Origin of the sequence: Saccharibacillus sacchari DSM 19268 (assembly GCF_000585395.1) — a bacterium.
GTDB classification, from domain to species: Bacteria; Bacillota; Bacilli; order Paenibacillales; family Paenibacillaceae; genus Saccharibacillus; species Saccharibacillus sacchari.
Window position 1 is genome coordinate 5,247,288 of record NZ_KK073875.1, and the last position, 57,671, is coordinate 5,304,958.

Consider the following 57,671-nt stretch of genomic DNA (forward strand, 5'->3'; position numbering starts at 1 on the left):
TTCATTTCTTAGGGTGTTTTTAACTGTCCATAAAATAGGGGCTTGACTATTCGGGAGCGTCGGCTTTCTTCATCTTATAAGTCCGAACGGACTTCGGCGCGTTGAACGGCCGGGCTTTCGTGCAGTACCGTTTCCACGGATCACAACCGTTCTTATGGATAGCGGCACCTTTTCATGGTCTTCCTGCACCTCTTCAAACTGCGTCCTTCGCCGGCCGCACCGTCAGTTCATTCACGTCGACGCCTTCCGGCTGGGCGATCGCGTACGCGACGGCTTCGGCGATCGCTTCCGCAGGCAGCGCGATTCTGCGGTATTCCCGCATCGCCGCGCGTGCATGCTCGTCGGAAATGCTGTCGGCCAGCTCCGATTCGGTCACGCCTGGCGAGACGAGCGTCACGCGGATCGAACGCCCCGTCTCCATGCGCAGCCCTTCCGAAATGGCGCGGACGGCGTATTTGGTCGCGCAATACACGGAGGCCGTCGGCGTCACCTCGTAAGCGCCGATCGAAGCGACGTTGACGAACTGTCCGCCTCCTTGCGCTTGCATGACGGGCAGGCCCGCCGCGATGCCGTGCAGCACCCCGCGGATATTAACGTCGATCATGCGGTTCCATTCGTCGATTTTGCGTTCTTCCAGATTGGACAGCGGCATGACGCCGGCATTATTGACGATAACGTCGACGCGGCCGAACTTTTCGACCGCTTCGTTCACGAACGCTTCCATGTCTTCCGGATCGGTCACGTCCAGCTTGCGATATTCCGCGGTTCCTCCCGCCGAGCGGATCTCGTCCGTCAACGATTCCAGCCGCTCGACGCGTCTTGCGCCCAGCATCACTTCGGCTCCCTGCTTCGCCAGCAAGCGCGCCGATGCTTCGCCGATTCCGCTGCTGGCTCCCGTAATCAGGACGACTTTGCCTTCCACGCCGTTCGTTTGCCGTTTTTCCGTATTCATGTTCGTTCCTCCTTGAAAGGTTCGGCCGCAGCCTTTTTTATTTTTGCCGGTAAAAAATCATGCCTCCGTGATACAGCACGTCTTCGCGAAATTCGCCGTCCGCCGTGAATCCGGTATCGTCGATATAATCGATATGGTCTCCTTTGACGGTGTAGCTGCCGGTGTACGCGCTGACGCAGCTGCCGCGGGCTTCGTCGTAACGTCCGTTTCGCAGCAGTTCTTGACGGATCAGGCCGTCCGCGGTCACCCACATGCCGACGTAAGGATGCGGTTTTTCATTTTCGCGTTTGTCTCCGTTCGCGTTCATGATTCGTCCTCCTCTCGTTTCGGTTCTGGTTCAGTATGAAGGATTCGCGGATGCGGGAGGTAGAACGATCGACGCAAAAAATTGCCTATTCCGCGCAAAGCTGTTCGCACGCGAAGCTTCGCATTGTATAATCGAAGAAAATCCGCGCAGAACCGTATAAAGGAGGATTCCCGTAATGTCGACTTCAACCGCCCGTTCCACCGTCAACGAAAAGCTTGCGGAGCTTGCCGGCTCGATTGCCCGATTCTCCGCGATCGACGGCACGTACCAGACGGACTTCCCTCCGCTGTCGCTGATTCGCAGCTCCGAAGATGCCGTCCCGGTCTATACCGTTTACGAACCGTCGATCTGCCTCGTCGCCCAGGGAAGCAAGCTCGTCCTGCTCGGAAACGAAGCCTACCGCTACGGACCTTCGCAGTACTTCGCGGTATCGGTCGATCTGCCGATCTCCGGTCAGGTGACCGAAGCGTCGGCCGAACATCCGTATCTGGCCGTCCGCCTGCGGATCGATCCGCAGCAGGTGCTCGAACTGCTCCGCGAAACGGAAGACGGTTCCGCTGCACGGACCTCGACCGCGCGCGGATTGTACGTCAGCGAAGCGGCTTCCGGCATGCTGGACGCATTCCTGCGCCTCGTGCGTTTGCTCGAAACGCCCGAGGATCTTCCGGTGCTGGCCCCGATGGCGGCGCGGGAAATTTTGTATCGGGCGCTGCGGGACGGACAGGGACGATCGATTAGGCAGATGGCGCCCGGAGCGGGACATGCCGCTTCCGTCGCCGAAGTGATCCGGCGCATCCGTGAAAGCTATAACGAACCGCTGCGCATCGACGAGCTGGCCGGGGAGGCGGGCATGAGCCCGTCTTCGCTGCATCGACGATTCCGCGACGTGACGGCGATGAGCCCGCTTCAATTTCAAAAACAGATCCGGCTGCAAGAAGCGCGTCGAATGCTGCTTTGCGAACCGGTCCAAGCCGCCGAAGCCGCTTTTCGCGTCGGTTACGAAAGCCCGTCCCAGTTCAATCGCGAATACGCCAGGTTGTTCGGCCGGCCGCCGCTTGTCGATATTCGCCGATTGAGAACGCTATCCGCAAGCCGGACGGCGGGCGAAAATTAAAGCCACGTTCGAACGAACGGCGAACCTCAAGAAAGACTGCTGAAAAAGCGCTTTTCCGTTACAAGCGAAAAAGGAACGTTTCCGAGGGAACGTTCCTTTTTCGACTAAGCATTCAGGGGTATGAGCAATTCTTTCGACGGTCTGCGCGGCAAGGATGCGAAAGCGCTCAGGCGCCGCGCTTCGCGCCGCTCGAGACTACCTTATGCACGTGCAGCATCAGATCGAGCAGTTCATCATCCGGTAGACGGGCGCCGCTTCGGCGTTCCAGGTCGCTTCGAATCTCGCCCGCGCATTCGTAGCATTCCGGCATATGCTCGCGAATCAAACAGCCGAGCGTGCCGTCCGTTGCCGCGCTGCGGTCTTCCGTACGCAGTGCGCGACGCACCGAGGTCCGCATATGCTCGGCAAAACGCCGATACGTCAATACCGATACGTCAGAGCTTCCGATGCCGAAACGTCGCTCAATGATATCGAATGCGTTTTCGAGTGTGGCAAACAAAAGCTCTCCTTCGCCGCCCGTCGCTTGTTTCTTCCAATAGATGACTTCGTCCGCTTGTTCTTCTTGCGCGATCACCATATGGTCGTTGATGATTTGCGTAATTTTCATGGTTGCCGCCTCCCTTTCGTCGTTCACCGTGTGTTTGGATGTTCCAAGCATAATTTGTGACATCGATTTCAGGTCAACAGCTTTTTTCGTCCTCTGCGAAAAAAATTGTTTTTTGATATACTTTTGGTCAAAGGGGGTGGCAGAAATGACAAATATCAAAGAAATTGCAAAACGTGCTGGCGTATCCCCCTCCACCGCGTCTCGTGCGCTCAGCGGAAAAGGCTATGTCAGCGAAGAAAAAAAGCGCCGCGTGCTAGCCGTAGCCGAAGAATTCGATTACGCGCCAAACCTGAACGCCCTTTCGCTCAAAACGGGAATCACGCGCAGACTCGGTCTGGTCGCCCCCGCTTTTATCGAATCGGTCAGCCTGTTTACCGGAGGATTCGTACGGGCGGCCGAAGAGAACGGGTATACCGTGACGCTGTTCATGACGGGCAGCGACGTATTCAAAGAGCTTGAAGCACTCGAAGCCTTACGTCGTAAACAGGTAGACGCGCTCGTGTTCGTTATGTTCCAGAGCGAACTGTCCGTGATTGCCGGTTATACGAAATATGGCCCGATCGTATCTTGGCAGCGAATCGTGCATGAAAATGTTCCTTCGGTATTCATGAATCAATATGACGGATACATGATCGCGCTCGAACATCTATATGCGCAAGGTTATCGCCGAATCTGCAATATTTACGGCGCTCCGATTCGACTGAATACGCAAAGCCGCATGGAGGCCTTTCAGGACTTTTGCCGAAAATACGACCTTGATCCCAATGCTTGTCCGTCTTTTGATAACATGGGCAACACCCGTCACGGGGAACAAATGGTCCGCTGGTGGCTGGAAAACGGACGCATCCCGGACGCGTTTGCCACTACCAACGACCGTGTCGCGGCAGGCATGGTCGCGGAAGCGCGCAGGCTCGGCTTGCAAATCCCGGAAGATTTCGCCGTCTGCGGCTTTGACAATCTCGACTTCGCGGACATGCTCGATCTGACGACGATTCATTATCCGGTGAACGAACAGGCGGGCAACGCGTTCTCGATCATTCGCAACCGCATCGAACATATCGATCTGCCGCTGCGTCCGCTGAAGTTCCACTTGGTCCAGCGCAGTACGACATAAACTTACGCTCCCAAGCTGTTGACTTATTAATCGTATACATTACTATTAAAGGAAAACGCTTAGGAGTCCTGATGCCTTTATGACCGATCTGCATTTTCCGCCCAAAAAGGAACGTCACCGCAAATTCGGAAGCGTTCCTCCTATTCCGGGCGATAAACCTACAAGCAAAGACCAAATGCTTGACCTGCAAAACCGCCGGGAAGATTATTGGTTCGACCTGGATCAAGTCGGCGTGTCTTCCGTGAAGCACCCGATCTTGTTCCGCTCTCCATTGGCCCCTGCCCAGCAAACGCCGATTGCCTCGCTGGAACTGACGACTACCCTTTCCCGTGATGCAAAAGGGATCAATATGAGCCGCCTGACCGAACAATTGGAACGCTATCGTCATACCGATTTCGTGTCCGATCCGGCTTCCCTGAACGCCTTCACCCGCGAACTGGCCGAAGCCATGCAGCAAGACGGCGCAACGCTGAAGCTGGAATTCCCGTGGTTCTACGAGCGCAGCGCTCCCGTTTCCGGCCAAGTCGGCCTTGCGCACGCCGAACTAAGCATCGAAGCCCGTTATCACAAGCACAGCCAACCCGAATTTTCTTTAACCGTCGGCATCCGGGCATCCGTAACCACGCTCTGCCCCTGCTCCAAAGGAATCAGCGAATACAGCGCCCACAATCAACGGGGAACCGTCCAAATCCAAGCCGAAGTCGATCCCGAACAGCTCGACAATAATTGGTGCGCCCTGCTGCTCGACGCCGCCGAATCCAACGCCAGCGCTCCGTTGCATCCGGTTCTCAAACGGCCCGACGAAAAGCTCGTCACCGAGCGCGCCTACGAAAACCCCCGCTTCGTCGAAGACCTAGCCCGCCTCATCGCCGCCGACCTGGTCGAATGCCCCTTCATCCGTTCTTTCGATCTCGAATGCCGCAACGAAGAATCCATCCACCAACACGACGCCATAGCGCGGGTCCGATACCCAAAGAAAAGCGCAATATAAAAATCAAAAGCAGCCTCAAGCCTTTTCGCTTTGAGACTGCTTTTTCTTGTATGTTTTATCTTTTCTTCTCTTAACCTCCCCAAAAATGCGACTCCCAGAAGCTAAGCGGAGGGAAAAATCAGTGAAAGACGCCTTTGAGCAAAGAAAGCCGGAGGCTTTCTGCGCGAGACAGCGTCTTGAACGATTTTTCCCGCAGCGCCTCCTTCGCCGAATTCGCAGTTCCCGTCACCTCCAAAACAACCCTTCCGGATCAAGCTCGAACTGTTCCAGCTGATCTTCGAAATCGGGCTGCGGTGCCAGCGACGGCGCCGCGGCCCATTTTCCGTCTTCCGTTTTGGCGTATAGGTTCCAAGCTCCCTGCTCCAAACGAAACTGCGCCAGATCCTTACCTTGCCAGCCGTAACGCGGCGGCTCCGGACGCTCCTCGCTCAAGGTCACGCGGTCCTCCTCCATCCGGTACACGATTCGCACCGCCCTGCGCATGCTCGGCGGAATTTTTTCCGAAATATAACCGCGAAGCAAAGCTTCCAATCTTTTCGTTTCCAGCGTACTCATCGATATTCCCGCCTTTATCGTTTTAGTTTAAAAAGGTAAACAGCAGCGCCAGCCCCGCCGTTGTCACGATCGACGTCGCCGCCTGCTTGCCTGCGAGCGAAGAAGCGAACTTCCAGCCCAGCTCCCGACGAACCGCCCACAACGTAACCAAGCAAGCAGTGAGCGTCGAAGCCAAGTAAACCAGCGTAAATACCTGTCCCGCATTCATCGAAGCCAGCAAGTCGCCTTCTCCGCGGTTCAATACTAATAGACCGTCTTTACGCAGAATCGAAAATAGCACGCTCTCCGCCGCTTCAGCGGGCAAATGCAGCCAACCGAGCAGCGGTGCCGCCGCGCGCGACAATCCATTCAACAGTCCGCTCCATTCCAACAGAGACGCCGCTGCGCAAATCATCAGAAAAATCGGCATCGCTTGAAGCAAAAATTGCTTGACCGTTCCGCGTACCTTCCAGCTGACCGCACGCAGCCCTGGACGCTGAAGAAAGGTCGCAGGCGAGTAGCCAGGCTCCGCCAAGCCGGATGCTCCCCGATTCCAGACCCGCGTATGCAAAGCGCCGACGACAGTCAGCACAACTATATAAGGAAGGAACAGCCACGGACGACCCGCCGAGCCGAAGATCGACAGCGATGCGCCGATCTGGTAACTGCACGCCGAACCGTAAGCGATCAACGATACGCAAGATTTTCGGGAGCATAGGCCGCACGTCCGACTTTGGAAAACGGCGACCACATTGCATCCGAAACCGGACAATACCGGGATCAGGTCCCGGCCGTTTAACCCAATACGGCGCATCCAGGGATCAAGCGCATCGGTGATTCGATCTTTAAGCCCGCTCTCCTCGGTCAAAGCCAGGCTGATTCCAAGCAGCAGCACGACCGGAAAAGCCCAAATGAACGAATAGATCCCGAGCGTAAATATGCCGTAATCCCCGACCAGCATCGCATTCGCTAACGAAGGCCACCCCGCCGCCCATGATCGAAGCGGATCAAGCAAGCCGATATCGGCCAGCGGTTGAAGCGCCGTAGACAGCAGATACGCGAGCATGACGGGAACAGCGAACAAAAATATCGAGGCGACAAGCGCGGCAAGCCGTCCATAACGTGTATGCTCAAACAACGTCTGCTGCGGCGGGATTGCAGAAGCTGCCGCCGCAGCCGGGAAAGCCGGGGTTTGGCGAAGCACGGATGCGGACGCCAAACGCCGTGACAGCTCTTTTTTCCAATCTTCGTCAACGCGGCGAGCGTCAACGGAAAGCACCGGAATACCAAGCGTACGCTCATAGTGAAGCTTCAACTCATCCGTTCCGCCGGGCATTTTATCCGCAAAAGTAAGCACGAGCACGGCGCGGCGCCCATCGGCCCGTGCCGCTTCCAGCAGAAGCGGCAGCTCAAGCGCGGAATGCGTGCCGCGTACGACAAGCACGACTTGATCCGCCAGCTTCAATTCCCGTAGAGCGTCACGCGTCACTTGGCTGTCTCCGCTGCTTTGAAGTCCGGGCAGATCAACCAGTTCTTCCCCGGCCGACCAGAGCGCGCGCCTGGCGGTCACCGTTGATCCGCGAAAGTTCGCTTCCTCCCCCGTATCCTGACCGGTCAGCCCGCGGAACAAAGCCGATTTCCCTGCCGATTCGAAACCGACCAGCACGGTTGAACGCAGCTCGGCATCCGGCTTCGGTTTGCGTGCTAACACGTGCAGTCCTCTTCGCAGCAGGACAGATCGATCAGCAGCATCCCTTCCCGCCGATATTCGTTCAGAGGAGAGAGGTCGAGTCCCAGCCGTCTGGCAATCTCTCCGCCCACAACGCCGAAGCGTTGACGAAACTTATAAATGAAGCAAAAGATCAGATCGTCGTGCACCACGCTAGGTCCGGCCAAAAATAACCCGGGCGTCACGGTAGACTCGTCGTATTCGTTCAGCAGCACGGCTCCGTCTTCCCTTTTCGCAAAATGGTCTTCCACCATACGCAAGCTGCCTGTAAAGCCATTTGCCAAAATCGGAGGATGAGGCGTGTGCAAAAAGCTTTCTTCGCCATTTGCATTTTCGCTGTAGAGCAGGTAGCCTCCATCATCCTTGGGCTCGATCCAATGCACCTCGTGACCCGCCAACAGCTTAATTTTCCCGTCTTCGACATCCTTCAAACGATCCTTCGTAAACGGTGATAACGTCAAGCTGGGATCGCTGCTCCCCTTCTCCGTCCAGCGCCCGCTATGATCGATGATCGTCACCTTTTTACCCTGCCTAGCCAAATGAATCGCCGCGTCCGCGCCGCTCTCGTATCCGCCGATCACGATATATTCGTCGCCCGGAAGCGCCGCCCATTCACGAACGAGACTGCTGTGCATGGCATATTCGGCTCCGGGAAAAGCGTCCGTGTTCGGATACTGGAACTCGCCCGCGGCCCAGATCACATAACGGCTCCGCATAAGGCCGCGGCTGCTGTCCAGTTCGAATCCGCCGCCTTCCAAGGGACGAATAGCCGTGATATCGGTATTCGCGTAGATCGGCAGCTTGCGATAAGCGGCCAACGCTTCCAGATAATCCGCATATTCGTCTCCCGAAGGATGCTCCGTTCCCAGCGTAAAAGCAGGAGACGTGCGCAGCGATATCGAATTTAAATCAAGCAGACCATAAGCGTTTCCGGTAAAAGAAGGCGTGATCATGCGCGTCTCCTTCGGCCAAAGCCGAAAAGAAGAGCCGATTCCGCCGCGATCCACCACGGCGAAACGGCCGATTTTCAAATCCTGCAACACACATGCTATGCCTAAGCCCGCGGCGCCGGCGCCGACGACCAGACAATCGAACTCTTCCATTTGGGTTCACCTCGAAACTTTAATAGTAATTATTACGATTTATTCAGAGCATACGGCGTTCCTGCTATTCTGTCAAATCAAAGTCACTTGAATTTTGCGGCATCATGTTCTATTTTGGTTGTAGGTATGTTTTTTGTATAGGTGAAACTTTAGTCCCGCCTTGGGCGTCCAATTTATATAAAGGTTACTCGTCATGCCATCAAGTACATACATCATTCAAAGGAGAAGTGAGAATGAAACTCGGAAATTTTGCTTGGAAAAAGAGCATCGTGGTGTTTGCCGCTCTTATGCTGTTGGCGCTCTTTACGCTTCCCGGAACGGTTCGGCACGCGTCCGCAGCCGCCGCGGTCGAAGCAAGCATCGTATTGGACGGTCAGACGATCAACGGGGCAGAGCCGGTCATCGTCAACCAAACGACGATGGTACCGATTCGCGTCGTCTCCGAACAATTGGGTTATTCGGTCAATTGGAACCAATCCGCGGGACGCGTGACGATCGGAGGAGAAGCCTCGCCGCTCGTACTGACGATCGGAAGCACGACGGCGGATTCGGCTTCAGGCAGCGTACAACTGGAGCAGCCGCCGTTCGTTCGTTCCAGCACCACCTATGTACCGCTGCGCTTCGTCGGTTCCCAGATGGGTCTCGGCGTCAAGTGGGAGCAGGCTTCCCGGACCGTATTTTTGCAGACTCCGGCTCAAGACCCATCTCTTCCGCCCGCCGTCGAGACGCCGGACCCAACGCCTGTCGTTCCTTCGAATAACGCGTCAATCGATGCCATCAGCTTCAGCGATAACCGCTTGACGATATCGGCCGGAGCGAACGTAACGCCGAAAAGCTCTTCATTGGCAGGCCCGGACCGGATCGTTGTCGATCTGCCGAACAGCGCTTTCGGACCAGGGTTGCTTGCCAACGGCAGCCTGGGATTGGGACAAGTCGGTACGCTGGCCGTAGAAAATTCTTCCCTGGTCAAGCAAGTTCGATACTCGCTGTTCAGCGAAAGCCCTTCTACGGTTCGAGTGGTGATCGATCTGAATCGGGCTGTCGGATACAACATCTACACGGAAGGCAATCTGATCTTCGTTGATCTGAACGACGACGGAACGGCTCCGCCTATCGGAACGGACGGCAAAAAGGTCGTGGTGATCGATCCGGGACACGGCGACCATGACTCGGGCGGCGTCGGTATTACCGGCGTCAAAGAAAAAGACATGGTGCTTCAGGTCGGATTAAAAGTAGCTGCGCTGCTCAAGCAGGAGCCGAATATCGACGTCATTATGACGCGCAGCGACGACACGTTTATCGCGCTGGATGACCGGGCCAAGATCGCCAATAATGCCGGAGCGGATGTATTTTTGTCCATCCACGGCAACAAAGCCAACGCGAGCAGCGCGGTCGGCACCGAAACGTATTACGCCGATGCAGCTCGCAGCAAAACGCTGTCCGACACGATCCAAAAACACGTTCAGCAGGCGACAGGCTTCCGCGACCGCGGCTCTAAACAAGCCAACTTCGTCGTCATTCGCAAAACGACCATGCCCGGCGCACTGGTCGAAGTCGGATTTTTGAGTAACGGCGAAGAAGAAACTTTGATGATGCAAGAAGACTTCCAGCAAAAAGTAGCCATGGCGATCGTCGCGGGCTTGAAAGAATATCTGGGCGTGAACTGATCCTTTCTTCCTGCTCTTTTCTTTCTCTTCTTTCTAAAAAATAGAACCTGCAATGTAGGTTCTCAGATGTCGAAAAAGTTCAACGTAGCTGGAAGCCAGAAGGCGGAGAGAAAAATTCAGTGAAAAACGCCTTTGAACTCGGAAAACTCCTTATTTAAATCCAATCCATTTTCCGAGTGAGACAGCGTTTTGAACGAATTTTTCTTGGAGCCTTCTGGCTTCCCACGCCACGTGACTTTATCGACAATCTGAGAACCCGCAATCGCGGGTTCTTTTTTGTTTTTGCAGCCTATAAGTTTTACTCGGCAACTAATTTTTCCTGAATCAATTTATTTTGCCTTAGAGAAACTTTTTAATCGTAATTGCGTCTATTAGCTTGAAGGGAGTAGTGATAATGAGATTCGAACGAAAGTTATGGAAAAAGATAGCCGCCATGCTTCTGGCTATCGTGCTCACGGTTACGCTGGCTCTGCCCGGCACAATCGGACAGGCTTCTGCCGCAACGACTGAACCCGGAATTATGTTGGACGGCCGAAAGCTGGATAACGCCCAGGCCATTACGATTGGCGGAACAACGATGGTGCCGATTCGCGTTGTTTCCGAACAACTCGGCCACTCGGTGAATTGGAATCAGGCGACAGGACGAATACAGATCGGAACGGCTCCAGCCTCGTTGACCTTGACTCTGGGCAGCCGGACGGCAGCTTCATATTCGGGTAGCATTACCATGCAGCAAGCCCCGTTTGTTCGTTCGAATACGACCTATGTACCGCTTCGTTTCGTCGGCTCGCAAATGGGCTTGGCCGTTCGATGGGAACAGTCTTCAGGTACCGTTTATCTGCAAACGCAGCTTGAAGCCCCTTCCCTTCCGACCACGCCTCCGACAGATACGTCGACACCGCCTGCCGATTCGAACACGGCGTCGATCAACAGTATCAGCTTCAGCGACAATCGTCTGACGATCTCGGCGGACAGCTCCGTGAAGCCCCAAGGTTCCGTGCTCGCAGGCCCCGATCGGATCGTGGTCGACCTGCCGGGCAGTTCGTTCGGACCGGGACTGCTTCAAAACCAAACGGCATCCACGGGACAAGTCGTCACCCTGCCCGTAACCGGTTCTTCGGCGGTCAAGCAGGTTCGTTACTCGCTGTTCAGCCAAAGTCCGTCTACGGTACGGGTCGTGATCGATCTCAACCGTTCGACCGGACACAAGCTGTATACGCAAGGCAATCTGGTACTCGTCGATCTGAACGACGACGGCGCGGCCGCACCGATCGGCACCGGCGGCAAAAAAGTCGTGGTCATCGATCCCGGACACGGCGATCAGGACCCCGGCGGTATCGGCGTGACCGGCAAAAAGGAAAAAGACATGGTACTGAGCGTCAGCCTGAAGGTCGCCTCGCTGCTCAAGCAGGAACCGAATATCGACCTGATCATGACGCGAACCGATGACACCTTTATCCCGCTGGACGGACGCGTCAAAATTGCCCAAGACGCCAAAGCCGACGTCTTCCTGTCGATCCACGGCAACGCCGCATCATCCAACGCAGGCGGAACCGAGACGTTCTATGCGGATACCAAACGCAGCAAAGCCTTATCGGACACCATTCAAAAGCATGTCTTGGCGGCTACCGGATTCCGGGATCGCGGCTCCAAACAAGCCAACTATCTCGTCATTCGCAAAACGACCATGCCCGCCGCCCTGCTCGAAATCGGCTTCCTGACCAACGCCAACGAAGAAAAGCTGATGATGCAGGACGCTTTCCAACAAAAAGTAGCCAAAGCCATCGTAGCGGGCATTAAAGAATACTTAGCCAATAGCTGATTTCAACAGCTAAGCTTAACCGCGATCTGTTACTAAGGGGTACAACGGACATCTGATCTGTTGTACCCCTTTTTATATCCCCCACTTACTCCCCCAAAAAGCTCTTTTCGAAAACCTCTTTCCCAAAGCCTCTTGAGCTGGGCTGCCCTGAATCTTTTCAAACGATCCTAATCTCTTAAACGGATGCCGCTAGGCGGAGAGAGAAATTCAGTTCATGACGCCTTTGAACTCGGAAAGATTCCTTACAAAAATTCCAATCCATCTTTCCGAGTGAGACAGCGGCTTGAACGAATTTCTCTCGCAGCCTACGCAGCCTATCCTTTCTTTTACGAACAGGATCTTGAAGCATTTCCAGACGCCCGCTCAAGGCGCCCCTCCCCCGTTTTCGAAAAGCAGCTTCCGACCTTAACCGCAATAATGAGGAGTCCTTTTCCCTCTCATCCTGTTACAATGAACACATCAGTCACCGCCGAACCGGAAAGGAGCCGCACCTATGAACACAACCGTTGGAACGATCCGCCTGTCTTTCGAAGAGATGTGGGAGCGCATTATGGCTTGCGACGCAAGATACGACGGACTCTTTTTCACGGCCGTCAAAACGACCCGGATCTACTGCCGCCCATCCTGCCGATCCCGCAAGCCGAAAAAACAAAACGTGGAGTTCTATGTCCGTCTGAACGAAGCCGAAGCCGCAGGATATCGCCCGTGCAAAAGATGCCAACCGGAATTCGAACACTCGCCGTGGAATGAATTCGTGCTCAAGGCCCGCTCCTTTATCGTGGAACATTACCGGGAAAATCTGCTGCTGAAGGATATTGCGGATCACGTTAAACTCAGCACCTATTATCTCGAACGGCTGTTCAAGCAGGAGACGAGCGAGACTCCGCGCATGGTTTTGGAAAAGGTTCGCGTAGACCGTGCCGCACACTTGCTGCGATGCAGCGACAAATCCAATCTGGATATCTGTTACGAGTCGGGCTTCCATACCCCCTCGAATTTCTATAAAGCGTTCAAACGCCATCATGGGTGCTCGCCTGGCGAATACCGGGATCAGGGTGCGCCGATCGTGCGCGAAGCCGCGCGGCGCAAAATTCCGCGACAGCCAACATCTGCCGGGCAACGGCAAGCCCCACCATCAGCTACTGCCAAATGATTCTAAGTTCGGACCAACTACGGGGACGCTGATTCCCTGTCAAAACAGATTTTAGTTAACGCGAAAGGAGGTCGCTATTAGGATGCCCCCGTCTGACTATCTGTCCTTAGAACGTGAACACTCCGAATCACTGCCGCTGAATCTTCAGGTTACCGAGCCGTTTAGCTGGAGTGAATGCTTGGCTTATCTGGGTCGATCGGATGTTGAAATCATGCATCGGATCGAAGGTGATCGGGTCTATAAACCTGTGGAACTGGATGGAATCCCTGTATTGTTGGAACTCCGTTATGCAGCCGATTCTGCCTCTCTTCAGATTGGGTTTCCACAAGGAAACGTCGCGCCTGAAACACGCTCCGCCGCGGCAAGTTACGTGCGGGAATGGTTCGGTCTGGATGACGACTTGCTTCCGTTCTATGCACTGGCGAAGCAAGATCCCATCCTTCATCCGGTCGTGTCTGCCCATGCGGGTTTACGACTCATCGGGATTCCGGAATTGTTCGAAGCGCTGGTCTGGTCGATCACGGGTCAGCAGATCAGTTTAGGCTTTGCCTACACGATGAAAAAGCGGCTTGTCGAAACCTACGGCGAACCGCTTGCGGACGCAGACTTGAACACAACCTTTTCTACTAATAAGCCCTTCTTCCTGTTCCCTAAGTCTGCACGAATTGCCGCACTGTCGCCGGACGACCTGAAGCCGCTGCAATTCTCGGGACGCAAAGCGGAATACATCATCGGCATCGCGCAGCTGTTCGAGCAAGGCAAGTTGGACAAAAAAATGCTGCTGAATATGGAAATAGCCGAAGCTCGCGAGACGCTGCTGGCGATTCGCGGCATCGGTGCCTGGACAGCCGACTATGTAGGGTTAAAATGCCTGCGGCATTCGACCGCTTTTCCCGTTGGCGATGCCGGATTGCAACAGGCGTTGAAGCGCGGGCTTCAGCTTGACCGCAAGCCGCTTCTATCCGAAATGACCGAAGCTTCCGCGAGCTGGCATGGGTGGGAAGCGTACGCCACCTTTTATCTGTGGCATTCGCTGCTAGCGCCAAAGCGGCAATCTTCGATTTCGACTTAACAGGAGGAATTTCATCATGAACACCCCATCTATTCCACAATCCGCTTTGGCGACGGCATTACCGAAGGCCTCTACAACCTATCGACTACTCTATCTGTCTCCATTGGGCGAGCTTGTTATCGAAGGAACGAATGAGGCTGTGCTATCCATCTTGTTCAGCGACACGGCAATGCCCGAAGGCTGGCCTGCGGTCAATCCGTTCCCTGACGCTTTTGTATTCGAGAACGATCAGAACGCTTCAGAAACGAATATTCCCGAAGCGCTGCGGATCTGCCGTCGCCAGCTTGCCGAATATTTCCGCGGCGAGCGGCGCAGCTTCGATTTTCCTTACTCTTTCTACGGTACGGCTTTTCAGCAGTCCGTATGGACCGAACTCGCGGCTGTTCCTTACGCCGCTTCAAGCTCGTATAAAGACCTGGCGATTGCCGTCGGCAGCGAGCGGGCTGTCCGGGCAGTCGGTTCGGCTAACGGGCGGAACAAACTCAGCATCGTATTGCCTTGTCACCGCATCATCGGTTCCGGCGGCAAGCTGACCGGATATGCGGGCGGACTTTGGCGCAAAGAATGGCTATTGCAGCATGAAGCTCGCTTTGCCGAGTAAACTCCCTTTTCCAATCCAATACGCAAGCCCATCAGACGCAGTTCGCGATACGGATGGGCTTTTTTCTTCTTCTTTTTTAGCGTTGACAGTCCCGATTACATAGGCTATATTTCATTTATTAAAAGGGTTTTAAAAAGTGTTTGAGTATATAACGAAGCTTCGGCTTCTGCACAGGAGGCGTTATATCCCCTTATGATTCCCTCTTCTTTCAATTCGGCTCAGGTCAAGCGGCTTAATGTCGAGATCATCAAACAGGCTTTAAAAGCGACCGGTTCGGCTACCAAAGCTTCGCTTGCCGCCATGACGAATTTGAGCATCGCGACCTGCGGAACCATTTTGAACGAATTAACCGCCAGCGGCGAAGTGTTCGAGCATGACGCGGAACCTTCCAGCGGCGGGCGGCCTGCCAAGTTATACTGGTTCAACGCCGATTATGCGCGGGTGCTATGCGTGATCGTCCGATCCGAAAACGGTATCGATTCTTTGCAAACCGCAGTCGCTAATCTGGTAGGAGAGCGTTCCGACGAAGAAAGCTTCATCGTTGAAGGCGTGCTGAATGATGATTTCCTGTCGGATTGGATCGGAAATAAACTGCAAACACTCGACGGCGTTCGCGCGATCGGCATCGGCATTCCCGGTGTCGCTCATGAAGGCATCATCGGAATCTGCGATACGGCGGGTCTTGCGGGCAAATCGTTGGGACCGAGACTGCAAGCCGAATACGGCCTCGACACGACGATCAGCAATGATATGAATCTGACCGTCTACGGGATGTACCACCAACAACAGTTCGAGGAAGAACGTCCTTTTGCCGTCGTGACGTTTCCGCGCGGACATTTTCCCGGAGCCGGTTTTATTGCGGGCGGACGGATCTTGAACGGGTATACCGATTTCGGCGGCGAAGTCTCCTATCTGCCGTTTGCCGGACTGACACGCGACGAGCAGTTAGCGAAACTTCGGACGCCGGACGGATTCCTGGCGATCGCCGTTCAGACGCTCACCTCGATCATCGCTATTTTCAACCCGGCATCGATTGCGGTCACGGGGGATGCGGTCGATCCTTCGCTGGAATCCGCGCTTCGAGACGGGTGCCTGCGCAATATTCCGGAAGCCCATATGCCGGAGCTGATTGTCCAAGCCGACACTCGTCTTGAATATATGTCCGGCCTAACTACATCGACGCTCGAAAGCTTGACCTATCGCCTGCAATCGATCGATAAGTTTTAACGACTCTATTTTACATCCCGGAAAGGAATTACTCTCGCATGAAAAAACGCCTCGGCGGTATCGACCGCATCTATATGTGGCAATTGATCACGATTTTTCTCGGTTTTATCGTATTCGGCTTCTCGGAGAATATCAAAGGCCCCGCGATTCCGCGTATTCAGTTCGACTTTAACTTGAACGAAGGTCAACTGGGCACGCTGCTGTCGCTGAACGCGCTCGGCTACCTCATCGCCTGTTCGTTCACCGCCATACTCGTCCGCAAATGGGGCATCAAAGCCGTCAGCATAATCGCGTTCGGCTCGATGGTGTTATCCGGCGTGCTGATCGCGTTATCGCAAAGCTACGGCGTGTTCTCCTCTTCCTACTTCCTGATGTACATCGGCAACGGCATGCTGGAGATCGCCCTGGCGATTCTCGGCGCACGGATCTTCGTGAAAAATACGGGCATGATGATGAATCTGTCCCACTTTTTCTACGGCTTCAGCTCGACGGTCGCGCCGCTGATCGCTACGGGTCTGATGTCCGTGACGATCTTCGGCTGGACGCTGGATTGGCGCGGAATGTATCTCATCATGTTGTCGCTGTGCGTGCTGCCGATTCTGACCGCGCTCAAAAGCCGTTTTCCCGGCGACGATATCGCGCATGAAGACCGTTTGCCGTTCAAAAAGCTGATGCAGGATCCGGCGATCTGGCTGATGGTGCTGATCCTGTCGTTCGGCGTCGTATCCGAGCTTGCCGTCGGCGGATGGCTGGTTAACTTTTTGGAAAAAGCGTACGGCTGGACGACGGTGTCCGCTTCCGGTCTGCTATCCGCGTTCTTCCTCTGCTTCGCGTTGGCTCGGCTGCTGCTGGGCGCGTTGACGGACCGGATCGGGTTTACGTTGTCGCTCATCATTTTCGCTGCCGTTTCCGCGATATGTACGTTCGGCGCGATCTTGGGCGGCGAGAAATTCGCTTTTCTGTTCGCGGCGGCAGGGATCGGGATCGCGATGATTTACCCGACCGTGATGGCGTTTATCGCCCGGCGTTATCCGCACGGCAGTGATACGGCGATTACGTTCACCGTCACCTTGATGGGCGTGGGGAGCGTGATCGGGAACTATATCATCGGGGCTGTCATTGAAGGGGTAAAAAGTGCTTTTGGCGCGAACTCCTCCGTCGGACTGCTGCGCGGACTTCAAGCGGGGTACGGGTTTATCGGGTTATGCGCCGCGCTCAGCGCCGTTTGCGGGATCGTGCTTTATCGGTATTTGAAAAACAGACATGAGCTGATATGATGATCCGCTTTAAGGCGTCGGGAAAGTTACGTGTGTGGGGGAAGCGAGAAGACTGCGAGAGAAATTGCCAGCATAGGCTTCCGAAGTGCATTTCTTCGAAATGCTTCACAATTCGCTGTCTCACTCGGAAAGATGGATTGGAAGTTTTATAAGGAATTTTCCGAGTTCAAAGGCGTCTTGAACTGAATTTCTCTCTCCGTCTTCTCGCTTCCAGCTACGTTTGATTTTCTCGACATGAAGAAGCTGATCGTCAGATCAGCTTCTTTTTTTCGCTTATATTGAGAGGGTTAAGTCTTGGATGTTCAGTCAGAACGACTTCGTATTCGAATAATCAAATTCACTTTGATTCTCGGATACTTGTTCCTACGTCTGCGGCTACTTGCCAAGCGGCTCCGTCGATGTTTGCCAGTACGTGCACGCGAAGTCCGAAATCGGCGTATACGCGAGATACCATGGATACGCCGGGATCGAATCCCATGATATAGCGGCAGCGTACGTGTTCGCCGTCCATTCCGATCCATATGCCGTAACCGTAAGCCGTATCTTCGTCTTCCGTGATTTGCGGCGACAGGAGTTTTTGCGTCAGCTTTTCCGACAATAATTGATAACCAAATAGTGCGCTCCAGAACTTATCCAGATCGCCTATCGTCGTGAACGCTCCTCCATCCGGTCCGCCAACGACGGGCAGCGAGAAGATGTTCGTTTTCCAACCGTCTTCGCTATCGATATAGCCCAGCGCCGTTCGCTCCGGTAGTCGGTCCATGCGGAAGTAACCGGAATCGGTCATACCGCAGCTGTTGAAAATGTGTGTCTCCACGTAGTCCCGAAAGTTTAGCCCCGATACGTTTTCCACGATCAGTCCCAGCAGAATATAGCCGGAATTGTTGTAAGCAAAACGTTCACCTGGTGCAAACTTCATCGGTTCTTCCGCAAACAAAGGCAGAAAATGCGAGACTTTGGTCATGCCGTACGTCGGCCGCTCGCGCCACAGTTCTTCGAAATCGTCCATGACTTCTTCGTCGAAATAATCCGGGACGCCCGAGCTGTGAGTTAGCAGATGATGTACATTGATGTCTGGATCAAAATTCGGAAAAGAAACTTTGGTGCAATCGCTCAGCTTCGTATCGAATGCAAGTTTTCCCTGCTCGACCAACTGACAGATCGCTACCGCCGTAAAGATTTTACAGCCTGACGCGATGCCGAACCGGGTCGTTGTGCGATTGGCAACCTGGTCACTCCGATTGGCGTACCCGTACGCGGCTTCCGTAGATTGATCCTCCGTGCCGCTGACTTTGATTACGCCGGAAAACGGTATGTCATGTTCTTCGTTCTCGTTGTATGCACGAACGGCTTGCTCGATATTTCCGCTCATTGCATCATTCTTTTTTGCTGTATGAGATGTATCGATAAGGTTTGGTTCATTCGTCGAATTCATTGGCATATCCCCTCGCTTTCCGCAAAACAAACTATCCGTCCTGTCCGTCAGCCCAACCCATATCTACATTTTACCGGACCAAAGACGAGAAAAATGAACACTTCTTGCGGCATGCCAAGTTTCCCGACAAACGGAGGCTGACATGCTGCATATTTTTCGAATATTGACGGAGCATCGACTGCCTGTACGGCGAATCGAACGGCTTGAGCCGAGTTTGGAAGTTTGGTTTACGGAGATGGTGCGCGAATGAGAGAATTGATCGCTTTGATGCCCGAGAGCAAGATAACGGCGCAGCTTTCCGTCTGCTGTTCAAGCGTCAAGCCCTATAGGCCGCGGAAAAGGCGGATCTGCGCCTCCGCGGCCTTTTTTTCGACTTAAACGCGCTTGGGCAGTAAAGGTTCGGTCATGTCTTTCAGACCTGCAAGGCCCAGTATCGTTAGCAAAATCTTTTGCACGCCGAGATGCGCATCCGTTGGATCATAATACTCATTCAGCGTATGCGCTCCGCCGAAATCTCCGCCGCCTCCAAGCGTGACTGCCGGAATGCTCAGATGAATCGGGATATTGGAATCCGTGCTGCTTGCGCCTTCCAGTATCGGACGGAAACCCATGACAAGACCCGCAGCGGCAGCCGTCTGCACGATCTCGCTATCCGGCGATTGCGAACCGGCCGGACGATCGCCGACGCGCTCCAACGCAACGGTGATAGCCCCCTCTTTTCGCCAGCGCCGATTTTCCGCCTCCGCCGCTTCGCGAATCAAGGTGAGCACCTTCGTTTCCAGGCTTTCCAGCTCAGCTTGCGACGTTGAGCGCATATCAATGACGGCTTCTGCCGTTTCCGCGATCGTATTGACGGAGGTCCCGCCGCCGATCAAGCCCACATTGAACGTCGTTTTCGGATCGCGCGGGACTTCGAGATCCGAAACTTTGGCGATCGCGCGGCCCAAGGCATGAATCGGACTCGGCGTGCCAAAGTTGCCGAAGCTGTGCCCGCCCGGTCCTTGGAAGGTAACTTTGTAACGCTTGCTGCCTGCGCCCAGATACGTGATCCGATCCGGCGTGCCCGGCTCGATCGAGATAAAGCCGTCAATGTCGCTGCGATTGGCAAATAGCGTTTTGACCCCGCGCAGATCGCCGAGCCCTTCTTCGCCTACGGTCGCTCCAATGATGAGGTCGCCGACCGTTTGCAGCTTGGCTTCGTTCAATGCACGCGCAATCGTGAGCACGGATGCGAGTCCGCGACCGTCGTCGGAAATGCCCGGCGCGTATACGCGGCTGCCTTCGCGGCGTGCTTTGACATGGGTTCCGCGTGGAAACACGGTGTCGAGATGCGCGCAAATAACGAGTTTAGGGCCATTTCCGCTTCCCCGGCGTACACCGAATACATTGCCTACTTCGTCGGTTTTCACTTCTTCGATGCCTAGTTCAACCAACTTGCGGGCGAACAGTTTGCCTTTTTCCGCTTCTTCGAAGGTCGGCGCTTCGACTTCGGTCAGTTCGATCTGCTCTTCGGTCGTATGATCGTTGTCGGCTTTGAGAAAATCGAAGGCACGGCGGACGTCATCATGATTATTCAGCGTGTCGAACGTCTCCGTAACTTGTTCGGAGATCGCTGTTTTTTGAGAACCGGGCATGAGAATTCCTCCTCGTTGAGTAAGTTTGTGGCGTCGGGCGGCGCTGCGGATGAACGGGTGTTAGGAAAAAGATTAGAATGAGCGAATTAGCTTTTTTCATCTTACATTCGGGTGCATAAAAATGCAAAATGACGCGGTTAGTCAGTTTCGGTTTGCTACGCCCCAATTGCACATCGAATCCAGTACGGGCATTAATGTTTTTCCTTTGTCTGTTAGCGCGTATTCGACCCGGGGCGGGACTTAGTTAAAAGATTTGCGGTTCACGATGCCGGAGCACTCCAGCTCTTTGAGTTGGCCGGTCAACATTTTATGCGTGATTCCGGTAATATGCTGCTTTAACTCGCCGTATCGCTGGGTCTCTTGCCGAGCCAGACGATAAATGATCCTCATTTTCCATTTGCCGCCGATTAGCGATAGCGTGTACTCGAACGGATTATCCTCGGTGTCTTTCGGGACGTTTTTTTCCGCGTGATTTTGCATTCGCTTACTCTCCTTTTGGTGTGTATCCTACAAAAAAGTGCATACTGTTCGTTCGGAAATCGTGTCTTTATAATCGATTGTACCGGACTCGCGAGCCGCTGGCAAAAGGAGGAAATCAAGATGTTGTTCGAACCATTGTCTTTTGGAACGCTTCGTTTGAAAAACCGAATCATGATGGCTCCGATGGCGACGTCATTTGCGCAAAACGACGGACTGCCCCAGCCGGAGCATCTGATCCATTACGCTTCCCGCGCATTAGGTCAAGCCGGATTGATTATGTTGGAATCGACGGCGATCTCTCCGTCCGGCCGGAGCGTATCGCACAATCTGGGCTTATGGAACGATGCGCAAAAGCAAGGGCTGCGACAGATCAACGACACGCTGCATCGTCTCGGCTCCAAAACCGGGATTCAGCTTTGGCACTCGGGGAGGAAAAAGGAAAACGAAACGACGGGGGAAACGGTGCTGTCTGCTTCCGGACTGCCGTTCGAAAGAAGACCGAGGCAAGCCATGAATCGGGAGCAAATCGCCAATGTTGTAACGGAGTTTAAAAAAGCGGCGCACCGGGCCAAGGAGGCCGACTTCGATGTGATTGAAATTCATGCCGCGCATGGTTTTCTGATCAACGAATTTTTATCCCCGATCACCAATCGACGAGAAGACGAATACGGCGGAGGACGCCGCAATCGCTACCGTTTGCTCGGCGAGATCGTCGATGCAGTCAAGCAGGTATGGACAGGTCCGCTGTTTGTCCGCATTTCTGCCGAAGAGTACCATCCGGAAGGCAATCACGTCGAAGACCATGTACAATACGCGCGATGGATGAAAGCTCAAGGCGTGGATCTGATTCATTGCAGCAGCGGCGGGATTTTACCGGAAGCGCCTCCCGTCTATCCCGGTTACCAAGTGCCTTACGCCGAGCGTATTCGTCTGGCTGCCAACATCGCTACCGCAGCCGTCGGCCTGATCGAAACGGGTAAGCAAGCCGAGGAAATTTTGCGCAACGGGAGGGCCGACCTGATCGCGATCGGACGACCGCTGCTGCGCAATCCGTTCTGGGTCGCGGAAGCGGCACGGGATTTACAGGTGGAGTTGGATGCGCCGCGCGTCTATCGACCGTATTGGAAACAGGGATAAAGAAAAAGCACAGGCTGCCCGGCGTACCCACGCATGGCGGTCTGTGCTTTCGTTTACGGATGAAACTGTGCGTATAAGCGATCATATTTCCGGTTTTTTTCATACAAATTAACGAAGCCCAAGATGACGCTGAACGCGACCAGCATCGCCGGAAGAACGATTCGAATACCGAGCGGTTGGCTATTCAACAAACCGGCAAGATCGTAACCGTTGACCACAATTTGCCCGAAAACCAGAATAAACAGCATGAAAATCAATGATTTCAGAGCTTCAAGCAATACGATGACCAGCTTCGGCCAAGACTGTTTCCGTTTCCAGCTTCTAAAAAAATGCTCTTCGTTTTTCTTTTCGTTGATTAGCAAAAATCCGCCTCGGATTCCGAACAAAGCCAACACCGTGTAATAGATCGCCGGGTATCCGATTTCGACGCGCAAAGGAACAAATATCAAAACGGCCAATAGGCCGAACGCCAGAACCGCGCGGGTTGTTTTGTTGAATTCCATCGTTCGTCTCTCCTTCCTCAAACACACATTAATTTCCATATTAACATATAACAAATCGACGGCAAAGCCTCACGACTTGTTTTTCCAAAACGTTTTCACTTATAATTAACCATTAAAAAAGGAAAAAAGAGGTGGGTATTCATGACCAACGAACTTCTCGACGCGCTTAAATGGCTCAAACAAAAACAATGGATCGACCTGACCCACACCTTCGGACCGGATTCTCCGCATTTTGCGGCGTTCGCGCCTGCCGAATTCGAAACGCTGTTCGATCACGACGACGGATTTTTCGCGCAGCGCTTCAGTTTTGCCGGACAATACGGAACGCATCTGGATGCTCCGATTCATTTTGTGCGGGATACGCGTTACTTGGATGAACTGGACTTGAAAGAACTTGTGCTGCCGCTGGTCGTGATCGACAAGTCCGAGGAAGCTGCCGCCGATGCCGATTACTCATTGAGTGTGCAGGATATCGAAGAGTTCGAAGCGAAGCACGGAACGATCGAAGCCGGCAGCTTCGTCGCGTTGCGCACCGATTGGAGCCAGCGCTGGCCGAGTCAAGAACAGTTCGAAAACAAAGATGCGGACGGCAACAATCATGCTCCCGGCTGGTCGCTTGAAGCGCTGGAATTCTTGTTCCGTGAGCGCAAGATCGCGGCTGTAGGCCATGAAACGTTCGATACTGATTCCGCGGCCGATTATACGAAAAACGGGGCGCTGATCGGCGAATATTATGTGCTGGAACAAGACGCGTATCAGGTGGAACTGCTGAAAAACTTACATCTGCTTCCGCCGAAAGGCGCCGTGATCTTTAATATCGTACCGAAAGCGGAAAAAGCATCGGGCTTCCCGGTACGCTCGTTTGCGATCCTGCCTTAAGGCCGTTATTCTAGGGCGTGTCTTAAAACTCCGATGAAAGCAGATTTTGCCGAATTTTTGTGCTCAGCAAGGAACTTTTTCGAAGTCGTGCCGGGGCACGTCAAGAAACAGTGACGCCGCGGAGCGCGAAAAGGCGGTAAAATCTGTACATCGTCGAGTTTTAAGACACGACCTAAAGTCAGCATCGGATTTTAAACTGAAGGGAGTTCACGCGCATGAAGCATTCGATCACCTATTTGCATGACATGTACCAAGATTCTTATTTCCCCGATTTTCTGGTCGACAAGATCAAAGCCGAGCTTCAAGGATTGGAACAATTTTTGCAAGCCGGACCGTACGAGACCGAAGAAGTTCAAGCCAAGCTGGATGACGTGACCATCGCGATCAACGGCATTCAGGAAGAGTTTTTCGAACATAACAGCGATATTGAGACGGTCGGACGCGATTCGATCGCGGTCACCGTCGAGCAGATCTTGCAAGCGCACGGAATCGAGATCGATCTGGAAACGGCGCTGCAAGAACGGGATTGGTAGATGTCGCACGTAGAGGAATATGAATACCGCGATGGTCCCGGGACTATCGCGGTATTCGCAATGCGCTTGGTTCGGGGTATAATACACATTGGGACCACCGCCGAAAGGAGGTGAATTCCTTATGAATACGATTCATATGCTGGTCGGCATTCCCGGCAGCGGTAAAAGCGTTTATGCTCGGCAGCTGGAAAAAGCGACGCGGGGCGTCATCGTCTCGACGGACGGAATCCGGCTGCGGTTGTTCGGCGGCGAATCCAAGCAAAAAAATACGTATATCATCTTCGACGAAGCTTTTCGGGAAATCGGGCAAGCTTTGGCGGACGGACGCGACGTGATTTTCGACGCGACGAACGTGGATCGGGCTCGGCGCGCGAAGTTTTTGAAGCGTTTCTCCGATACGCCTGTAGAGTGCCACTTCTTCGATACGTCGTACGAGACGGCGCAGCGACGCATCTCTTCGCGCAAACGCAAGCTGGACGACAAGATTTTGACGAAGTATGCCAAAAATCTTCAATTTCCGCTTCTTGGCGAAGGGTTTACGACCGTGCATATCGTGCATGAGAGTGGAAACGAAGCATCGGACGGCTCGAAACCTGCACTAGACCGCGGCGAGATCGAAGAGCTGCTGGCTCGGCAGGCGAGTCACGACGAGCTGTTCGCGCATTTGTCCCGCCATCCCCTTTTCGCGCAGATGCCCGGGTACGACCAGGGCAATCCGCATCACAGCCGCACGCTGTCTCTTCATACGTACGCCGTGTTGGAATACGTGAATGCTTTTTACGAAGAAGAAGACAAGCTTGCGATGCAATGGACGGCGCTGCTGCACGATATCGGCAAGCCTTTCTGCAAAGTGTGGAAAGAAAACCGGGGCTACTATTCGTATTTCGGTCACGAGCATGTCTCGGCGTCCATCGCTTGCAATCTGTTAAAAAGCTTGGGTTACGACGACAAGTTCGTGCTGGACGTGGCGAGCCGGACGGAGATGCACATGGAGATCATGCACGGCGGAGACGCGGGCGCGTCCAACGTGTACCATCTGCTGGGCGGAGAACTGCTTGCGAAGATGTACTTTTTTGCGGAAGCCGACACCTATGGAAAATGAGCATAACGAAACCAATCGATTCATGAACGAGTTCAAGAGGTGATTCCATGAAAATCAAATACCCGAAAACGATGCACCTGCCCTGGTCCAGAAGCTATACGGACGACGACAAGATTTTACGGGACACGGCGCATTTTATCGGAAAAGAAGTGGTCGTAACGGAAAAAATGGACGGGGAAAACACCACGATGTACCCGGACCATATCCATGCAAGGTCGCTCGACAGCAAAGACCATATTTCTCGGCATTACGTCAAAACGCTGCACGGAGGCATACGGTATCTGATTCCGGAAGGTTGGCGGTTATGCGGGGAAAACGTGTACGCGAAGCATTCGATCAAATACGAGGCTTTGCCGGGGTACTTCATGCTGTTCTCGGTGTGGGATGACCGCAATGCCTGCCTGTCTTGGGACGAAACGGAACGCTTGGCGCGCGAACTGCATATTCCTACGGTTCCGGTGTTGTATCGGGGCGTTTGGGATGAAAAAGCGATTAAGGAATGCTATACGCGCGTATCGAAATACGGCGGCGAGCAGGAAGGTTACGTTGTACGTCTAGTCGATTCTTTCGCCTATGACGACTTTAAGAAAAGCTTGGCTAAATTCGTGCGTAAAAACCATGTCCAAACGGATGATCATTGGCTCAGCCAACCGGTGAAACCGAACGAACTGGGGTGAACAAAACAAATAAGCCGCAGCCGGAAAACAGGTTTGTGCGACTAGACTAAACCATGAAGTTGATTAACAAAAAGAAAGGAGAGAGTCCGATGTAAGATACAATGTAGGTCCTATCGCGAAAACGACTGGATATTCAGCAACCGCCGTCTTCTCAAGCTTCGACTTCTAGTCTCCCTCACTTCCACATTTTATCCTTCTGCCTTACATCACGCGAATTCGATTCGCTCCTGCCAGTCCCCGAAGCTCCAACTGCAACCGATCCTTCTGATCTTCCGGCACTTCCATCTCTACCCCGTAGTAATGACGATTGTTCTCTTCTTTATTCCAACGCAAATGGCCTTCGAAATGCATCGGATCTTCATTCAACACGAAATCCAGAGCCACGCGAATTCGATTTTTTCCTACAGGAATCTCAAGCGGCAGCGATATCAAGCAGCCTGATCGACTGATGTCATGCATTTGCGCGGATATCGGCTTGCGCGGAGCAGGCGTGAAGTTCAGGCTTACGATATACAGTTCGAATGTGATCGGTTCATCCAGTACATAGCGAAACGGCGACTTTCTTCGATTTCCTGCCATAGCACAACCTCCATTTTATCCCAAGTGTGTTTGTACTATTCATCGGTTCGCGCGAATCGAAAATGAAGAGAAAAGAAAAAAGAACGCCTATTGTTGGCGCTCCAATCTCTGCTTCAATCTTTCGTAACGCTCCTCGCTTCCGGCATGAAAAACCGTCCCCATCAAAAAAGACACAATGACCAAGATCAATGCCAAAATACCGATCGTATCCAAAGGCTGTTCAACCAGCATTTGCAGCAGATTCGTGCCCTCCGTCAGATAAACGGCAACGGCAAGAATCATCAATCCGATGAATAAATAAGCGCATGCCCGCATGCTTTCCGATAAACTTCCTTTCCAAAACCCTGGAGGTCCGTTTTCCTCGCGTTTACGAACAAAACGTTCGTTGCTCGTTTCTTCGCCGCGTATTCTCACCAGAGAAATAATCAGCCCAATCACGTTGCCGGCAATGATAATTCCCAGTATATCTTTTGGAGCAGGTGCCAGAATGATAAAAAACGCCAATGAAAATAAGGAAGCACCGATCGTCCAAAACATCTCGCGCTTTTGTTCGATTCTCATCTAACCCCCCCTTATATTTCCATTATATCATACTAAAACTTGCAAAAAAACCCTGCTTTCCCTTTTTGAATCTGGGAAAACAGAGTTTCGGGTTGAACATGCAGATACTTCATACACGGTCAGATGCTCGATTTTATTTGGTCGATGCTTAACAACGGCTTTTCGTCTGCTCCCGATACTCCGAAGGCGTACTCCCGATCTTTTTCCGGAACACCTGCGAAAAGTGCCGGACATCCGGGTAACCTACGCGTTCCGCAATATCGCCGACCTTCAGTTCGGATTCGCCCAGCATCTCCATCGCGTGCTCCAATCGAAGCTGAGTGATATACTCTTTGAACCCTTGTCCGGTCTTCTGCTTGAACAACTGGCTGAAGTAGGCCGGATTCAGGTATACGACAGACGCTACCTTTTCCAACGACAATTCGGCGCCGTAGCGGGCTTTGATGTACTGAAGCGCCACTTCGACCGCCTGCTCTCCTCCGCTGGCGTAATGATCGTAAACCTGATATTCCGACGATTCGCGCATGCGCTGCACCTCCTCGGGCACTCGGGACGGATCTTCGATTCGGCTCGACACCAGCAATTGGAACGGTTTTTTGAGATAACGCTTGAGACAGCTCCGCAATTCCTCGTTCAATCCGGCCATGCTCCCGCGTTCAAGTTTGACCAGCCCGAGCAGGCTTTTGGCGTCAATGCTTGCGACAAAGCCGCGTCCGAAGGAGGCGATTAGCTCGTTCATGACGTTTTCGACGATAAAATGCTCCAACTTCGTATCGGTGTCGCTCTCCACATGGACCATCAGCAAGTGAAAGTCCGGGTAGGATTCGGTAAACGAAGCCAGATCGATTCCGCCTAGATCAAGTCCCGACGCCCATCTGGCAAAGACGGCTTCGCGCAGAAAACGCAGGTTTTGTTTGAGCAGCAAGCTTTCTTTGGCCCGCACATTGCGTTCGGCAATCTCCTCGCCCATCTTTTTGATCAACTCGACCAGAATGTCTTTGCCGATCGGCTTGAGCAGATAATCTCTGGCTCCGAGCCGAACCGCTTTTTTGGCATATTCGAATTCGGAGTATGCGGAAATGACGACCCACTTGGCATCCGGATGCAGCGTTCGGGACACTTCCATCAATTCGAGTCCGTTCATGCCGGGCATCAGCACGTCGGTGAGCACTAAGTCGATCAGCTCATTCTTCAGACGCTGCACTGCCTCGGTCGGTCCTTCGGCGAGAACCACCCGATGCTGCGGAAAGGCTCGTTCAATCGTACGCTGAATTCCGCTGCGAATAATCGGTTCGTCATCCACGACGAGTATATTCACGCAAAGTCCTCCTCCTCGGGAAGCGGGAAGGTGACTCTCACCTTGGTCCCGGTTCCCGGTATGCTGTGGATCGTAAGTCCGTAAGCGTCACCGTACGTCAAGCGGATACGGCGCTGCACGTTAAGCAATCCGATGCCGATCCGTCCGCCTTCGACGTGCCTGGCGGCCGCGGGCGGATAATCGAGCAAAATTTCCAATCGACGAAGGGTGACCGCGTCGATTCCAGCCCCGTTGTCCTCGACGACAATATGCAAATTCTCCTCGTCCACCTCGGAATAGATGCGTAACGTGCCCCCTTCCCGCAAAGGCTCCAATCCGTATTTAACGGCGTTTTCCACGATAGGCTGCAAAATCATCTTCGGTACGGGCGCGTCCAGCCAACGTTCTTCGACATCGATTTGCGTCAGCACGCGTCGCCCGAGCCGGGTCTCGATGATCGTGAGGTACGACTTCAATTGCTCCAATTCAAGCCGCAGACGCACCCGTGCCCCTTCCTCCCAATCGCTGCTGTACCGGAACATTTTGGACAACGCCAAAATCACGCCTTCAAGACGATCGTCTTCGCGTTCGTCCAACATCCAGTAGATCATATCGAGCGTGTTGAACAGGAAGTGCGGATTGATCTGCGATTGCAGCGCCTGCAATTGAGCGTTCTTCTCGCTGATCGACGCCTGCTTGATGCCTTCGACCAACCCGTCCATCTCGCGTACCATGCGGTTGAACGAACCGACCAGCACGTTGATTTCCTGGTAGGATTGGATATGCACCTGGCCTTTGAAATTGCCCGTCTCGACCTGCTTCATCTGCTGGACGAGACGCTTGAACGGCAAGGAAAACGAACGGGAAACGATCGTCGACAGAATCGTCGCTGCAACAATGAGCGCCACGATGACGGTAAGCAAAAATTGCTGAGTCTCGCGCAGTTCCAGCTTCAAGTCGCTTTGCGGAGAAGCTCGCAGAATCGTCCAGCCGTTCTTCTCCACCTGTGCCGCAGTCAACAGCCAATCGCCGCCTTCGTAGGAACGAATTTTTCCCGACTCGAGCAAGCCGGGCCAGCCGGGCGGAATTGACTTCCAGGCCGCTTCTTCCGTTCCGGTGCGGATAATATCGTTGCTGGCTCCGTCCAAAATGGCGACTTGGGTGTTTTGCCCGACGCTCGCGTTGGACACGGCCGACGTGATGGCGTCCGCTTCGACTTCGATCAGCACGTAGCCGACCGACTTCAAATTTTCCAGTTCGAACACCTGGCGCCCGAACGCGAAAACCGGCCGGGCCGACCAACCGCTCATCAGCGATTCGGGATAGACGCCGAGCCAGCGGATATCGCCTTCCGAACGCCGGAGTTCGGCAAACCACGGTTTGTCGGGATACGTCTGGATCGAAGCTCCCGTGGAACGCACGAAGCTGTACACCTTGCCTTGGTCCGCCAAAATATGAATGCCGACGATATCGCTTCGGGAATAGAAAATGGCGCCCAGAATATCGGTAATCCGCCGCTCGGCCTGAATTTGCGCGCTCGATCCCGCGGACGGATACGGCTGCCGCAGCAGACGCATCAATTCCCCGTTGCTGCCCAGCGTCTTCGTGACGCTGTCGTAGCCGTCGAGCAGCTGCTCGAACAGCGCGACCGTTTGGGACATATTTTTTTCGGCCAGGGTTCCCACTTGCTCCCGAACCTGCTCGGTCGCCCGTTGATAGTAGACGAGGCTGACGATCAGCAGAAGACCGAGCAGGCTGAACAGGAACACGGGAAAGAGCCGGCCGTAAATCGTGTTTAGGCGTTTCGTTAAGCGTCTCATAGACTCATCTTAACCCTTAACGGCACCTGCTACCATGCCTTTGGTAATTTTTTCTGCAAGCAGGAAGTACACCACGATAACAGGCAGCGCGGCAAGCACGAGGAACGCTCCGATCGCGCCGTAGTTGACCGAATACTGACTGACGAAGCTGTATACGCCGAAAGGAAGAGTCTTGAGTTTTTCGGACGAAATGAAGGTCGCTGCCAGAATGTATTCGTTCCAAACGTTGATGAAGGTCAAGATACACACGGTCATCATCGGCGGGATCGACACGGGCAGGATCACGCTGCGGAAAATGCGGAACGGCCCGGCTCCGTCCATGATTGCCGATTCTTCGATCTCATGCGGAATGCTGCGCAGGAATCCGCTGAGGATGAAGACCGCGATCGGCATTTGGAACGCCATATAAGGCAGAATCAGTGCCAGATGCGTATTGAGGATATGCAGGTTTTTGAAAATGATCATCAGCGGCAGCAGCGTGCCCTGCATCGGAATCATCATGCCGAGCAGGAACAGCAGCATGACGAGTTGGCCGTACTTCCAGCGGAAGCGGGCAATCGCGAAAGCGGCCAGCGACGCCAGTAAGATAACCCCTGCCATCGTGGTTGCCGTGACGAACAAGCTGTTTCCGAGGTAGCGGAGATAGTTCCCGCCTTCGATGGCTCCTTGATAATTGCTCCACTGCCACTGGGCAGGCAAAGCGAAGAAACTGCCGGACAGAATTTCTTCATTGGTTTTGAGCGAGTAGATCAGCAGCCATACCAACGGATACAGCTGCGTGAGCAGCAGAAGACCGAAGAACACGAAAGCGATAGCCGTCTTGAACGAAAATCTGCGGCCCAAAATTTTGAGCGCGGGCTTCGAACCCGCGGAACTTGCGAACTGACTCATGGGCGGAGCCCCCTTTCCTTATATGATGAGAGTATTGGTTGAGCGGCAAAGATCACGAATATCGTTTTTCAAGCCGGGTGAACAACACGTTGATCAATACGGTCGCGATCAGGCAGATCGTGATCAGCATATTGGCAATCGCGCTGCCGTAGCCGTACTGCATCGTGAGGAACGACATATTGTACATATGGCTTGCCAATACTTCGGTCGCATGGGCAGGGCCGCCGCCCGTCATGACCATGATCAGGTCGAAGGACTGAAGCGAACCGATGAAAGACAACACGATCGAGATTTTGAGAATCGGCAGAACCATCGGCAATGTGATATAACGGTCGGCTTTGAAGCCGTCGGCTCCGTCGATCTTGGCCGCTTCGTAGATTTCGCTCGGAATATTCTGAATCCCGGTAAATTGAATCAGAATATGATAACCGAGATATTGCCAGAGCGAGACGAGAATGATCGCGTAGATCGCGATTTTCGGTTCCGTCAGCCAGGAATGCGTCCATGATTCCAGACCGACGCTGGTCAGGATTTGGTTGATCATGCCGCCCATCGAAGCCGGGTTGTAGATCGTTTTCCACAGCTGCCCGATGATCGCGACGGACAAGATAACCGGCAGGAAGTAACTCGACACCAGGAAGTTGGGCCGGCGAACGAAACGGGTGATCAGGACCGCGACCAACAAAGCAATCGGCACCTGTACCAGCATCGAGAATCCGGCCAGAGTAAAGGTTCGGCGCACGGCCGGCCAAAACACGGCGTCGCGGGTAAACATTTTCACGTAGTTATCAAGACCGACAAAGGTGGATTGACCAATCCCGTTCCAATCGAGCAGTCCGCTGTACAGCGAAACGAGAATCGGGATAAATACGAGACCGACATACACGATCAGACAGGGCAGGATAAACGCCGCGATCGTCCAACGGGATACTTTTAATACGTTCACGCGAAAGTCCGCCTCCTTGAGAGAGCCGCCGACGAAGAGAAGGGGACCTCGGGTCCCCTTCTTTTGTTTCCGTCCGGCTTCACGTTATTATTTGTTTTCTTCGTACGCGGCTTGCAGTTCTTTTGCCACCGCGGCAGCATCTTTCTTCTCGACGAACAGGCTTTGCGTGCCCGACAGGTGAACCTGCGTTACCGCCGGATTCATCGTATTGTCGAACGCCAGGTCGCCGCCTTGAACTTTCTTGAACAGATCAAGCACGTTCATCGCCATTTCCGAGTAGCCCGCCGCCGCGAAGTCGCCGTCGACGTTCTGCGCGATCCCGACTGCGCCTTTGGCTTCGAACGCTTCTTTCGGGAAGTTCAGCATGAAGTAGTTCAGGAAGGCTTTCGTTTCTTCCAGATGCTTGCTGTCCTTCGAAATCGCGAACGCGCTGCCCGGTGCCAGCATGAACTCGTCCGGATTGCCTTTGCCGTTTACGGTCGGGAATTGGAACACGCCTACATTGCCGTCTTTGCTGACTTCAGCGGTTTCGATGCCGCCCGTTGCCCAGCTTCCCATGTAGTACATGGCCGCCGTGCCGGTCTTGAACAGGTTTTCGCCCGCGTTATAGTCGAACGAAGTCGCGCCGTCCTGGAACGCCCCCGCGTCAACCAGTTGTTGGAACGCCGTAATCGCGTCAACGTAAGCCGGATCTTCAAACGTCTTTTTGCCGTCCAGCACGTCTTGCAGGAAGCCCGGACCTCCGTTCGTTCTCAGCAGGATGTTCATGAACAGGAACGAACCGGTCCATGTATCTTTTTCGCCCAGAACCATCGGCTGGATGCCTTTGGATTTCAGCGTCTTGATCGCTTCAATCATTTCTTCGAAAGTCGTCGGAATTTCGACGCCGCCCTGCTCCATCAACTTCTTGTTGTAGTACACGACGCCGATGTTGTTGCCGTCCGGCAGCGCGTAGAGATTGTTATCGAACGTGTAGTAATCGAGAATGCCGGATTGGAACGTGTCTTTCAGACCGTTCTCTTCGACCATGTCGTTCAGCGGCGCGAACAGGTCGGCGTCGACGAACGGCTGCATTTGCGCGGCCGGGTTAACAACGGTAATGTCCGGTACTTCCTTCGAAGCGGCTTGCGTTTTCAACTTCAGCTTCTGTTGGTCGGTGTTCAGCGAATCCAGTTCGATGGTCACGTTCGGGTTGTCTTTTTGATACTGGTCGACGATCTTCTTCATCATCTGGTTTTTCGGATCGCTGGCGTCCGGGTAGATATTCTGGAACGTGATCGTGATGTTCTCCGCTGCCGGTTCTTTGGTGTCGGTCGAGGCAGCAGCCGGATCAGCCGTTCCCGCATCGCCGCCCGCGTTGTTCGTTGGAGTCGAGCCTCCGCCTCCGCAAGCGCTGAGACTGAATGCCAGAACCCCTGTCATTGCCATTCCGAACCATTTCATCTTTTTCTTTGTCACTGTATTTCCTCCCCTTGATTCATGGTTTGGTTCTTTTTGATAACGTTATTATGGCCTTTACTGAAAACGCATACAATGGAAATTATTCAGGGACAATGTTTGTTTTTTCGTGATTCGCGTATCGAATCGTTTCGGAAAAGCAAACAAAAGATGTCATATTCGTCAGCGTGAAAACATGCTAAAATGATACATTGTCTGTTGCTTTCTTCAATTAACGGACCAATTCGAAAAAGCATCTGTCTTACAACACAATCTCTACAGCAGTCGAAAGGAAACGTGAACGTCTTGTCCAACACATCCAAAGCATCCTCCGGCCCCTCGGGCAACGGACTCAAAAAATCGGTGACCTTCCTCGAAGCGATGGCGATCGTGGTCGGCATGATTATCGGCTCCGGCATTTTTCTGAAACCCGGTATTGTACTCGCCAGCGCGGGCTCGCCCTGGATGAGCATTCTTGCTTGGGTCACGGGCGGCATCATTACGCTGGCTTCCGCCCTGTCGGTCGCGGAAATTGCTGCCACTATTCCGAAAGCAGGAGGACTGTACGCCTACCTTGAAGATTTGTACGGCGAAGTCGTCGGCTTCCTGCTCGGTTGGGTGCAGGCGGTCATCTCCTATCCGGCATCCGTAGCCGCATTGGCGATTGCTTTCGCTTCGTACTCCGGCTACTTTTTACCGATGAACGGCATCCAGCAAAAATTGCTCGCGATCGGCATTCTGCTGTTTATTTTGCTGATGAACGTGATCTCGACCAAGTATGGGGGCATCATTCAATTGGTCGCCACGGCAGGCAAGCTGATTCCGGTGGTCGGCATCGTGGCGTTCGGATTGATCTCCGGCACGCAGCCGGGCTTTGCCGGCGTATCCGGCTTGACTGCCGGAGCGGCGGGCTTCGGTGCAGCGATCCTGGGGACGTTGTGGGCGTATGACGGCTGGATCGGCGTAACGAATATGGCAGGCGAGATGAAAAATCCGGCCAAAACGCTGCCCAAAGTCATTCTGATCGGAGTATCGTTCGTGATCGTGGTGTATGTCCTGTTCAATCTGGCAATATTCCGCGCGCTGCCGTTCGAGCAAATCGTTTCGTCGCCGACACCGGGTGCGGACGCCGCTCAAGCGCTGCTCGGCAGCGGAGGCGGAGCGTTCATCACGGCGGGCATCATCGTCTCGGTATTGGGCGCGTTGAACGGGTATCTGATGACCGCCGCGCGCGTGCCGCAAGCGATGGGCGAACGCGGGATTGCACCGTTCTCGGGTTTTCTTAAACGGATTCATCCGCGCTTCGGTACGCCTGCGAACGCGTTGATGTTCCAAGCGGCTCTAGCCATTATCTACATCTTCTCGGGCACGTTCAATACGCTGACCGACCTGCTCGTATTCGTATTGTGGATTTTCTTCACGGCCGGGGTATTCGGGGTCTTCATTCTGCGACGCACGGTAGCTCCGTCCTCGGGCCGCTACCGGGTGCCGCTGTATCCGATCACGCCGATCATCGGGATCGCGGGCGGATTATACATTTTGGGCAGCACGTTGATGGATAGTCCGGGGCGTTCGTTGATCGGGATCGGGATTACGTTGGTCGGACTGCCTGTGTTTTATTATATGAAGAAAAAAGGCAGGTAGGTCCTGTTCGTGAAAGTCTTTCAAGGGGTTACGGGAAGAAATTCGTTTAAGACGCTGTCTCACTTGGAAAACTGGATTAAAATTTTAGGTGTAGATTTTCCAAGTTCAAAGGCGTCTTAAACTGAATTTCTCCCTTCGCCTCTTTGTTTCACTTGCAGTTGAATAGATGTGATAAGACAAAGAAGCATCTTCCATTTAACGGAGGATGCTTTTTCTTCATAAACACTTTCCTTCATACTTCTTCTGTTGATCATTTCTTTCTTATCGCTTTTCGCAGTACCGTTTAACTCTCAATCCCCGCTGATCCGGCTGCCTACGGTTTTGTAGAGCATGGTTCGGATTTTTTTCAGTTGTCCGAAATTTTCTTCGAAGGTGATGCCGCTTCCGCTGGCTGCAAGGCCGGATGCAAAGTCTTTTTTGTAGCGAAGGAAGGATTCGGGGTAGAGTCCGATGACGTGGATTTGGTTCCAAGAGAGGGCTTGGGGCATGCTTTCCCAGACTTCGACGGTTTCTAACGCGATCATGCTGTGGCACCAGCGGACGTGTTCCATGATGTGTCGCATCGCCGGGCCGTTGCGGCGGAATTTTACGTTTGATGGATACAGCCGGCAACTCCGAATCTTTGACCGTCGCTTGACGATCCGTTGACGTTCCCCAAACATGACATGCTTATACTGAAGGTGTCTTATTCTATACTTCATACTCTACACACTCGGGAAAGAAGGAACAGACATGGGAATTCACCGCTACTTTAGCTCGCTCACCGGGCTGGAACGTATCATTCGCTGCCCGGGCAAATTCAAGTTCGAAGAACACAGCGTGGCTGCGCATTCCTGGAAAGTCGTGCAATATGCCAAGACGCTGGCCGATATCGAGGAACAGCACGGCGCCGTGATCGATTGGAAAAAGTTGTACGAGATCACCAGCAGCCACGATTACGGAGAAATTTTTATCGGAGACATCAAAACGCCCGTCAAGCACTCTTCGCCGGAATTGCGCCATCTGATCCAACAGGTCGAAGAAGGCATGATCGCGCATTTTATCGAGGAAAACATTCCGGAAGAGTTCAAGCCGACGTTCCGCAGACAGCTGCGCGAAGGCAAAGACGATTCGATCGAAGGATTGATTCTCGAAGTCGCCGACAAGATGGATCAGGTCTACGAAGCGTTCTCCGAGCTGCAAAAAGGCAATACGGAAAAAGAATTCGTCGTGATGTACCGCAACGCGCTCGTCAAGATCAAACGGATCAAACTCGCCTGCGTCGATTATTTCCTTGAACATATTTTGCCGGAAATGGTCAACGAAGAATCGCTGTCGCCCGTCGATATCAAACGCATCACGGAGGAAGCGCTGGCCCAGTAAGGCGCCTGGCGCGAATAGCAAGGCCAAGAAGCGTTCCCGGACATTGTCCAGGGAATTTTTTATTGTGCGAAAAAAGCCGCTTTCCGCGGAGTTCCGGGAAAACGGCTGAAAATCGCGCCTTTATTCGGATTTATTTCAACGTCAGCCGATTGGACAACGCCTTGAACTGCCACAGGATCGGCGTCACTTCGTTGGTCTTGCTTTGCAAGTATCGGAGCGAGGCGAGACGCGCTTTCTCTTCGGCGGCCGTCTGACCCTGGAACAACGAGTAACTTTTGCGGACGGAACCTTTGCGGTACTGCACGTCGAACAGCGTTCCCGTTTTCCAGTCCTGCACCAGACTCATATTGCTGCCCAAAACGTCGAGCCGGTAGTCCGCTCCGCGATACGAAAAGCTGTAGTCCGGATCCGCCATCGCGTGAACGACCTCGTACCCCCGGTTCAGCGCATTGGCTTTGAAACTACCCACTTGAATGCCGCTCGAAAAGATCATGCCGCCGGGTTCGGCGACCTTTTCCGTCCGCGTTCCGCTTCCATTCATCGCGTCGCCGCTCCATGTTCCGTTATAGACAACCGTATGCTCCCGCCCTGTCGAAGCGTCAGTATAGGTGTTGATATATTTGCCGCTGCCGCTGCGCTTGCCGTTGACGAAGGTTCCGGAATACTGCTTGTCTTCGCCCCACTTGATCGTCCCCCGCCCGTGCGGTTTGCCGTTCGCCACTTCACCGTAGTAGGTCGTGCGAGACGAAATCTGCAACCATTGCTTGGCCGAAGCGGCCTCGACGGACGAAGTTCCTCCTCCTGCCGGAGCGAATACGCCGAACGGAACCGCACAAGCCAACATTAACGACAGTACGAATTTCTTTTTCATGCGACAAACATTCCTTTCGTATTGAAAGCTGAAATCATTTTAGCGAAGAGGAACCAATTTGGACAAATATTCGAATTGATTCAGGTGAGGCGTCACTTCTGTAGTGAACGTACGCAGGTGCATGAGAGCGACTCGGCGTTGTTTTTCTTCGTATGCGTCGTCGGATGGAAAAGCCCAGTATTCGTAATAGGAGGAACCTCTGTTGTACATGACTTTGAACAAGTCTCCGCTTTTCCAAGTGTGAACCAATCGGTAATTACTGGACCATATTTCCAAACGTTTCGTGGAATCTTTATACACGAAATTAAAATCAGGATCATACAAACCGTGAGAGACGTCATATCCTTTAATTAAAACATTATCTTTAAACGTACCTTTTCGGATTTCATTCAACAGCGGAGTCTGATCAAAATCATTATCGGTGACTTGTATTCTTTCCGTACCTTCACCGTTCATTTTGTCATTTTTCCAGCTACCGTTATACGTAACTTCATTCAATTGCGAAGTTTCGAAATCAACGTACGTATTCGTATAAGTCCCCGTACCGCTCCTTTTACCGTTGACGAAATCCCCCGAATACTTCTTGTTCTCGCTCCAGGTCATCGTCCCTCGGCCGTGCGGCTTGCCGTTCGATACTTCTCCGTAATATTTGATTTCCGACGAGATTTGCAGCCATTGTTTAGTGGATACGCCAGCCGCCGAAGCAGCGCCGTCCATGGAAGGAGCAAATCCTGCCGGAATTACGCCCAATAGCAAAACGAATGATAAGACCCAGCTTTTTTTCATTTTCCGCCTCCTGTTTTCGGTACTCACTTACCTACCATTATACAAGGCAAGAGACCGTTAGCGGCGGCGAACTCAAAAAATTATGGGGTTGCTCGGCGTTCTTTCCAACAATTTCGAGGCCGTTTCGTAAGCAGTCCGTATAGCCTCTTCCACGCTCAGCTTGTCGTACTCCTTTTGGAACACTTCGACCGAAAAAGCGGCTTGGCAGCCGATCTCCCGCAGCACGTTCAGCATCTCTTTCGAGCGCATAACGCCTTGGCCCGGCCACAGCCGATCTTCGTGTTCTCTCAGCATGCCCGGCACGTAATCCGGCGCGTCGCTGAGATGGACGATAAAGATCCGCTCGGGGTCCGCTTCGCGCAGCGTTTCCAGCTTGGAGTTCATCGCGTGAAAATGGAAAAAGTCGAACGTCGCGCCCACGTTGTCGCGTGCCGTTTCTTCGACGATCGCAAGCGACTGTTCCAACGTATTCACGGTATACTCCGGCTCGCCGACGAATTCCAACGCGATCTTGATGCCTTTTGGCTCAGCGATTTCGGATAGCCTGCGCAGGACGCGAACGCAGCTTGCCTGGATATCCGCGCGCGTCAGCTTCGCTTCCGTTCGCAGCGGCGTCACCACGATATAAGGAATGCCGAGCGTCTCCGCCGCTTCAGCCATCTTTTCGAATTTGCGCACGACGTCGTCTTCTTCCGCTTCCGCACGATTGTTGATCGAGGCGAGCGCGTTAAGCGACAGCGGCTTCAAACGATGGTTATCGAAATACGCCCGAAGCTCCGATAACGTATGATTCTCTAAATATTCCGCCAACGACTTGTCCCATTCCAGCTCGATCAGATCAAAGCCCGACTCTTCGCAAAGCTTCAAATCCTGTTCCAAAGCGGAGCGCTCAAGGGTAGTTCCGACGTTATAGCCGATTTGCATGGTCGCACTCCTCTTCGAATGTTTATTTGAATACGCATTATCTGAAACGCCCTGCCGGAGCCGCTTTGAGCGCGCTCATCGCAATCGCCGAAAATTCCAGCGGCTGCTCCAATTGAGGAAAATGGCCGCAGCCCTCCATCCGGATCAAGGAAGCGTGCATGATTTCTTCGCGCAGATACCGTCCCACCTTCCGATTGAACGGCGAATCCCATTCGCCTTGGACGATCAGCACCGGGCATTCGATATGGTGCAGGCGTTTGCGGGCAAGGGGCATCAGCGGACGCTGCATGCTGAGTCGAGAGCGGTAATGCACGCCGTTCGCCAAATACATCTCTTTGAGACGCGTGCGCCCTCTTCGATCTCTCGGCACCACATATCGCCAGTAACGGCTGCGCATGAACCTTGCCGCCGCCCGCTCGATGCCTTCGCTTTTTACCCGTCGATGATCAAGCAGACGTTCCCAGATAAGTCTCAGCGGCGGCGGCGTTCCGTTCAGCGAGGGCGCCACCAATACCAGCTGCTCGACATATTCGGGGTAAGCCAGAGCGAAATCGATAGCGGTCGCGCCGCCGATGCAGGAGCCGATGATCGCAGTGCGGGGCAGATTGAAGTAATCGAGGATGTTTTTCAGATCGACGTGATAGGAAAAAGGGCCGGTAATCGCGTCACTACGGCCGTATCCCCGTTGATCGTAGCGAATGACCGTGAAGCTCCGCGAAAGCAGCTCGACGTGTTCGTTCCACACCTCGAGATTGCAATATGCGCCGTGCAACAGAACCAACGGACTGCCTTGGCCCTGTACGGATACATTAAATTTCGCGTTGCCGATCGTATGGATTCCCGTTCGGTTCATGAATAATACGCCGCCCTTCTCCGCCTTTTATTTGCCTTTCTACCCGTTACCCTTCCTTGCTCCCCTGCGAATCGAACTTTGGTCTGTACTTCCTGAGGGATTATGCTACACTTTCATGCAGATACTTCGATACGGAAAGGGGTTGGGAGCAGCGTTTTTCGGTCAAAAAATTTTCTAAAAATCTTTGAAACGCAATGAAACTTCGCACGTATAACAAACGTGCAACTGTAACTACCAACATATAACCAGGAAAGGATTGTACCAGAATGGAAATGGGCTACAGCCATTTGTTCGAAATGAGCACCTTCCTCGAAGCGTTTGCAACGCCTGCGGGATGGGGATTCATTTTGTCGCTGATTATCATCGAAGGACTGTTGTCGGCGGATAACGCGCTCGTTCTCGCCGCAATCGTCAACAAGCTCCCGGAAAAGCAACGAAAGAAAGCCTTGCTCTACGGATTATGGGGAGCTTACATTTTCCGGATCATCGCGATCGGCGTCGGGATTTATCTCGTTCAGATCGCATGGGTCAAGTATATCGGCGCCGCGTACCTGCTCTGGATCGCCATCAAGCACTTCTGGGATAAAGCCAGAAAAGGCGCAGATGACGAAGAAGGAGAAGAAGAAGGCGGGCTGCAAAAGCTGCTGGCCAAAACCGGGCTTAGCCTGTTCGTTCGTACAATCATTACCGTCGAGATGATGGACATTGCCTTCTCGATCGACTCGATCCTTGCGGCCTTCGCGATCTCGCCGAACCCTTGGATCCTGATCACGGGCGGCCTGCTCGGCATCCTGATGATGCGTCTCGTCGCTACGGTCATTCTGAAGCTGATGGACAAGATTCCGGAACTGGAAAACGCGGCTTTCGTGTTGATTTTCATCATCGGGTTGAAGATGGTTCTCGAAACGGCGGACGTTTACCACATGGAGCACGGCGTGTTCTTTGTCATTCTCGTTGCGGTATTCGCGATCACTTTCCTGATCAACCGTATTCGCGTTCGGAAGAATGCTTCGCAGTAAAAAATGATGATGCCTGCTTTCCTTATAAAAGGGAGGTGGGCTTTTTTATTTGTAAATTTGGCTTGGGGAGGCGCTGCGGGAGGGATTGGTTTCGGTCGCGTGTTGCAATTGGGAAGCTAAATTGGATTTGAATAAGGGCGCTTCCCAATTGCAAAGGCGATCGCTAATAGCATAGGCTTCCGAAGTGCATTTCTTCGAAATGCTTCACCTACACTCAATCCCTCCCTCCGCTAATCCGCTTTGTTTAAACACTAAAATACGATTTCAAAAACATGCTACGCAGCTTCCCCCGGTGTCCAGTACCCGATTCAACCAAAAAAAAGACTCCGCTCCTGCATTTCGCAGGTTCGGAGCCCAATCTATCAAATCGCAAGCTAACAGAGGGTTTAGCTTTACGGTATTACAAAAATTAAAACTATAAAAGAACTGCTTAAAACTTAAAGCACGTATGCCTTTAAGCTGTCGAGAAAGCCAACGTAGCCGGAAGCGAGAAGACGGAGAGAGAAATTCAGTTCAAGACGCCTTTGAACTTGGAAAAATTCAACTAAAAACTTCAATCGACTTTTCCGAGTGAGATAGCGAATTGAACGAATTTCTCTCGCAGTCTTCTCGCTTCCCCCGCCAACGTAACTTTCGAGAACAGCTTAGAAGGTTTATACGCGAAGGGTTTTCAGGGCGCCGCTCCACGCGAGGACTTGGTCGAGCATGCCGTTCAGGTTCACGAGGTGCAGGTCCGCCGGTTTGAAAGTTGCGCCGTTTTCGAAGTCGGTGAACAAGGACAGGGCCGGGTGTACGCGGACGTCGGCTACCGACAGTTCGCCCAAGATGCCGCGAAGGTGCTCGGCTGCGCGTGCGCCGCCGACGGAACCGTAGCTGACGATGCCGGCTGCTTTGTTGTTCCAAGCTTCGCGTGCATAGTCGAGCGCGTTTTTCAGGGAAGCGGAGATGCTGTGGTTATATTCTTGAACGATGAATACGAATCCGTCCAGCTCGGCCAGCTTGGTGTTCCAAGCGGTTGCTTGTTCCGTTGCGTCGGCTTCGCCGAGCAGCGGCAGCTTGTAGTCGGCGATATCGACGATTTGGTAGTTGGCGTCGCCGCGTTCGTTCGCGATACGCTCTACCCATTCGCCGACTTGCGGGCTCAGACGACCTTCACGCGTGCTTCCGAGAATGATACCGATGTTCAACTTTTCCATGATTAATTCCTCCAGTAATTTGTTTTTTGGGCGAGACTCGGAAAGCGCATGGGCAAAGGTCGACTTCACTATTCGCATTCCTTTTCTCTTTAGGTTAATTTTTAAATGTTACTAACTTTTTGTTATAAATGAATCATAGCACGACTTTTTTCGATGCGCAATACTTTTCGCTTACTTTTTTATAGAATAATATTTTTTGTACGTGAAAGACCCAAACGCCTTCGAAATGACAGGGATTTGGGCCTTTTTTACGTACATGTGCATACGGCTTACGCTTATAGGCGAGTTACGCGTCCAGCTTGAACCGGGCCAGCTCCTGCTGCATCTCTTCGCGAACTTGCAGCAGTTCTTTGACTTTGCCGCCGATTTCTTCGAACGATCGTTTTTGCTCATCCGTGGAAGCCGTGATTTCTTCGCTGCCTGCCGCAGACTGCTCGGTGACGGCGCTGATATTCTCGATCGCTGCCTGCACCTGCATGCTCAGACGGCGAGACTCTTCCATATCCTGCGACAGTTTGCCCACGCTGCCCGAAATCCGGCGCACCTGTGAACTAATCGCGGCAAAAGATTGCTCGGTCGTCGCGGAAGCTTCCTCCTGACGCTGGAACAGACCGAGACTCTGCTCCACGGAACCTTTGACGCGGGTCATGGCGGCGGCGATTTCGTTTACCGTGGCAAAAATCTCGCGCGCTGCCGAATCCGATTGATCCGCCAGTTTGTTCACTTCGCCGGCGACTACCGCAAAGCCTTTGCCTGCTTCTCCGGCGCGAGCCGCTTCGATGGACGCATTGAGCGAGAGCAGCGTCGTTTGCTTGGCAATCTGCGCCACATGTTCGGTCATCGTCGCAATCCGTTTCGCGCTGGCTTCCAATTCATTGACGGTTTGCTCAAGCTCGGACATCGCGGCACGGTTCTCGCTTGTGATCCGCAACTGTTCGCGCATCACCGATTCGCCATGCTCGACGAATCGCAGCGCTTCTTCGGTTGCCGACGACGATTGCGCCGTTTCGGACAAGTTCACTTCGAAGTTGCGCTGCATGCCGTCTACCGTTTCCACCGTCTGACCCAAATCTTCCGCTATGCGCTGGCTGCCGATCGCAAGTTCCTCCGTCGAGGTCGCAACCTGGGAGACGATCTCCTGCATCTTGTCGTTTTGACCGTCCAGTTCGCCGGCTACGCGATCCAGCACGCCCCCGCTCGATTCGATCGAACGGACGATGCCCCTCAGATTATCGATCATGATCGCAAAAGCATCGTTTAACTCGTCCAACTCGTCGCGTCCTTTGGACTTTTCCAGATTCAGACTCAAGTCTCCGTCTGCCAGTCGCACCGCCGCATCCTTCATCGTGCGCGTGCGACGAGCCAGTTTGCGGGCGAAGCTCGCGTTAAACCATCCGAGCGCGAGCAGCAGGACAACCGCTCCGGCCAGCGCGATATGCCAGGTCAACTCGATATCTGCCGTCAATTCGGAGGTGTAGACGTCGTAGCGCTCCTTCGTCAGCAAATCCAGCCGATAGGCATCGTTTTGAATCCCTTGGATACGCGTGGCTTGACGCTTGGCTTCCGGGCTGTCTTGACTATTCAATGCCTGAAGCGATTCTTCGGACAACTCGGTAAATTTGGTCGAGAGCGACGACAGCCAATAGCGCTGCTCTTCCGTATCCAGGCTCGTCTCTTCCGAACTTGTCAGCAAAGCCAATGTTGCGCTTACCGTCCCAATCTGATTGGTCACGTCTGCCTTGTTGCTCTCGGTCATCGAGAAGGAGTAGCTATCGAGCGATTGACTCAAGCCGCCCAGATCCGCATTCAACTGCTGGACGTTCATCATATCGGGTACCAGCGTCTGATTTTGCGAATTCATTTGCAGCAGTTGAAGAATGATATAACCTACCAATGCCAATGAAGCGACCAGCGAAATCATGGCATTCAGAAGCAGTTTACCCTGTAATTTCATCGTTAAAAACTCCTCCGTCCGGTTTTAGGGAAGCTGAATGGTAATGGTGCCCGAGATCAGGTCTTGCGTCAGCTTGTCGATCTGACTTTGCTGCTCCGACGTCAACTCGACCACGCGAATCGGAGCCAGGCCTACTCCTTCTTCCTTAAGACCGAATACCATATCCTTCTGCGGGAATTTGCCGCCGTTTTCGTTGAAAGTCTGAACCGCGCTGAAGATCGCGTTATCCACGTTTTTGATCATGGAGGTCACGACCGCTTTTTCGGCGATGAAAAATTGGTCCGCGTCGACGCCGATCGCGTATTTGCCTTGCTTCTGCGCTTCCTGAAGAGCACCGACCCCGGTCAACCCCGCAGCTGTATAAATCACGTCGATATCGTCCTCTTGCATCATGGAATTCGCGATGGAAGTGCCCAGGTCGGAATCGCCGAAGTCGCCCGCGTAGACACTTTTAACGTCAGCCTGCGGATTAGCCGCTTTGACGCCTTGCTCATAGCCGGCTTGGAACTTTTTGAGCAAATCCGATTCGACGCCGCCGAGAAAACCGACATGTCCGCTTTTGGTAGACATCCCCGCGACAACGCCTGCCATATAACTGCCTTCTTCTTCTTTGAACGTAATCGAGGCGACGTTCGGCAGTTCCGAAGAGTCGTCCACGATCAGAAACTGTTGGTCGGGATTTTCTTTGGCAATGCTCTCCAGGCTTTCTTTGACCATGTAACCCAGGCCGATGATGAGATCGTTGTCGCCTTCGACCAGTTGCTTGAATGCTTCGTCGTAGGTGCCCGTTTGGGCCATTTCCCTGTAATCGAATAAAATGCCTTCGTCGTCGCGAGCTTTTACCAATCCGCGGAACGCCGCATCGCTGTAAGACTGGTCTCCAAGACCTACGTCAGACAGTACAACTCCGATTTCCGGGCGTTCCTGCGCGCTCGCCGTCGATGTTTCGCGCGATGCGCAGGCCGTCAACGACAAAATTGCAGCCAATGCCGAGATCACGATCAGGCTTTTGGCTTTTTTATTTTTCAGCATGTATACACCCCACTCGAATGTCTAAAGTTTCTTTCTTTTTATCGCCTTTTTTTTGCTAACTTGTTAGAGTAAAATCGAGACTTTATGCGATTTTGCGACATGTCTTATTCGAAAACGATTGCGCTCCGCCTTGATAACGAAAGCCTGCGCTATGGGTTACGTCCGATTGCGATATAATAAATCCCATACCACCGGAAAGAAGGGACTTTCATGACTTTGCTTGTGCCGCGATTACCCGAGCCGTCCGGCTCTTATGCTGTTGGTTTTTATGACGGGACTTTTATGTGCGACGGACCCGAAGGCTCGGAAGAAATCGCTTTTCGTTGCTTCTATCCGGCTCAGGCCGTAACCGGCGCGCCGGCTTCCTATTATCCCGATCCGCAAATGGTTGAGATGCAGCTCACCCTGCCTTTATATCAGTCGTTCGCTCCTTTATTGGGTGCCATTGCCGAGATGCCGACGCATAGTTACGGGAACGCCCCCGTAGCGGAACATGAAGCCGAATTCCCGGTCGTCGTATACTCGCACGGCTATATGTCCTTTCACCTGTCGAATCTGGTTCAGCACGAAGAATTGGCCAGTCGGGGCTATGTCGTGTTCGCGCTTTCTCACCCGGGCGACGCTTTCTGCACGATTCTTGGCGACGGCAGTAAAGTCGGAATCAACAACGATACGATTGCTCGCGCCACGGACGACAATATTCGTTTCATGCAAAAAATCGGCAAGACCGATCCCGGCTCGCTCACGCTGGACGAAATTTCCGATTATCTGCGCGAATGTCATACCATGACCGAACGCGTCGAAGCTTGGGCAAGGCATACCGTCGCGGCTTTCGATGAAATCGAACGCATCGCAAACGATCCGCGGTCTCCGCTCTATAAACGATTGGACACGGCCGGTTTCGGCTTGTTCGGACATTCATTGGGCGGCGCCTCCTCCTTGCATACGGCCCTTCTTGACAAAAGAGTCCGCGCGGCCGCCAATTTGGACGGCTGGCAGTACGGAGCAGGCCTGCTTAAACAGAATATTCCGGCTCCGGGCTTGGTCATCTCAACGTCAGACCATCACCTTCCGGCCAACTTCCAAGTCGACGACCCCAACCTGACCCACGCGATCATCCCGGGCAGCACCCACTGGTTCTACTGCGACATGGCCGTCGTAGCCAACGAAGTGCTAAAAGCCGTCGAACCGACAATCTCCATCGACGGCCCCGTCGTCTCCACCATCACCAGCGATCTGCTCAACGTTTTCTTCGATCAACACGTACGCCAAGACAAGAATGCCTCACTCCAGACCGCAGCTTCCCGCCATCCCCGAAAAGTGATCCTAAAACTTCAGCCGAACTAAATCTTTCCCCCTCCCCCAAGCCAACAATAAAAAAAGAAGATCGCAGCCGCGCGATCTTCTTTTTTTACATACTCACCCACCAATATCCGACATTTTTCGTTATAATAATGAGCAAAAAGTCACTTAACCGTTATGCCGAATTATGGGACACTTACTTGATGGGGAGTCTCATGGAATTTGGAATAACAGAGGGGATGAACGGCAATGGATATTCTGAAACGCAATCATGTAACGGTGTTGGGCAGCGGGAGTCAGACCCTTGTGTTCGGGCACGGCTTCGGCTGCGATCAAGAAATGTGGAGACTCGTGGCTCCTCGTTTCGCTGATCGCTACCGCGTCGTATTGTTCGATTATGTAGGCTCCGGCCTGTCTCAGATCGATCAATATGACCCGGCAAAATATGCAAGTCTTAAGGGTTATGCCCGGGACCTTATTGACGTGATCGAAACGTTGGAGCTGTCGAATGTCGTATTTGTAGGCCATTCGGTCAGCAGCATGATCGGCGCGCTGGCTTCTACCCTGCATCCGGAATATTTCGACCGTCTGGTCATGGTCGGACCTTCGCCTCGCTATCTGAATGACCTACCGGATTATTACGGCGGATTTGATCGCGAAGATATCGACGAGCTGCTGGAAATGATGCAGCTCAACTTCAGCGGTTGGGCCAGCTACATGGCTCCGGCAGCGATGAAAAACGAGGAACGGGGCGAACTTTCCGAAGAGTTGGAGCGCCAATTCGCTTCGCGCGACCCTCGAATCGCCCGTCAATTCGCGGAAGTGACCTTCTACTGCGACTGCCGGGATCTATTATCCGATGTGCAGGTGCCGACTCTTATTATGCAATGCGCGGACGACAGCATTGCCCCGCTTGAAGTCGGCGACTATCTGCACCGTCATTTAAAAGGAAGCACGCTGAACCGGATGACGGCCAAAGGCCATTATCCTCAGCTCAGCCAACCGGACGAGACGTACGCGAAAATCAATCAGTACCTCGCTTAGCGATTGGAACGTATTCGCATACGAGCAACAAATCAGCGTGTCTCTAAACCTACCGGAAGAAAGGCAGTACTCTCATGGACAATCAATTGGATTGCGCGCCCGGCGGCTATTTTTCAATCTCGGAAACGGGATTTGTGCAGTCCGCGAACCGCACCTTCCTGAACATGCTCGGCATCAAAAATGCTGACGATCTGATCGGACGGCATATCGAAACCGTGATGTCGCCAACGAACAAAATGTTTTTTCACACGTACTTTTATCCGCATATTCAGCTTTATGAACGGGTCGACGAGATGTATTTTGCGTTTCGAACCGTGGATAAGCAGAGCGTTCCGGTTCTGATCAACGGGGTTCGACAGGAGCGCGGCGGCGAAGTCGTCATCGATTGCGTGGCTCTGTTGATGCGCAAGCGATTGGAATACGAGAAAGACACGCTTCGCAGCAAACAGCAGCTTGAAGAGTTGTACCAGACAACGCGCGACGTCAATAACCGATTGGAAGCGTTGAATGAAGAATACGAGAGAAAGCAGCAGGCACTGATGGAGATGAACCGCAATCTGGAGACTCTCGCTTCTACCGATCCGCTGACGGGCCTGCATAATCGACGCTTTTTCGAGGATTGCCTGCGCGGCGAGCTGCAAGCAAGCAAGGATAACCGTTTGCCGCTCTCCCTGCTCATTATCGATATCGATCATTTTAAAAAGATCAATGACACCTACGGGCATCCCGTCGGCGACTTCGTGCTCATCGAGCTAGCTCGCCTGCTGCGGGAAACTGCCGGCGCGCTCAGCATCTGTGCTCGATTTGGCGGAGAGGAATTCGTCGTGCTGCTCCCTGCTGTTGGCAGCGAGGACGCCATGGCAGCCGCTGAGCAGATTCGTTCCGTCATTGAAAACACGCCGCTCGGAACGCACCGCGTGACCATTAGCGCGGGCGTCGACACCTCGCAGCCGGGCTCGACGGAAGCTTCGTTATTGGAACATGCCGACCTTGCTTTGTATGCCTCCAAAAGCAATGGCCGCAACCGTGTTTCTCATGCCAAGACACTTTCAAAAACTTAAACCGTTCGTATCCTTCAGTTAAAAGGCCGTTCTCCTGTCCATTAAGGAGAGACGGTTTTTTTATTTTTTCTGCATCTTACTTAATTTGAAACTCGACCGTCTCCTGAGAGCGCACAACTCTATTTTTTTATTTACTTGCTCGTTCGCTTAGTTCGATATACCCCCTCCTTTTCGTCTATTTTTACGTTTAGAGAGCGTTTCTCACATTTTTTTGCAGAAATGAACAGGAGATTGCAGATAATGACCGAATAGTACAACGTGCTTTTACAAGTGGCTGGACAGAATCACACATTGAATGTCGGGGGGAGATTGAAAGGTGGAAAAAAGAAGGACAAGCAATGTTCGGGCTGCACAGCCGGTAGGCAAAAGGCGTTGGAGGAACGCGGCGTTAGCGCTTATGCTGCTGACTGGAGGGGTAAGCAGCGCAGCCGGATTGCAGCCTGCAACGGCGCAAGCCGCAGAAATGAACGAGGCTGCGCGTTTACTATCGGCCAACCGGCCCGTCTATGCTTCATCGTCGCTTGGCGGGGGCACGCCGAACCTGGCCACGGACGGCCTCGCAGATACCCGTTGGGAAAGCGTCTGGCAAAAGGACCCGCAGTGGATCTATCTGGATCTCGGCAAGACGGCGGATATCTCGCGAGTCGAGATCGACTGGGAAGGAGCTTACTCAACGGCTTACAAACTCCAAGTATCGGACGATGAGCTGAACTGGCGCGACGTCTACGATACAACCGACGGACGCGGCGGAAAAGAAAAGATCGAACTGGAAACGCAGGCACAAGGCCGATATGTACGCCTATTCAGCACTCAGCGCTCGCAGGCCGCTTACGGCATCTCGATCTGGGAATTGCGCGTATACGGAACGGGCGGATTGAACGATGACCCGCGTCCTGCTCCCGTCAATCTCGCGATGAACCAACCGGTTATCGCATCTTCGCTCGAAATCGACGAACACTTGAACCGACCGGAGAATGAACGGCCGGTACCGGGCAATTATTTGGCCGAAAACGTTACCGACGGCAATCGCAATACGCGTTGGGCTTCGATGTTCCGCACGGATAGCTGGATTTATGTCGACCTGGGCGAAAGCAAGGAAATCGGCGGGGTGCGTTTCGATTGGGAAAATTCCTATGCGCGCGCCTACGATATTCAGATTTCCGACGATGCGAAGAATTGGAAAACGATCTATCGTCAATTGGACGGCTCAGGCAAAAAAGAGCAAATCGATCTCTATGCGCAAGCACGTTACGTGAAGATGCAAGGTCTTGCGCGCAGCAACGACTACGGCTATTCCTTGTTTGAGTTCGAAGTGCTGGGGTACCGTGAAGGCGACAGTAAGCCCGTTTACGACATCCCGCAATTGCCGACGATCGAAAAGGTTCAAGTCGGCGCTGGCAGCTACGAGATTGGCGACCTGTCGCAATTGGAACCGCGCAGTCCCAAGTTTGTATCGGAGAAGCTGAAGGCGCCTTTCCCCTCCAACGACTGGTGGCAATCGCTGCTGATCTTCAATCTGGGCGAAAGCAACGGCGTCATTACGCTTCCTTTTAAAAACAAATATACGACGATGGGACTCGCGGTGATGACGCCCGGTGCAGGTTACGCGTCCTCGGACGGCGGCTCCGTCAATGCGGACGGCGAACCGGATCTGTACATCAATGAAGCTTCGATCAATCCGGCCAAGGTTCAAACTACGGTCACCGGATACGGCGACTACTCCGTCGACGTGGTCATGAGCGACGACGAGACGGCGAAAATGAAAACAACGTTCGTCAAAGGCTCGCCGTATCTGTATCACACGTTCGAAAATCCGGATGCCGTCGTGCTGCGCACGGCGAATCTGACCCGCATTTACGATGAATCCGGTCGCACGATCGAGCTTGAAGACGGCGATGTCGTAACCGCCGATCATCTTGGACTTGAGATTACCAACACGGACCGCGCTCCCGTGCCGGAGACGTTCGAACGGAACTATGGCGTGTTCGCTCCGCCGGGAACGACGTTCATGAAACTCGGGGACACGATCAAAGTCAAATTTGCCGGGGATGAGGCTTATCTGTCGCTGGCGGCGCTGCCTTCAGCTGACGACCTTCCTCTGTATCGGTTGCACGGCTATGCTTTCGTAACCGATACCGTGGTCGATTATGACTACAACGCCGAATCGGCGCTGGTCACGACTCAATTCACGGCAGTCACCGAATCCAAACGGGCAGATTTCTCCAGTGAGACATTGGCGACACTACTGCCGCACCAATGGAAAATTGCCACCTCTGAGCTAACGGAATTGACTTACCCTTCCGTACGCGGAACCTTGAAAGTCCATGAAGGCAACACTTTCACGACGCAGGATCGGTTCAGCGGATTGCTGCCGCAGTTTGCCGAGCCGAAGGAGTCTTCCGGTTATTCCCGCGTCCAACTTAGTGCCTACTTGGATATGCTGGATGCGGACATCGCGGCCGGACTGATGAGCCGCGACCCGTATTGGCAAGGCAAAAAGCTTCATCCGCTGGCGATGGGCGTGCTGGTGAGCGACCAGATCGGCGATACGGATCGACGCGACATGTATCTGGACACGCTGCGCAGCATTTTGACCGATTGGTATACGTATTCCGAAGATGAACCCCAGCATTCGCATTACTTCCATTACTCTCCGGCTTGGGGCTCAATCTTCCCTTATGCCAGCGGGTTTGGATTGAATACGGGGCTGACCGACCATCACTTCACCTACGGCTATTATGCGTTCGCTTCGGCCGTGTTGGGACAGTATGACGAAGACTTCGTACGCGATTACGGCGAGATGGTGGAGCATTTGATTCGCGATTATGCCAACCCTTCGCGTACCGATGATATGTACCCATGGATGCGCAATTTCGATCCGTACGAAGGCCATTCCTGGGCGGGCGGCTTCGCGGACAACGCGAGCGGCAACAACCAGGAAGCAGCCGGAGAAGCGCTGTTCGGCTGGGTCGGGCAATTCATGTGGGGCGAAGTCACGCAAAATACCGATTACCGTGATGCGGCAATCTGGGGCTTCACCACGGAGTTGAAAGCAGCCGAGCAATATTGGTTCGATTACGACGGGGACAATTTCTTACCAGGGTATGCGCATGAAACAGCCGGACATGTCTACGGCAGCGCCTATGCGTACACAACCTTCTTCTCCGGGGAAGCCGAGCATATCTACGGGATTCATTGGCTGCCGCTCGGCGAATGGATGTCGGCTTACGGCCGCGATCCGCAAAAAGCCGCAAAGCTATACGACGGCCTGCTTGAAGATATCCGTAAACAAAGCGGCGGCAGCGCGGACAGCGAACGCAGTTGGCAGCATATCATCTGGCCGTTCCAGGCATTGAGCGATCCGCAGGCCGTACTGACCAAATGGGACGCCGGCCTCATGCAGCAAAACGAAATTTTCAATGCGTATTGGTTTACGCACTCGATGAACGCGCTGGGCAGTCGCACGTCTGAAATTTGGAGCGACGATCCAGCAGTGACCGTGTATAAAGGCACCGACGGCTATGCCGCTCAAATCTGGAATCCATCTTCCGCGGCGAAAACAGTGAGCTTCTACGACGCAAGCGGCAAAGTTGGTTCGGCCGTTGTGCATGCAAAAGCACTCGTTCAAGTCGATCCGACCACAGAAACGGTCACAGAACCGGACCACTCCAGCGGTATCCGCTACCTGGATCGAAGCGATTGGACACTGACCGCTTCCGCCGACCTGGGCAGCGATCCGGTATCGAACATGATCGATGGTAATCTGTCCACGCGCTGGACATCAGGCGCCGCGCAAAATCCTACGCAATGGTTCGAGCTTGACCTCGGTTCGAAGCAAAGCTTCGATACCCTGTTCATGAACTCCGGCACAAGCGGCGGAGACTATGCGCGCGGGTATCAGGTCTTCGTCTCGAATGACGGCGAAGACTGGTCGGAAGCCGTCGCCTCCGGCGAAGGTCGCTCGGCAGGCATCGCGGTTGACTTGGGTACGCAGCAAGCCCGATACGTCCGTGTAGAGCTGACGGCGAATACCGACAGTTGGTGGTCGATCGCCGAACTTCGCTTGGCTTCGTTCAACGGCGGTTCCGATGACACTGAGGAACCCGGTCAGCCGGAAGAACCTGTAACACCACTTCCAGGCAACGGGCCAGGCCATCGTGAAGATTGGCAAGTAACGACCTTTGCCGATAACGGAACCGACGTCGCTGCTTCCATGCTCGACGGCGACCTCTCCACTCGCTGGACCTCCGGGCGTCCGCAAACAAACGGACAGTGGGTGACGGTTGATCTCGGGCAGTTGTCCGCAGTGGACACCGTCGTGCTAAACTCCGGCGGGGCGATCGGCGACAGTGCGGACGGCTTCCGGATTCTGCTATCGGAGGACGGGCGTGCATGGAGCGAACCTGTCGCCGCGGGAAGACGGAGCGATACATCGCTTGTGCGCGCCACCTTCCCCCAACAAGCAGCCCGTTACGTTAAAGTCGTACAGACTGGAGAATCGTCCAATTGGTGGTCGATCTCCGAACTGGACGTGCAACATAACGGCACAGGTAAACTGAAGGCTCTAACGCCAACAGGATGGACAGTAGAAGCTTCGTCTTCCGCTTCCGGTCAGGAACCGAATGCCATGCTTGATGGCGATTCCGGCACGCGCTGGTCGACGGGGATGGAGCAACGTGTAGGCCAATGGCTGACCCTGGACTTCGGTCAGTCTATCGAATTCAGCCAACTTGCGTTGGACAGCACGGGCAGTGCAGACGATTATGCACGCGGGTATAAAGTTTCCGTATCGGCTGACGGAGTGAGTTGGAGTGAACCTGTAGCCCAAGTAGCAGGCAGCGGGGCGTATGTCGTTGCTTCTTTCGCACCGCAGTCCGCACGTTATGCGCGTATTGAATTAACGACGGACCATTCGCAGTGGTGGTCGATTTCCGGTCTGACTGTATTTGCAGCGGATGCGGATGATTCCGTGCCTGACGACGGATTACCGACACTGCTGGATCGCACGGACTGGACCGTGACCACTTCAATGCCGGAGCGTACGGATTATGCGATCTCCGCCATGTTGGACGGCGACGTCTCCAGCCGTTGGTCTTCCGGCGTGATTCAATCGCCAGGGCAATGGATTACGATTGATTTGGGCGCGGATACTGCATTCTCCCGCGTCCAGTTAACTTCCCAGTCGGCACCAGACGACTATGCTCGCACGTACACCATTGAGACATCCGCCGATGGAGTCGAATGGACACAAGCCGCAGCCGGCGAAGGAAACGCCAACGGGATCGATGCTGTATTCGATGACTCGCAAGCTTCTCGTTATATTCGCATTATGCAAACGGGCTCTTCCGATTACTGGTGGTCGGTCGCAGAGTTGAACGTGTATCGGTAAACTGAATTTCACGCGGTATTCCTATATTTCTGCCTGATTACTCTATTTCGGAATCAGGCACAAAAATACCGACCCGGCCTGCCAACTTATTTGGCTCGCCGGGTCGGCTTTTTGATTTATACTGGAACATAATGATCGTTAAAGAAGGAGTGCCATCACCATGCAAATCATCAACTCGGAACGCGAAGCACGGGAAGAAAGTCTGCTTCAAACACTGACCGAAATTTGGGAAAGTTCGGTTCGCGCCACGCATCATTTTTTGTCGGCATCCGATGTTGAAAAACTGCGACCGCAGGTCCAAGAAGCGCTGAAGCAGATTCCTGTTCTTCTCGTCTGCCTAAAGCCGAATTCCGAAGCCAACCAGCCTATCGGTTTTCTCGGCGTAGAGGGTCGAAAAGTGGAGATGCTATTCATAGACGGCTCAGCCAGAGGTGCCGGCGCCGGAAGCCTGTTGATGCACAAGGCTTTCGAACTGACACATGCAAACGAAGTGGACGTAAATGAACAAAACCCACAGGCTATAGGTTTTTACGAGCATTTGGGCTTTTGCATATTTGCTCGTTCGGAGACCGACAGCGAGGGTCGCCCTTTTCCCCTATTACATATGCGCAGGGAACAGAGCTGACTTCGGCTTAAAGCGGCTCTTTTCAAACTTGTAACGCTTAAATGTCTAAAAACTCATCCAAAAATCCATAAAATCGTTCAGGGTCGCTCAGATGGACGTTATGATCCGTACCGGGCATTTCGCGCGCCATGGCATTAGATAACTGTCTTTTTGTTTTTTCCCATACATCGTCCGGCATATTATCTCCGTCCCGCGCCCGGATCAGCAGCGTAGGAGAAGCGATCTCGCTTAGTCGGTTGTACCAGTCGATATTGTACGCAATATTAGCAGCCATGGCTTGGGCGCTGAACATCATACAATAACCGTTCGGCGTTTCAACCAGACTATTCATAAAGTATTCGCAGGCAAGCTCGCTTTCCAGTTCACGACGCAGAAAATCTCGGGCTGCCGAACGGTCGGAAAACGGCAGTGGCCAATCAACGGTCAACGGATCGACAGCAGGAAGGTCTTGGGGTAGCGTATCAATGCGAACGATAGGTCCTTCCGGAGTCTTGTCGAGCAGCACAAGCTTGGATACGCGAGCGGGGTGTAAGGCCGCTACATGAGCGGCATTTTGTGCGCCCATGGAATGCCCGATCAGCACACAAGTTTCGATCCCTAGCGCGTCGAGCAATTCAACCACATCTTCCGCCATCTCTTCAGCCGTATACCGGGCAACGGGTTTACTACTCAAGCCGTGCCCCCGTTGATCCGGAGCGATCACGCGGTAACGATCCCCATAACGACGCATCAGATCCGCCCACGTCTCGCCTCTTCCCCATCGGCCGTGCAGACATACGATCACAGGCTTTTCCGTTTGCGTATCCAGTACGAACAACTCACCATGTTTTAAAGCAATAAATTTGCGATGCAAAGTGACAACCATAACTTCCTCCAACGTATATTTTCATCAAGTATAGCACTTCCGATCAATAAAAAGGAACACACGTTCCTGATTAATTCTAGGAGTTTTGTTCGCTTCAATCGATTAGGACTTTTGTCGCCTAAGTACGAAGTTCCTTGTTTTGTCTTTGCTTTTCTTTTAAAGTTTTTGCAGGCTTTTCTCAATACCGGTTTGAAGATCCAAGTGAACGGTCAAAATTTCACGCCGTCATCCGGTACGTTACGACGCGGCAAAAGGCTTGGTACAGCTCGGCGAACAAACGCAAGGCGTCGCGATCTCGGCCGGATTTTCGGATATGTATCACACTAAAGAACTTGCCAAAACGATGTACGCAGGCAAAGACTATAAGGAAGTGTATGATAACGACGGAGACGGCGACAAGCTGTTTGTCCCTTTGACGACCTCATACTACAAATAAGCCGGAAAGCGTGACACGCCTATGAGCAAAGACTTGATTCAGATTTTGAAACTTCATTATACCGGTCCGCGCCGAAACATCGGTTTCACCTTTTTCGCGGTAAAAAACGAAAAACCGATTGACCCGTTTCGCCGAATTTTCCTGTACGAAATCGATGCCGAATGCATCCTTGCCTTGATCCGTCCCAAATATCCGCTAACCGACCCGGAGAGCGGCGAACGGATCGAGTCATTCGACCCCTGCTGGGACAATCCGATTCCAAAAACCGCATGGCTTACGATCTTAGCCGAATTGCATGCCATTCAACCCCGAGACGAGCCGGAAGCCGCTTTTTTAACCGCGTTCAAACAATGGCTGCAACAAGCCTTGAATCTTGGCGATTATGTAACAGTCAGCGGTAATTTATAGGTACATCGTTAAAATAGGCAATATCAGAACTCTTGAGAGGAGCAACGATATTCATGGAGTTGCGGGAGCGTCACGCTTGGGACGCATTAACGAGACAAGACAAGCAACAACAGATTCAAGAGCTTCTTCAGCGGCTTCCTTCCGGCTTCGAGTGGTTGAGAGCGGAGACGTTCGAACGGTTTGGACAAGCCAGAGAAATTGAGATTTTTGCTTATCAAGGCCGCGAATTCGTATTTGTGCCCGGCGATACGGCGACGATCGGCTGGGCAGGCGCGGACGAGCAATCCGACAGCGAGACGTCTGTCCGACAGCGGTTGCTTGCCCTTTTCGAACAATTGCTCCAAGCCTCACCTCAGGAAGCCGAGACTCATCTGGATGCAATCATGTCGCCCGTACGCGAAGTCAAGGTCGGGCCGCTGCTTGTCGAACGCCAGACTACGTCTGCCGGTTGGTATCCTTTTTCTATTGATGAACTGGACCCGGAGGAAGATGCCGATGTGCTTGAGGAGATCGCACGCTTTCGCGGCATGCCTCAACACAGCCTTGAAATCTACCAATACCTTCGACTGGAACGGCACGGCGAAAATATTCGGCTGTATCTGTTCGACGACAGCGAGACGTTCGAGGAATGGAGCGAAGTCGAGATCGAAGCCGGTTTCGCTTTGCTTACTGAAGATGAATGGGAAGTCTTGTACGGCGCAGAGGCCTCAACGCTCTTCCCATGGGGCGACGGTATCGACGAGTCGATGCGCTTGAAGCATTTTTCAAAAGCGCCGCACGCGTTGGAACTGCCTAACAGCCTCGGTCTCTTTTTTCCCGGCGATCCTTATGTGAAAGAACTTGTGCTCACAGCAGACGGCTATACGGGAAAAGGCGGCGACGGAGGCAACAACATCCACGGCGGGCTCGGCCCGCTGCTTGGTTATCTGCCTACCGCCACCGCTTTCCGCGATCCGTATGAGCAAGAACTGGATTGGCCGGATCTGCTGGACTGTCTCGTTTATCGGAGAATCGTTCGCGTATAAACGAATGAATTAAAAGGATTCACGCAACCTAAAAACCGCCCGATCTCGCATGCAGCGAAGTTCGGGCGGTTTGTCGATCTTTTTTTCGGCATAAGTTGTTCAACATCTTTTCAATTAACGAGTCGCTCCTACAGGGACGCGCTCGGTCGATGTTTCTTCCGATTCCGGCGACTTCGCGACATCTTCGCCGCGCACCGTGTTCAGTTCCTGTTCATTCTGATGAAGTTCTTTGAGCATATTCCGGTAAATGTGCGCTTCCTGGCGGTTTAACCCGTCGCGGTTCTCTTTCAAAATCCAATTTTCCATCGTCTTCTTCAGAATTTCGCTTTTCCGTTCCAGCACTTCCGTATAACCCAATTTGATTCATCCTTTCGGCTTGCTCGATTTCCGACGTCGGAGGAACTTTTCGATGTGCCATCCGGCGTAACGTTTACTATTATACGGGAAAGGCACTCTGTCCCCAACGCGGGTCAGTCCACCTGAGACGGATTGAGCCGGACTGAGTGTAGCAGAAGCCAACTGAGCGGAAGGGTTCGTAAAAGTGCGGCCATATGCTCCCGGATGCGGGGGTATACGGAATGCGAACGGGTAAAAAGTACAGCGGGATGGCTTAAGACCGAGTTACGACTTGTTCAGCGATAGCAATCAGTTCTTCGGCGCTAACGTCCCAGCACATGAATCCGAATAACTGATC

General features: G+C 53.3%; 54 protein-coding genes and 1 pseudogene (2 of these 55 cut by a window edge). 27 read left to right on the forward strand and 28 right to left on the reverse strand.

Features of this window, described 5'->3' with window-relative positions:
* Positions 1–12, forward strand: partial view of an IS3 family transposase gene (locus SACSAC_RS22705; protein ID WP_169833786.1) — the 3' portion only. The gene continues 873 nt to the left of window position 1, outside the view; 12 of the gene's 885 nt are visible here — the last part of the coding sequence; its start codon lies off the left edge, out of view; its stop codon occupies positions 10–12.
* 181 nt (positions 13–193) lie between these two features.
* On the opposite strand, the gene SACSAC_RS22710 is transcribed toward SACSAC_RS22705, so the two are convergent.
* Together SACSAC_RS22710 and SACSAC_RS22715 are read right to left on the reverse strand one after the other, a co-directional pair.
* Entirely contained in the window at positions 194–952 is a 759-nt protein-coding gene (locus SACSAC_RS22710) for an SDR family oxidoreductase (RefSeq protein ID WP_037290648.1), read from the reverse strand.
* Between the two features lie 37 nt (positions 953–989).
* Entirely contained in the window at positions 990–1,259 is a 270-nt protein-coding gene (locus tag SACSAC_RS22715) for an Atu4866 domain-containing protein (RefSeq protein ID WP_037290651.1), read from the reverse strand.
* A 175-nt stretch (positions 1,260–1,434) separates the two neighbouring features.
* Here SACSAC_RS22715 and SACSAC_RS22720 point away from each other — a divergent pair, with 175 nt between their 5' ends.
* Entirely contained in the window at positions 1,435–2,373 is a 939-nt protein-coding gene (locus tag SACSAC_RS22720; protein ID WP_037290654.1) for an AraC family transcriptional regulator, read from the forward strand.
* Positions 2,374–2,539: 166 nt separating this feature from the next.
* Here SACSAC_RS22720 and SACSAC_RS22725 read toward each other — a convergent pair whose 3' ends face one another.
* The gene (locus SACSAC_RS22725) at positions 2,540–2,980 is read right to left on the reverse strand and encodes a PRD domain-containing protein (RefSeq protein ID WP_037290657.1); all 441 of its coding nucleotides are present in this window, start codon (positions 2,978–2,980) and stop codon (positions 2,540–2,542) included.
* A 145-nt stretch (positions 2,981–3,125) separates the two neighbouring features.
* Between SACSAC_RS22725 and SACSAC_RS22730 the strand changes: the two genes are divergently transcribed.
* Together SACSAC_RS22730 and folE2 are read left to right on the forward strand one after the other, a co-directional pair.
* Positions 3,126–4,094, forward strand: a complete 969-nt coding sequence (locus SACSAC_RS22730) for a LacI family DNA-binding transcriptional regulator (protein WP_037290659.1) — start codon at positions 3,126–3,128, stop codon at positions 4,092–4,094.
* Between the two features lie 79 nt (positions 4,095–4,173).
* Positions 4,174–5,085, forward strand: coding sequence for a GTP cyclohydrolase FolE2 (folE2, locus tag SACSAC_RS22735; protein WP_037290662.1), 912 nt, complete (start codon positions 4,174–4,176; stop codon positions 5,083–5,085).
* Positions 5,086–5,310: 225 nt separating this feature from the next.
* On the opposite strand, the gene SACSAC_RS22740 is transcribed toward folE2, so the two are convergent.
* The 3 genes from SACSAC_RS22740 to SACSAC_RS22750 are packed head-to-tail and all read right to left on the reverse strand — an operon-like array spanning position 5,311 to position 8,451.
* Complete coding sequence (locus SACSAC_RS22740) at positions 5,311–5,640, reverse strand: DUF3024 domain-containing protein (RefSeq protein ID WP_037290664.1); 330 nt, start codon at positions 5,638–5,640, stop codon at positions 5,311–5,313.
* A 22-nt stretch (positions 5,641–5,662) separates the two neighbouring features.
* Positions 5,663–7,330, reverse strand: coding sequence for a nucleoside recognition domain-containing protein (locus SACSAC_RS22745; RefSeq protein ID WP_051507337.1), 1,668 nt, complete (start codon positions 7,328–7,330; stop codon positions 5,663–5,665).
* Entirely contained in the window at positions 7,324–8,451 is a 1,128-nt protein-coding gene (locus tag SACSAC_RS22750; RefSeq protein ID WP_037290667.1) for an NAD(P)/FAD-dependent oxidoreductase, read from the reverse strand. Before SACSAC_RS22750 ends, SACSAC_RS22745 begins: the two co-directional genes overlap by 7 nt.
* A 233-nt stretch (positions 8,452–8,684) precedes the next feature.
* Here SACSAC_RS22750 and SACSAC_RS22755 point away from each other — a divergent pair, with 233 nt between their 5' ends.
* The 7 genes from SACSAC_RS22755 (at position 8,685) to SACSAC_RS22785 (ending at position 17,270) form a co-directional block, all read left to right on the forward strand.
* Positions 8,685–10,118: an N-acetylmuramoyl-L-alanine amidase family protein gene (locus SACSAC_RS22755; protein WP_051507338.1), complete on the forward strand. Its 1,434-nt coding sequence runs from the start codon at positions 8,685–8,687 to the stop codon at positions 10,116–10,118.
* Between the two features lie 394 nt (positions 10,119–10,512).
* The gene (locus tag SACSAC_RS22760) at positions 10,513–11,940 is read left to right on the forward strand and encodes an N-acetylmuramoyl-L-alanine amidase (RefSeq protein WP_051507339.1); all 1,428 of its coding nucleotides are present in this window, start codon (positions 10,513–10,515) and stop codon (positions 11,938–11,940) included.
* 493 nt (positions 11,941–12,433) lie between these two features.
* A complete protein-coding gene (locus SACSAC_RS22765; RefSeq protein WP_051507340.1) occupies positions 12,434–13,093 on the forward strand; it encodes a bifunctional transcriptional activator/DNA repair enzyme AdaA in 660 nt (219 codons plus the stop codon).
* Between the two features lie 82 nt (positions 13,094–13,175).
* Positions 13,176–14,165, forward strand: coding sequence for a DNA-3-methyladenine glycosylase family protein (locus tag SACSAC_RS22770; RefSeq protein ID WP_051507341.1), 990 nt, complete (start codon positions 13,176–13,178; stop codon positions 14,163–14,165).
* A 16-nt stretch (positions 14,166–14,181) separates the two neighbouring features.
* Positions 14,182–14,766, forward strand: coding sequence for a methylated-DNA--[protein]-cysteine S-methyltransferase (locus SACSAC_RS22775; RefSeq protein WP_084778298.1), 585 nt, complete (start codon positions 14,182–14,184; stop codon positions 14,764–14,766).
* Positions 14,767–14,958: 192 nt separating this feature from the next.
* On the forward strand, positions 14,959–15,993 hold the full coding sequence (locus SACSAC_RS22780) for an ROK family protein (RefSeq protein WP_037290670.1): 1,035 nt from the start codon (positions 14,959–14,961) through the stop codon (positions 15,991–15,993).
* Between the two features lie 38 nt (positions 15,994–16,031).
* The gene (locus tag SACSAC_RS22785; RefSeq protein WP_037290672.1) at positions 16,032–17,270 is read left to right on the forward strand and encodes an MFS transporter; all 1,239 of its coding nucleotides are present in this window, start codon (positions 16,032–16,034) and stop codon (positions 17,268–17,270) included.
* Between the two features lie 337 nt (positions 17,271–17,607).
* Here the strand turns inward: SACSAC_RS22785 and SACSAC_RS22790 are convergent, their stop codons facing one another.
* The 3 genes and pseudogenes from SACSAC_RS22790 to SACSAC_RS22800 form a co-directional block, all read right to left on the reverse strand.
* On the reverse strand, positions 17,608–18,642 hold the full coding sequence (locus tag SACSAC_RS22790; RefSeq protein WP_037293587.1) for a serine hydrolase domain-containing protein: 1,035 nt from the start codon (positions 18,640–18,642) through the stop codon (positions 17,608–17,610).
* A gap of 437 nt (positions 18,643–19,079) precedes the next feature.
* On the reverse strand, positions 19,080–20,339 hold the full coding sequence (locus SACSAC_RS22795; protein WP_037290675.1) for a M20/M25/M40 family metallo-hydrolase: 1,260 nt from the start codon (positions 20,337–20,339) through the stop codon (positions 19,080–19,082).
* 141 nt (positions 20,340–20,480) lie between these two features.
* A pseudogene (locus SACSAC_RS22800) lies at positions 20,481–20,819 on the reverse strand (winged helix-turn-helix transcriptional regulator).
* A 120-nt stretch (positions 20,820–20,939) separates the two neighbouring features.
* On the opposite strand from SACSAC_RS22800, the gene namA reads away from it, so the two are divergent.
* Positions 20,940–21,956: an NADPH dehydrogenase NamA gene (gene namA / locus SACSAC_RS22805; protein ID WP_037290678.1), complete on the forward strand. Its 1,017-nt coding sequence runs from the start codon at positions 20,940–20,942 to the stop codon at positions 21,954–21,956.
* A gap of 53 nt (positions 21,957–22,009) precedes the next feature.
* Here namA and SACSAC_RS22810 read toward each other — a convergent pair whose 3' ends face one another.
* Entirely contained in the window at positions 22,010–22,459 is a 450-nt protein-coding gene (locus tag SACSAC_RS22810) for a hypothetical protein (RefSeq protein WP_037290681.1), read from the reverse strand.
* A gap of 141 nt (positions 22,460–22,600) precedes the next feature.
* Here SACSAC_RS22810 and SACSAC_RS22815 point away from each other — a divergent pair, with 141 nt between their 5' ends.
* The 4 genes from SACSAC_RS22815 to SACSAC_RS22830 all read left to right on the forward strand — a co-directional run bounded on the left by SACSAC_RS22815 (position 22,601) and on the right by SACSAC_RS22830 (position 25,650).
* Positions 22,601–23,338 carry a cyclase family protein gene (locus SACSAC_RS22815; protein WP_037290683.1) on the forward strand — a complete coding sequence of 246 codons (738 nt, stop codon included), beginning with the start codon at positions 22,601–22,603 and terminating at the stop codon, positions 23,336–23,338.
* Between the two features lie 215 nt (positions 23,339–23,553).
* Complete coding sequence (locus SACSAC_RS22820) at positions 23,554–23,871, forward strand: DUF5713 family protein (protein WP_037290685.1); 318 nt, start codon at positions 23,554–23,556, stop codon at positions 23,869–23,871.
* Between the two features lie 121 nt (positions 23,872–23,992).
* Positions 23,993–24,973, forward strand: a complete 981-nt coding sequence (locus tag SACSAC_RS22825) for an AAA family ATPase (protein ID WP_037290687.1) — start codon at positions 23,993–23,995, stop codon at positions 24,971–24,973.
* Between the two features lie 47 nt (positions 24,974–25,020).
* On the forward strand, positions 25,021–25,650 hold the full coding sequence (locus SACSAC_RS22830) for an RNA ligase family protein (RefSeq protein WP_037290689.1): 630 nt from the start codon (positions 25,021–25,023) through the stop codon (positions 25,648–25,650).
* Positions 25,651–25,851: 201 nt separating this feature from the next.
* Here SACSAC_RS22830 and SACSAC_RS22835 read toward each other — a convergent pair whose 3' ends face one another.
* The 7 genes from SACSAC_RS22835 to SACSAC_RS22865 all read right to left on the reverse strand — a co-directional run bounded on the left by SACSAC_RS22835 (position 25,852) and on the right by SACSAC_RS22865 (position 33,187).
* Positions 25,852–26,229, reverse strand: a complete 378-nt coding sequence (locus SACSAC_RS22835) for a PilZ domain-containing protein (protein ID WP_037290691.1) — start codon at positions 26,227–26,229, stop codon at positions 25,852–25,854.
* Positions 26,230–26,316: 87 nt separating this feature from the next.
* The gene (locus tag SACSAC_RS22840) at positions 26,317–26,790 is read right to left on the reverse strand and encodes a hypothetical protein (RefSeq protein ID WP_037290693.1); all 474 of its coding nucleotides are present in this window, start codon (positions 26,788–26,790) and stop codon (positions 26,317–26,319) included.
* 148 nt (positions 26,791–26,938) lie between these two features.
* Positions 26,939–28,108: a response regulator transcription factor gene (locus tag SACSAC_RS22845; protein WP_037290695.1), complete on the reverse strand. Its 1,170-nt coding sequence runs from the start codon at positions 28,106–28,108 to the stop codon at positions 26,939–26,941.
* On the reverse strand, positions 28,105–29,907 hold the full coding sequence (locus SACSAC_RS22850; RefSeq protein ID WP_037290697.1) for a sensor histidine kinase: 1,803 nt from the start codon (positions 29,905–29,907) through the stop codon (positions 28,105–28,107). The genes SACSAC_RS22845 and SACSAC_RS22850 overlap by 4 nt, the downstream gene beginning before the upstream one ends.
* 9 nt (positions 29,908–29,916) lie before the next feature.
* On the reverse strand, positions 29,917–30,798 hold the full coding sequence (locus SACSAC_RS22855) for a carbohydrate ABC transporter permease (protein ID WP_037290699.1): 882 nt from the start codon (positions 30,796–30,798) through the stop codon (positions 29,917–29,919).
* A 52-nt stretch (positions 30,799–30,850) separates the two neighbouring features.
* Complete coding sequence (locus SACSAC_RS22860; RefSeq protein ID WP_037290701.1) at positions 30,851–31,744, reverse strand: carbohydrate ABC transporter permease; 894 nt, start codon at positions 31,742–31,744, stop codon at positions 30,851–30,853.
* Between the two features lie 87 nt (positions 31,745–31,831).
* A complete protein-coding gene (locus SACSAC_RS22865; protein WP_037293589.1) occupies positions 31,832–33,187 on the reverse strand; it encodes an extracellular solute-binding protein in 1,356 nt (451 codons plus the stop codon).
* A 300-nt stretch (positions 33,188–33,487) separates the two neighbouring features.
* Between SACSAC_RS22865 and SACSAC_RS22870 the strand changes: the two genes are divergently transcribed.
* Positions 33,488–34,825, forward strand: coding sequence for an APC family permease (locus tag SACSAC_RS22870; RefSeq protein WP_037290704.1), 1,338 nt, complete (start codon positions 33,488–33,490; stop codon positions 34,823–34,825).
* Positions 34,826–35,115: 290 nt separating this feature from the next.
* Here the strand turns inward: SACSAC_RS22870 and SACSAC_RS22875 are convergent, their stop codons facing one another.
* Complete coding sequence (locus SACSAC_RS22875) at positions 35,116–35,376, reverse strand: hypothetical protein (protein ID WP_156951069.1); 261 nt, start codon at positions 35,374–35,376, stop codon at positions 35,116–35,118.
* A gap of 181 nt (positions 35,377–35,557) precedes the next feature.
* Between SACSAC_RS22875 and SACSAC_RS22880 the strand changes: the two genes are divergently transcribed.
* Positions 35,558–36,187, forward strand: coding sequence for a YfbR-like 5'-deoxynucleotidase (locus tag SACSAC_RS22880; protein WP_037290707.1), 630 nt, complete (start codon positions 35,558–35,560; stop codon positions 36,185–36,187).
* Between the two features lie 130 nt (positions 36,188–36,317).
* Here the strand turns inward: SACSAC_RS22880 and SACSAC_RS22885 are convergent, their stop codons facing one another.
* From SACSAC_RS22885 to SACSAC_RS27375, 4 genes are all read right to left on the reverse strand, one after another.
* Positions 36,318–37,058 (reverse strand): MORN repeat-containing protein, encoded by a 741-nt coding sequence (locus SACSAC_RS22885; RefSeq protein ID WP_037290708.1) that lies wholly within the window; start codon positions 37,056–37,058, stop codon positions 36,318–36,320.
* A gap of 39 nt (positions 37,059–37,097) precedes the next feature.
* Positions 37,098–37,844: an MORN repeat-containing protein gene (locus SACSAC_RS22890; RefSeq protein WP_037290710.1), complete on the reverse strand. Its 747-nt coding sequence runs from the start codon at positions 37,842–37,844 to the stop codon at positions 37,098–37,100.
* 72 nt (positions 37,845–37,916) lie between these two features.
* Entirely contained in the window at positions 37,917–38,768 is an 852-nt protein-coding gene (locus tag SACSAC_RS22895; protein WP_037290713.1) for a sugar phosphate isomerase/epimerase family protein, read from the reverse strand.
* A gap of 37 nt (positions 38,769–38,805) precedes the next feature.
* The gene (locus SACSAC_RS27375) at positions 38,806–39,621 is read right to left on the reverse strand and encodes an alpha/beta fold hydrolase (RefSeq protein WP_051507343.1); all 816 of its coding nucleotides are present in this window, start codon (positions 39,619–39,621) and stop codon (positions 38,806–38,808) included.
* A 266-nt stretch (positions 39,622–39,887) separates the two neighbouring features.
* On the opposite strand from SACSAC_RS27375, the gene SACSAC_RS22905 reads away from it, so the two are divergent.
* On the forward strand, positions 39,888–40,640 hold the full coding sequence (locus SACSAC_RS22905; protein ID WP_037290715.1) for a TerC family protein: 753 nt from the start codon (positions 39,888–39,890) through the stop codon (positions 40,638–40,640).
* Positions 40,641–41,293: 653 nt separating this feature from the next.
* On the opposite strand, the gene SACSAC_RS22910 is transcribed toward SACSAC_RS22905, so the two are convergent.
* From SACSAC_RS22910 to SACSAC_RS22920, 3 genes are all read right to left on the reverse strand, one after another.
* Positions 41,294–41,836: an NADPH-dependent FMN reductase gene (locus SACSAC_RS22910; RefSeq protein WP_037293595.1), complete on the reverse strand. Its 543-nt coding sequence runs from the start codon at positions 41,834–41,836 to the stop codon at positions 41,294–41,296.
* Between the two features lie 286 nt (positions 41,837–42,122).
* Positions 42,123–43,790: a methyl-accepting chemotaxis protein gene (locus SACSAC_RS22915; protein WP_037290718.1), complete on the reverse strand. Its 1,668-nt coding sequence runs from the start codon at positions 43,788–43,790 to the stop codon at positions 42,123–42,125.
* A gap of 24 nt (positions 43,791–43,814) precedes the next feature.
* A complete protein-coding gene (locus tag SACSAC_RS22920; RefSeq protein WP_037290721.1) occupies positions 43,815–44,822 on the reverse strand; it encodes a BMP family lipoprotein in 1,008 nt (335 codons plus the stop codon).
* 210 nt (positions 44,823–45,032) lie between these two features.
* On the opposite strand from SACSAC_RS22920, the gene SACSAC_RS22925 reads away from it, so the two are divergent.
* From SACSAC_RS22925 to SACSAC_RS22945, 5 genes are all read left to right on the forward strand, one after another.
* Positions 45,033–46,169 carry an alpha/beta hydrolase gene (locus SACSAC_RS22925; protein WP_037290725.1) on the forward strand — a complete coding sequence of 379 codons (1,137 nt, stop codon included), beginning with the start codon at positions 45,033–45,035 and terminating at the stop codon, positions 46,167–46,169.
* Positions 46,170–46,373: 204 nt separating this feature from the next.
* Entirely contained in the window at positions 46,374–47,168 is a 795-nt protein-coding gene (locus SACSAC_RS22930) for an alpha/beta fold hydrolase (RefSeq protein WP_037290728.1), read from the forward strand.
* A gap of 74 nt (positions 47,169–47,242) precedes the next feature.
* A complete protein-coding gene (locus tag SACSAC_RS22935; protein WP_037290731.1) occupies positions 47,243–48,229 on the forward strand; it encodes a sensor domain-containing diguanylate cyclase in 987 nt (328 codons plus the stop codon).
* 316 nt (positions 48,230–48,545) lie between these two features.
* A complete protein-coding gene (locus SACSAC_RS22940; protein ID WP_245608679.1) occupies positions 48,546–53,618 on the forward strand; it encodes a discoidin domain-containing protein in 5,073 nt (1,690 codons plus the stop codon).
* Positions 53,619–53,778: 160 nt separating this feature from the next.
* A complete protein-coding gene (locus SACSAC_RS22945; RefSeq protein ID WP_037290733.1) occupies positions 53,779–54,243 on the forward strand; it encodes a GNAT family N-acetyltransferase in 465 nt (154 codons plus the stop codon).
* A gap of 37 nt (positions 54,244–54,280) precedes the next feature.
* Here the strand turns inward: SACSAC_RS22945 and SACSAC_RS22950 are convergent, their stop codons facing one another.
* Positions 54,281–55,108: an alpha/beta fold hydrolase gene (locus tag SACSAC_RS22950; RefSeq protein WP_037290735.1), complete on the reverse strand. Its 828-nt coding sequence runs from the start codon at positions 55,106–55,108 to the stop codon at positions 54,281–54,283.
* Positions 55,109–55,364: 256 nt separating this feature from the next.
* On the opposite strand from SACSAC_RS22950, the gene SACSAC_RS22955 reads away from it, so the two are divergent.
* Genes SACSAC_RS22955 through SACSAC_RS22965 form a run of 3 tightly spaced genes read left to right on the forward strand, consistent with a single transcriptional unit; the run spans position 55,365 to position 56,977 of the window.
* Entirely contained in the window at positions 55,365–55,544 is a 180-nt protein-coding gene (locus tag SACSAC_RS22955; RefSeq protein WP_037290737.1) for a hypothetical protein, read from the forward strand.
* A gap of 21 nt (positions 55,545–55,565) precedes the next feature.
* Entirely contained in the window at positions 55,566–55,952 is a 387-nt protein-coding gene (locus SACSAC_RS22960; RefSeq protein WP_037290739.1) for a hypothetical protein, read from the forward strand.
* A 53-nt stretch (positions 55,953–56,005) separates the two neighbouring features.
* Positions 56,006–56,977, forward strand: coding sequence for a hypothetical protein (locus SACSAC_RS22965; RefSeq protein ID WP_037290740.1), 972 nt, complete (start codon positions 56,006–56,008; stop codon positions 56,975–56,977).
* A 114-nt stretch (positions 56,978–57,091) separates the two neighbouring features.
* Here the strand turns inward: SACSAC_RS22965 and SACSAC_RS22970 are convergent, their stop codons facing one another.
* Entirely contained in the window at positions 57,092–57,334 is a 243-nt protein-coding gene (locus tag SACSAC_RS22970; RefSeq protein WP_037290742.1) for a hypothetical protein, read from the reverse strand.
* Positions 57,335–57,587: 253 nt separating this feature from the next.
* Positions 57,588–57,671, reverse strand: partial view of a hypothetical protein gene (locus tag SACSAC_RS22975; protein ID WP_037290744.1) — the 3' end only. 612 nt of this gene lie beyond the right edge of the window; 84 of the gene's 696 nt are visible here — the last part of the coding sequence; its start codon lies beyond the right edge, outside the window — the gene reads right to left on this strand; the stop codon is at positions 57,588–57,590.

Excerpts from the sequence above, each read along its gene's own strand:
- SACSAC_RS22710 (WP_037290648.1), bottom strand. The coding sequence starts at position 952 with ATGAATACGGAAAAACGGCAAACGAACGGCGTGGAAGGCAAAGTCGTC.
- SACSAC_RS22715 (WP_037290651.1), bottom strand. The coding sequence starts at position 1,259 with ATGAACGCGAACGGAGACAAACGCGAAAATGAAAAACCGCATCCTTAC.
- SACSAC_RS22720 (WP_037290654.1), top strand. The coding sequence starts at position 1,435 with ATGTCGACTTCAACCGCCCGTTCCACCGTCAACGAAAAGCTTGCGGAG.
- SACSAC_RS22725 (WP_037290657.1), bottom strand. The coding sequence starts at position 2,980 with ATGAAAATTACGCAAATCATCAACGACCATATGGTGATCGCGCAAGAA.
- SACSAC_RS22730 (WP_037290659.1), top strand. The coding sequence starts at position 3,126 with ATGACAAATATCAAAGAAATTGCAAAACGTGCTGGCGTATCCCCCTCC.
- folE2 (WP_037290662.1), top strand. The coding sequence starts at position 4,174 with ATGACCGATCTGCATTTTCCGCCCAAAAAGGAACGTCACCGCAAATTC.
- SACSAC_RS22740 (WP_037290664.1), bottom strand. The coding sequence starts at position 5,640 with ATGAGTACGCTGGAAACGAAAAGATTGGAAGCTTTGCTTCGCGGTTAT.
- SACSAC_RS22750 (WP_037290667.1), bottom strand. The coding sequence starts at position 8,451 with ATGGAAGAGTTCGATTGTCTGGTCGTCGGCGCCGGCGCCGCGGGCTTA.
- SACSAC_RS22755 (WP_051507338.1), top strand. The coding sequence starts at position 8,685 with ATGAAACTCGGAAATTTTGCTTGGAAAAAGAGCATCGTGGTGTTTGCC.
- SACSAC_RS22760 (WP_051507339.1), top strand. The coding sequence starts at position 10,513 with ATGAGATTCGAACGAAAGTTATGGAAAAAGATAGCCGCCATGCTTCTG.
- SACSAC_RS22765 (WP_051507340.1), top strand. The coding sequence starts at position 12,434 with ATGAACACAACCGTTGGAACGATCCGCCTGTCTTTCGAAGAGATGTGG.
- SACSAC_RS22770 (WP_051507341.1), top strand. The coding sequence starts at position 13,176 with ATGCCCCCGTCTGACTATCTGTCCTTAGAACGTGAACACTCCGAATCA.
- SACSAC_RS22775 (WP_084778298.1), top strand. The coding sequence starts at position 14,182 with ATGAACACCCCATCTATTCCACAATCCGCTTTGGCGACGGCATTACCG.
- SACSAC_RS22780 (WP_037290670.1), top strand. The coding sequence starts at position 14,959 with ATGATTCCCTCTTCTTTCAATTCGGCTCAGGTCAAGCGGCTTAATGTC.
- SACSAC_RS22785 (WP_037290672.1), top strand. The coding sequence starts at position 16,032 with ATGAAAAAACGCCTCGGCGGTATCGACCGCATCTATATGTGGCAATTG.
- SACSAC_RS22790 (WP_037293587.1), bottom strand. The coding sequence starts at position 18,642 with ATGAGCGGAAATATCGAGCAAGCCGTTCGTGCATACAACGAGAACGAA.
- SACSAC_RS22795 (WP_037290675.1), bottom strand. The coding sequence starts at position 20,339 with ATGCCCGGTTCTCAAAAAACAGCGATCTCCGAACAAGTTACGGAGACG.
- namA (WP_037290678.1), top strand. The coding sequence starts at position 20,940 with ATGTTGTTCGAACCATTGTCTTTTGGAACGCTTCGTTTGAAAAACCGA.
- SACSAC_RS22810 (WP_037290681.1), bottom strand. The coding sequence starts at position 22,459 with ATGGAATTCAACAAAACAACCCGCGCGGTTCTGGCGTTCGGCCTATTG.
- SACSAC_RS22815 (WP_037290683.1), top strand. The coding sequence starts at position 22,601 with ATGACCAACGAACTTCTCGACGCGCTTAAATGGCTCAAACAAAAACAA.
- SACSAC_RS22820 (WP_037290685.1), top strand. The coding sequence starts at position 23,554 with ATGAAGCATTCGATCACCTATTTGCATGACATGTACCAAGATTCTTAT.
- SACSAC_RS22825 (WP_037290687.1), top strand. The coding sequence starts at position 23,993 with ATGAATACGATTCATATGCTGGTCGGCATTCCCGGCAGCGGTAAAAGC.
- SACSAC_RS22830 (WP_037290689.1), top strand. The coding sequence starts at position 25,021 with ATGAAAATCAAATACCCGAAAACGATGCACCTGCCCTGGTCCAGAAGC.
- SACSAC_RS22835 (WP_037290691.1), bottom strand. The coding sequence starts at position 26,229 with ATGGCAGGAAATCGAAGAAAGTCGCCGTTTCGCTATGTACTGGATGAA.
- SACSAC_RS22840 (WP_037290693.1), bottom strand. The coding sequence starts at position 26,790 with ATGAGAATCGAACAAAAGCGCGAGATGTTTTGGACGATCGGTGCTTCC.
- SACSAC_RS22850 (WP_037290697.1), bottom strand. The coding sequence starts at position 29,907 with ATGAGACGCTTAACGAAACGCCTAAACACGATTTACGGCCGGCTCTTT.
- SACSAC_RS22855 (WP_037290699.1), bottom strand. The coding sequence starts at position 30,798 with ATGAGTCAGTTCGCAAGTTCCGCGGGTTCGAAGCCCGCGCTCAAAATT.
- SACSAC_RS22865 (WP_037293589.1), bottom strand. The coding sequence starts at position 33,187 with ATGAAATGGTTCGGAATGGCAATGACAGGGGTTCTGGCATTCAGTCTC.
- SACSAC_RS22875 (WP_156951069.1), bottom strand. The coding sequence starts at position 35,376 with ATGGAACACGTCCGCTGGTGCCACAGCATGATCGCGTTAGAAACCGTC.
- SACSAC_RS22880 (WP_037290707.1), top strand. The coding sequence starts at position 35,558 with ATGGGAATTCACCGCTACTTTAGCTCGCTCACCGGGCTGGAACGTATC.
- SACSAC_RS22885 (WP_037290708.1), bottom strand. The coding sequence starts at position 37,058 with ATGAAAAAGAAATTCGTACTGTCGTTAATGTTGGCTTGTGCGGTTCCG.
- SACSAC_RS22890 (WP_037290710.1), bottom strand. The coding sequence starts at position 37,844 with ATGAAAAAAAGCTGGGTCTTATCATTCGTTTTGCTATTGGGCGTAATT.
- SACSAC_RS22895 (WP_037290713.1), bottom strand. The coding sequence starts at position 38,768 with ATGCAAATCGGCTATAACGTCGGAACTACCCTTGAGCGCTCCGCTTTG.
- SACSAC_RS27375 (WP_051507343.1), bottom strand. The coding sequence starts at position 39,621 with ATGAACCGAACGGGAATCCATACGATCGGCAACGCGAAATTTAATGTA.
- SACSAC_RS22905 (WP_037290715.1), top strand. The coding sequence starts at position 39,888 with ATGGAAATGGGCTACAGCCATTTGTTCGAAATGAGCACCTTCCTCGAA.
- SACSAC_RS22910 (WP_037293595.1), bottom strand. The coding sequence starts at position 41,836 with ATGGAAAAGTTGAACATCGGTATCATTCTCGGAAGCACGCGTGAAGGT.
- SACSAC_RS22915 (WP_037290718.1), bottom strand. The coding sequence starts at position 43,790 with ATGAAATTACAGGGTAAACTGCTTCTGAATGCCATGATTTCGCTGGTC.
- SACSAC_RS22920 (WP_037290721.1), bottom strand. The coding sequence starts at position 44,822 with ATGCTGAAAAATAAAAAAGCCAAAAGCCTGATCGTGATCTCGGCATTG.
- SACSAC_RS22925 (WP_037290725.1), top strand. The coding sequence starts at position 45,033 with ATGACTTTGCTTGTGCCGCGATTACCCGAGCCGTCCGGCTCTTATGCT.
- SACSAC_RS22930 (WP_037290728.1), top strand. The coding sequence starts at position 46,374 with ATGGATATTCTGAAACGCAATCATGTAACGGTGTTGGGCAGCGGGAGT.
- SACSAC_RS22935 (WP_037290731.1), top strand. The coding sequence starts at position 47,243 with ATGGACAATCAATTGGATTGCGCGCCCGGCGGCTATTTTTCAATCTCG.
- SACSAC_RS22945 (WP_037290733.1), top strand. The coding sequence starts at position 53,779 with ATGCAAATCATCAACTCGGAACGCGAAGCACGGGAAGAAAGTCTGCTT.
- SACSAC_RS22950 (WP_037290735.1), bottom strand. The coding sequence starts at position 55,108 with ATGGTTGTCACTTTGCATCGCAAATTTATTGCTTTAAAACATGGTGAG.
- SACSAC_RS22960 (WP_037290739.1), top strand. The coding sequence starts at position 55,566 with ATGAGCAAAGACTTGATTCAGATTTTGAAACTTCATTATACCGGTCCG.
- SACSAC_RS22965 (WP_037290740.1), top strand. The coding sequence starts at position 56,006 with ATGGAGTTGCGGGAGCGTCACGCTTGGGACGCATTAACGAGACAAGAC.